The sequence below is a fragment of the Mesoplasma seiffertii ATCC 49495 genome, assembly GCF_000518725.1.
GTDB classification, from domain to species: domain Bacteria; phylum Bacillota_I; class Bacilli_A; order Mycoplasmatales; family Mycoplasmataceae; genus Tullyiplasma; species Tullyiplasma seiffertii.
In genome coordinates this window covers 3,866-61,536 of record NZ_KI912485.1, presented here as the reverse complement: position 1 = coordinate 61,536, position 57,671 = coordinate 3,866, and the positions used below count along the sequence as shown (strand labels likewise).

Below are 57,671 nucleotides of genomic sequence, written 5' to 3'. Positions count from 1 at the left end.
CGGTTTTAATTTTTTTAATAGTTCTAATTGAACTTTGTTTAATTTAGACTCATCAATTAAGTCTGGTCGTTTTTTCAATGTTACTAATAATTGCTGTTCATCGCGATACTTTTGAATATTTGCATGATGACCGCTCAATAACACATCTGGAACAGTGTCTCCACGAAAATCATATGGTTTCGTGTAAACTGGATAATCCAATAAATTATTCTCAAAACTTTCTTGCTCATGTGATTGTTGATTAATGACATTAGGGATTAATCTAGTGATTGAATCTAAGATTACCAAAGCTGGTAACTCACCACCTGTTAATACATAATCACCAATTGAAATTTCTTGATCAACATATTTTAATACACGTTCATCAAACCCTTCGTAATGACCACAAAGAATAATTATATGATCATAATTTTTTGCATAAGTTTTAGCATCTTGCTGCTCTCAAGGTTTTCCCTGTGGAGTTGTCAAAACTACTAAAGAAGATGGTGTTTTAACAGATTCAATTGCTTTAACAACTGGTTCAGGCATGATAACCATTCCTCGTCCACCACCATATTGATACTCATCAATTTGATTGTGTGCCAAAGTTGTAAAATTTCGTAAATCAATGATTTCTAAATCAATTAGCTCACGCTCAATTGCTTTTTTAATGATTGACTCACTAATATAGCTTTGAATAATTTGAGGAAATAACGTGATAATTGAATATTTCATTATTTCAATTCCTCCAAATTTTTTAAAACAATTACTTCATTTTGATAATCTATTGTTTCAAGGTAAACCTCAACTAGGGGAACTCAAAATGGCTTTGTGTTATTTAAACTCACTTTGATTACCTCATGAGATCCATTATTAAATGTCTCAATAATTTCTCCGGCTTCTTGATTGTAAATTACTTGGTAAGATTCCAAAAGTGGCTTTATTTCAAATATTTCATCTGATATTAAACCATAAATTAATAATCCTTTAAGTTTTAAAACTTGATTAATTTCATTCAAATCCTGAAATTTAAACAATAAAGTTTCCCTTTTAAGTTCTGCTTTTTCAACTCTTAAAGGTTGAAGAGCACCTGAAGTATTTTTAACAAATAATAACTTAATTGTTGCTAAATCGTTAACTACTTCAATATCTTTGTTCAAAACTACTTTAACAAACCCTTTTGTTCCAAAGGTATTAACAATAGTACCGATATGTAATAAATCTTTTTCCAAATTCATTCTTATACCTCACTATTCAAATTGAGCTTTGGGTTTAAAGTTTCAAAGTCAATTTTAACTATTTGTTATTTTGAAATTCTTATTTGTTTAATTTAACAGATACTTGTTTCATGAATTTTACTAATTCTTGTTTTGTCATATCTCTTAAGTTTGAATCTTTAATTTTAATGTCTTTTGCGATTGCAATTGCACGCATTTTATTAGCATGTTTTTGTAATTCACTTCTTGGTTCATCGATTGATGCTGAACCATCTAATTCAGCTCTTTCTTTTGTAGACATTTTTTTAGCTAATGCATTTTCAGCTTCAGTTTTTGCTTCTGATGCAGCAATTTCTTTAGCATATTTAGCCGCTAATTCTTTAGCTGCTTTTTCAGCTTCAGCTTGTTCTTTAGCTTCTTTTTCAGCAAGTGCTTTTGCTTCTTCTGCTTCTTTTGCTTTTGCTACTGCAATTGCTTCTGCGGCTTTTGCAGCTTCGATAGCTTTATTTGCTTCCATTGCTGCTTGTTCAGCTTCAGCTGTTTCTTTAGCAACTTTAGCAGCAGCTTCTTTAACAGCTTTTTCAGCTTCAGCTTGTTTATCTGCTTTAGGTGCTACTTTTTTTGCAGCTGGTTTAGCAGTTTTAACTTGTTTTTCTTTTTTAGCTTTAGGCTCTTGTCCAGATTTAGAAGCTAATTTTGCTTCATGTAATTCTTTCATTACACCTTCTTTTGAAAATAAATCTCTAACTGTATCAGTTGGTTGAGCACCATTTTGTAATCATTTTAAAGCTAATTCTTTATCAATTTTTACTTCGTTTTTTAATGGATCAAATGTACCTACTAATTCGATATATTGTCCATTACGGTTAACACGAGAATCAGCAGCTACAATTCTGTAGAATGGAGCTTGTTTTTTACCAATTCTTTTTAATCTTAATTTAACCATAGTATACCTCCTATATTTTTCTTGTTTTTTTAAACCTTTATTATCATACATAAAAAAAACAAAGGTGTCAAGTAATTTAACTTAACACCTTAATAAATTATTTATGATACTTTTCATTATTAATTATTTTTAATCCCCGGTAAATCTGTTCAGCTAATATAACCCTGAAAAGCTGATGGGGTAAAGTTATTGAACCCAATGAAATTTTTTGTGAATACTTATTTAAAAACGTTTGAGAATATCCATCACTAGGTCCTACGGTAAATACCAACTTTCCTGATTTATAGTTTTTATTATCAGCAATTATTTGAGCAACTTGTTCGGATGAAACTTGTTTAGACTTTACATCCAAAACTACAACTTGATAATCACGAAGTTTTTCTAATTTTTCAATTAAGTATTTTGAATTGACTTCAGCATTTTTAGTTTCTTCACCGACAAACTCTTCTTTAAGTTCAATAACTTCTAGATCAACAAATTTTGATATTCTTTTTGAATAATCATTAAATGCTTCAGCAAAAAAATTTTTATCAAGTTTGCCAAAGCAAAGGATTTTAATTTTCATTAAAAGCCTCCAAAGCCTCTGCCCCCAAAGTTAGGCATTCTTCCTTGTTTCATCATCTTTGTCATTTCCATAACTTGCTTTTTACCTTTTTCAAAATTATTAACTAGTTCATTAAACTCTTTTTCTGTGCGTCCAGACCCTTTAATAATACGGTTTTTACGAGTTAGTGATTTTAATAATTTCGGTTCACGACGTTCTTTTAAAGTCATTGAGTCCATGATGATTGAAAAAACTACTAATTTACGTTGAGCATCCTCAATTTGCGTTTCAGATAATTTACCAGCACCAGGGATCATTTTCATAAGACCACTTAAAGACCCCATTTTTGCCATTTGTCCAAGTTGGTTACGTAAATCTTCTAAATCATATTGACCCATAAACATACGTTTCATAGTTTTTTGCATTGAACGTTCATCAATATTTTCCACAGCTTTTTCAAAAAGCGTTTCAATATCACCCATTCCCAAAATTCTGTCAGCCATACGTTTTGGGTAAAATGGTGCTAACGCACTGATACCTTCACCCTCACCAATAAATTTAATTGGCAATTTTGTCATGTAAGAAATTGATAAAGTTGCTCCCCCACGAGCATCACCATCTAATTTTGTAACAACTACACCAGTTAGTTTTAATAACTTATTAAACTCATTTGTTACATTGATAATTTCTTGTCCAATCATTCCATCAACAACTAATAGAATTTCACTTGGTGACGTTGTTTTTCTTAGCTCATTTAGTTCATTCATTAACTCTTTATCAATTTGCAAACGACCAGCTGTATCTAATAAAACAACATCATGTCCATTTTCTTCTGCAAATTCAATTGCTTGTTTAGCAGTTTTTAATGGTGACTGTTTACCTTTTTCAAATACCGGAATATTACTTTTTTGACCTAATTCTACCAACTGATCAATAGCTCCTGGACGATAAATATCTAATCCAACCATTAAAGGTTTTTTAGCATTCTTTTTAGCTAGTAAATATGCCAGTTTATTAGTAGTTGTTGTTTTCCCAGATCCTTGCAATCCAACCATCATAATTACTGTTGGTTTTTTTGATAAGTTTAACGGAGCATTCTCTTTTCCCAAAACAGCAATTAATTCTTCATGAACTAATTTAACCATTTGTTGATGAGCTTTAACTCCTTCTTCAATATAACCACCTTCAGCTTTTTCTTTGATATTAGCAACTAATGCTTTAACAACGTCAACATTAACATCGGCTTCTAGTAATGCTAATCTGATTTCTCGCAATGTTTCTTTAATATTATCTGCATGTAAAGTCGATTGCTTCATATTTTTTTCAATCGACTTTTTCATTCTTCTAGATAAAAAATCTCCAAATGCCATATGTTGTTCTCCTTTTTTTATTTCTACTTCTTGTTTTTTAATTATATCAAAAACTGGTTTAATTTATTAGTTCAAATTTCAATCGCTTTAACCAGCAAGCGCCCAAATTCATTAGCATCTTTTAAACTTAAATAATCAGCTTTAAATAACTTATCATCTTCAAAAATAAAAGTTAATGCAGCCATTTCACCAAAACTGTCAAGTCGTAAATCTTTAACTTGCTCTAAACCGTATTGTTTAAATATGCTTCCTGTTTCTGTCTGTTTTTGAACCATGATAATTCTTTGGTCGCTTAACAATATTAATCACGGATCGTTATCAATTAATCCGACAATTAAGCATAATGCTTTTTCTGAATCATGTATCAAATGACGAATTGTTTCAAATTCTTTTTTTTCAGTTAACGTGGAATTTGAACATTTACTGGCAATCAATTCTCTTACAACTTCTTCAACACTTTTCATCTAAATCACTTCCAATAATATTTTACTTGATTTTCTTTTAGATATAATCTTTTTATAGACGGAGTTTGAGATGAAAAAAAATTATTATGGAAGTTTGAGTTCACAAATTTACAATTTAACAAAACCTCCGGGAACTAGTATTGATGGAGATATTGAATTTTATACAAATCAACTAATGCCTCTCGATGGATTAATATTAGAAGCAGGCGTTGGCAACGGAAGAATGTTAGTTCCTTTGTTGCGCAAGGGCATTGAAATTATTGGTTTAGATTTTTCTCAAGAAATGCTAACAATTTGTCAACAAAATTGTGAAAACTATAATTGCAAAACTGATTTGATATTAGCAAACTTAAAAGATTTTAAACTTGCAAAAAAATGTGAAGCAATTATTATGCCTAATGGTAGTTTATGCTTAATTGAAGACCGTGAAGAAATGCTAGCAATTTTAGGAAATTTTAAAAATCACTTAACAGCTTCAGGAAAAATTTATATTGATTTAATTTATCCAACTTCATATCAAAGTGGGCAGGTTCATGAATATAGTTATCCGCTTAATTCAACTGAAACTATTTTGCTAAAAAGTCATACAAAAGAAATTGATTGACTTAAACAAACTACATACTCTCAAATTGACTATACATTATTGAAAGACAATCAAGTTGTCTCTCAAGAATCTCAACAATTTAATCTTAATTGATATGGAGTTGAAGAATTTAAATTAATTCTGGAAGCTGTGGGATATAAATCTATTGAAGTTATTGTTAACTATAATAACAAAAGAGTTTTGAATTTAAAAACTGTTACTTTTATTGCAAAGTAACAGTTTTTTTTATTTGATAATGTAAATTTCTCGTTTTTCCCGAATTACAGTAATAGTAATTTCTCCGGGAACTACAACAGTTTTTAAAATTCCTTCTTTGACTTTTTCAATAATTTGATAAAGTTCAGTATCGTTAACTTGCATTGGATCAACAATTACCCGAATTTGTCGACCCGACTGTAAAGCATAAGTTTGGTTAACACCTGGAATATCATTTCCGACTTTTTCAATTTCAGTCATTCTTGAAATAAACTCTGAAATTGTATTATTACGTGCTCCTGGGCGAGAAGCAGATATCGAATCGGCGATTGATACAATTGCTGCAATTTCACTATTTTTGGGTACATCCTCATGATGAGATTCAATTGCATTTACTACAATTTCACTTTCCCCATATTTTTTTGCAATTGTAACTCCAAGTATTACATGACTTCCTTCTTCTTCAAAATCCACTGCTTTTCCAATATCATGAAGAAGTCCTGCTCTTATTGCTTCTTTAATATTTAATTTTAACTCTGCAGCAATTGCTCCTGCAATTTTTGCTACTTCAATTGAATGCATCAAAACGCTTTGTCCATAACTTGTTCGATATTTCAAACGTCCTATTAATTTAACTAACTCAATATCCATATCAGAGATATTCAATTCACGAATTGTTTGATATCCTGTTTCAATAATAATATCTTCTAATTCAAGACGTTGCTTTTCAATTTCACTTTCAATTTTAACTGGTTGAATTCTTCCATCTCCAATCAACTTTTCCAGCGCTCGAGTAGCAATTTCTCTGCGAATTGGATTAAATGAAGAAACTGTTACAACACCAGGAGTTTCATCAACTAAAATATCAACTCCTCCATATTGCTCAAATGCCTTAATGTTTCGACCATCTTTACCAATCACACGTCCCTTCATTTCATCAGAGGGAAGTTTTACAATATTGGATGTTTTTTCGTTAACAACATTTGTTGTGTATTTTTCCATTGCTCCAATAATGATTTGATCTGAAATGGTTTTAGCTTTTGAGTGAGCAACTAACTCAGCGTTTTTTACATAGGTACTTAATTCCTTAGCTGTTTTTTCTTCAACTTTTTTAAGTAATAATTCCTTAGCTTCGTCTTTACTCATTTCTGAAATTTCTTCTAATAAACTAATTATTTCCGAAATTCGTTTATCATATTCTTTGGCACGTTTTTCTAAATCATTTTCTTTTGACTCTAAACGTTTTTCTTTTAAATCTAGTCGATCACGATCTTTTTCAATTTCTAATCGATGATTTTTAATACGTTGCTTTTCATTAGTAACTTCTAGCAATTCAAATTGTTTTTCTTTTTCAAATGCTTGTTTTAAATCATTTATTTCTCGGTAAGCATTACCAAGAATTTGTTTGCGTTCATTTTTTGCAGCTTTGATGGCTTTACTAATTTGATGTTTTCGGCTTTTTGAAACCAACATTCAAACAATAAAACTCACTGCACCAATTATTGTAATTGTTAAAATCACAATAATGATTGTTTGTATCATTTTTTAACTCCTTTGTTAAAAAGCGTGGACACATGTTTTACCATGCACATATAATTATAGTCTTTATCAAAATAAAAACCAAACAACGTTTGGCTTATTTGCTTAATTCTCTAACCTTTGTTTCAATCAAAGCTAATTTTTCCGGATTATTTTTCATTCAAACATCTACTGCTTGTTTTCCTTGGCCAATTTTTTCACCTTCATAAGAATATCAAACTCCTGCTTTATCAATTATTTTATATAAAGTTGCCAACTCTAAAATTTCACTATTACGATCAATTCCCTGATTATAATTAATTGTAATTAAAGCAGTTTTAAATGGTGCTGAAACTTTATTTTTTACTACTTTAGCTTTAATCTTATTTGCTGTTGCCTCACCATTAACAGAAATTTGTTCACCCTTACGAACTTCTAATCTTACTGAAGAATAAAAGCGTAATGCACGACCTCCTGGGGTAATTTCAGGATTTCCAAAAATGATTCCAACTTTTTCTCGTAACTGATTAATAAAAATTACTACAGTATTTGTTTTTGAGATAACTCCGTTTAGCTTACGTAATGCTTTCGACATCAAGCGAGCCTGTAACCCAATTGATTGATCACTCATTTCGCCTTCCAATTCAGCCTTTGGAACAAGAGCAGCTACTGAGTCAATTACAATAATTGATAATGCTTCTGATCTCACAAGCAATTCTAAGATATCTAAAGCTTGCTCTCCATGATCGGGTTGACTTACTAATAAATTATCAATATCAACGCCTAATCGTTTTGCGTAATTCGGATCTAACGAATGCTCAGCATCAATAAATGCGGCAGTCCCACCAGCTTTTTGGGCTTGTGCAATCGCATGCAATCCTAAAGTAGTCTTCCCTGATGACTCTGGTCCAAAAATTTCGGTAATTCGACCTTTAGGATATCCTCCAACTCCAATTGCTTGATCTATCAAAAAACTTCCTGAAGAAATTGTTTCAATATTTAGGTCATCACTATCTCCTAGTTTCATGATTGCACCCTTACCAAAACTTTTTTCAATATCTTTCAAAACTGTTTTAAGAGTTTCATTTTCTCAAATATTTTGATTATCTTTGCTCATTTTTTGAGAAGCCCCTTTTCTATTTGTTAAATTTATATTACTCATATTTTTCTCCATTCCAATAAGAATTAGAAAAAAAACAAAAACTATTGGAGAATTTCAATAATTTTTGTTAGTGCAAACATAACTGCCCGATGTTTATATTCTTCACGTTTTAAATTAGATTCAAAAAACTTAAAGGTTCATTGTTTTCCTAAATAACAAATTGCAATATAACTTAAGCCAACCGGTTGATTTTCCAATGCTGATGGTCCGGCATTACCCGTAAAACTTATACATATATCTGTTTTAAGTTTTTGATTAGTTTTGATAACCATTGCTTCTGCACATTCTTGCGAGACGACACCATATTTTTTAATAATTTGTTTTGCTATTTTAACTTGTTTAAGTTTAAACTCATTGCTGTAGCATACAAATGATCCAACAAATACTGCGCTTGAGCCTGGAGCGTCAGTAAAAATAGAACTAAATAATCCCCCTGTAAATGATTCACAAGCAGATATCTTTAAATTCTTTGTTTTAAGAATTTTAATTATTTCTTTTACTTTAGTATTCATTTTATCACCACGAACTATTAAAAAATATGTTGAGATTTTGATAATAAGCCACGTTTTGTCCTGTTTCCAGTGTCAACCATCTATCTAGCTTTCGCTTCTAACTAATATTCATTTCTATTAGTTAAACTCCTCTACCAAAATTTGAGTTTCTTGCTTATGGGGTTTACCGCGTTCCATTTCCAGGTTTCCCTTTACTCGTCTCTGTGGCACTTTAATAACATCACCATAGTTGCCCTTAGGTTAGTTAAGCCGTCAATATAAAATATTGCCTAGTTTTATTGTTTCAACTAGCATAATCACTACAATCATCGCAGATTGTGCAAGCGTGGACTTTCCTCTATACTATTTTTCAAGTATAGCGATTGACCCTCAAAATCTCCTATTTATTTTATCTTATTATTGGTTATTTTAATACTTTAAAAGAATGGTAAATAAATTATTTAATTTTCAACTAAAGTTTTGATCAAGCTGATAAATGTAAATGAAATGACAAAAAAACCTTTTTCTTTCTAATTGTGACCTTTTTAAAGTCATATTAGATTGATAAAGGTTTTGTTAAAGTTTTTTGTTACTTTGTTAGTAAGCAATTATTTTAAACTATTTGTTACTCAATTCTTATTAGTTATTTGGGAATCAGAATAGTGGTCTATTTGCTAATTGATAAATTCCGGCATTAGCACTACTTGTTCTGTCAAACTTATAAGGATTTTCGGCAGTTCAATTGAAGTGATTATTATTAGTTGAATCAGCAAATAAATTTTTCTCTTTACTTAAGTTGATGTATTGTTCACCTCTTCAAGTTTTATCGCTATTTTCTACAAAGTTATCAAATCATTCACCATCATCAAATGGTAAGAACAAGTTAAAGTTCATTCATCCTAAGTTAATTTGGTAATTATTAATACTTGGAATAATATCATTTGTTTTGTATGGAATATAAATTGATGAAGTATTATTCATTGCAAAATTAGCATGAGAACTGTTGTAACGAGTTTTTGTAACCATCATTCTATAAGCATCTAAACCATCGCTAGTTCTTGATGTATCAGTTGGTGTTAAAGTATTTTGACGTTTATCTTCACCTTGAATACTTTCAATTTTAGCTGAGAAAGAATCAAAGTCATATAAACTATTTTTTGCTATAATGTTATCTCTATTAGTAGACTTATCATTTCCAATTAAGTCTAGTGAAATAGCACCTGTTGCTAAATCGTGGTTTCAAATTCTGAAATTTGTTGCTCCACCATTGTCTTTTGAATTTCAATCTTTGAAAGACGAATTAGATACATCAGAAAGAATTGAAGTTCAAGGTCTTAAGAATGATTCTTTCAAGTTTTTAACAGCATCAGTTGACAGTGAGAAAATGCTTCCAACTTCTCCTAATGGATTGTTATCATTTGATGTTACCAATTTTGAGTTTGTTCTCATAACATCATTGTTAACAATTTTAAAGGCTTCATAAATTGAATATAATCAACCTTCTTTTTTGTTAGAACGTCGACCATTTCTAAGAACATCATTTTGGTATGTTCATGGAACAACAATTGTTGGAAATTCAATTTTTGTATCATCATCTAAATCAACAAATATATTTTGAAGTCTAAAGTATCCAAAACTATAACTAGATAAAATTAGTGCTTCTTTTAGGTCTTTGTTAGAAATGTATAAATCTAATAGTACTCTTAATTTATCTTCATAATCAGTTATTTTTTCATTAGCGTCTACAACTACTTCTTCAATCATTGAAATAGCAGGTTTTTCTTCTAAAACATCAGTTTCAGTTTTTTTCAAAATTAAGCTATTTGCTAACGGATTTCGTTGAAGATCATACATAGTTTTAGTTTCTAATTGTTGCTTAGTTTCAGTATTGTTTTGAAGCATTTCTGAAATAACCTTAATTCCGGCAGGATCAGCAATTTTACTTCCATAAGATAATTTGTAATCAAATTCATCTTTGTTAATTTCTTCAATATTTCTAGAAATATTATTTTGGAAATCTTCAGTGTTAAGTAAAGTATTTAAAGATACATCTAATGAACCAGTATATGTTTTAAAATTTGGAATCAATTTCTTGATATCTGTACTAGTAAAACTGCTGCTTCCATTATTAATCATTGTTTTTGGTAAACTAGTACTTACTTTATCAATAAAGTTAATAGTTTTACCTTCTCTACCAATTAACAATTTTAATGGTATTTGTACAGTACCATAAAACTCAGTAATTCCTTGAATATTTTTATAGTACATATCTTTGCTAACTGTTACATTAATTGAGTAAATTAATTCTTTTGTTCCTGTAACTGTATTTTTAGCGTGAACTCTTGTTAAAGTAAAGTCTTCATTTTCAGAAACTTTGAAATTCCCTAAAGTAGCTTCTGGAGATCCCATGTAAATATTTCGATATTTAACTGCGTTTGCTCCAGTTGCTAAATTAGATTGAATTAAACTAGCAAATTCCTGTTTTGGAAATATAAGATCAAGGTCACTAATCATCATAGATTTATTATCCTTGTTGTCTATATTATCAAACAAATCAAAAATTTTGTTATTTTCTCCAGCATATTTTTCATTTAAATAGTTGAAATTAAATAGGCTGTAATTTTCGTAATCACCACTAGTTTTAATTTCACGTACAAATTTATCGGCGTTTTGATTATAAACTGTATTTCAAATGTTGTTCAATTCTGTTTTATACTCTCTGATTGATTCATCAGTTGGCGGAATTGAAGGAGTTTTAGTAGTTCCACATGCAACTACTGTTAAACCTGTTGAAGCCGTTAATGTAATAGCTCCTAATATCGTTAAAATTTTTTTCATATTGTCCCCTTTTTAACTATTCAAATTTCTTGAAATATTTAATCGCTCAAATATCTTGTTAGTGCTCAATTTAACAAGACGAAATTTAAATTTTTGGCATTTCTTGTTTGACTGATAAGGCAATTACAAAATAGACTTTAACAAAAAAAAAAAAAACAAGAGTATGTTCCAAAAAGGAAAATTCTCTTGTGATTTCATGCAATTTACACCTGTTTTTCGAAAATAAGTTGGCCTCTGCAACTTTATTCTAAATAAAGTTACAGACCAATGTTTTATTCATATTAGACTATTTTGGTGTTTCTAATTTTTTACTTGTTGTTTATAGGGTCGTTTTATGAGCAAAAATTTATTAATAATTTGATTTTAAAATGTTTTAAAACTGCTGTTCAGTTGCTGTTCGGTTGCTGTTCGGTTCTTACTATAAAATTGGTGCTTTAACTTTTTTAAACAACAAGTTATATTTGTTTAAAAAATACTCTTATTTATCACTTTTAATTTTTTTAATATTTTTATCAACGTCATGTAATAATTTTTCAATATTAGCAATTCTTTTGATGAAGGTTCCATTTGATACTTCTTCAATTTCTTTGGCGTGACTTTCAGACTTTAATGTTTTATTTAAAACAACTAAATCATTTTTCTCTTGAAGCAGATTTTGATTTTCATTTTTAAGTGCTTGATTTTCAGCTTCCAAAATTTTTAAAGTCTCTGTAAACAAAATGTAATCTTGACGGATAGTATCTAAAAAATCATCAACCTCTTCAATTCTGTAACCTTTAAGTTCAACTAAAAACTCAGTTTCTAAAATTTCTTCTGCGGTTAACTTTGGATTAACTTTCATACAATACCTACTTTCATAAATAATTTTAGCATTTTTCTAATCCTTATTGAGGTGAATCAATGTATCCGATCAACAATTTAGGACAATATTTAGAAACAATTATCAACATCACAAATCAAAAATACTTGGAAGAAAATCTTTGTCTAGTCACAAAAATTCCGACTAACATTAATTTAGTCGAAACTAACAATAAAAAAATTTTAAATGCTAATTTTAAAAAAAGTTTTAACTGCGACTATATTGGTGTTTATCAAGGACAATATTTTGAATTTGAAGCAAAAGAAACTTATCAAGATTATTTTGATTTCAAAGCATTACGAAAAAATCAACAATCAAAACTTTCTTATGTCTGTAATTTTAAAGGCATTGGATTTATTATTATTTATTTTGGTAAATATGAAGAGTTTTTTTTAATTGACTTTTTGAAACTTAAAGATTATGTTTTAACAATTAAAAAACGTGTTCCCTACCAATGATTTGAGGAAAATGCCTATAAGCTTTATTTGACTTACGAGTTAAAACTTGACTATCTGAAATATCTTAATTATCTAATCAATTAAATTTCGTAATTCCCTTTGGTTTGTTATTAATCAATTTACCAATACGCTTAACAAATTCTCCATAAGTATTAATTGTGTCTTCAGAACTCAAAATTTCTAATAACTGTTTTTTTGAAACATTAACATTAATGATATTTGCTAACTCTTTGATTTGTTCTTCTTCAAGCTCAAATGATAATTGTTCTTGAATTGTTGCAATAAAAGTTTTATCCTCAAGAGCTAAATATTCTTGTTCTGAAGATATTGCTAATTTTATAAACAATGGGGAAAAATCAATATTTTTGGCAACAATTTTAACCAAACCTTTTTCAATCATAGTTTCAATTTCATTTTCAATTTCAGTTTCACTTAGTGTCATTTTAGTTGCTACAACTCTAGGTGTAACAAACTTACTTTCACTTTTGCTTATATGCATAATCATTTTTACAATCATTACTTGGTTTTCATTTAAACCAATCTTTTTGTAGTTATCAAACAATAAATTATCTTTTGATATAACGCCTTTTTTCAGCAGATCTATTAACATTTTTGTCTCCTTGGATAAAATTAAAAGTAAAGGTTTTAAAACCCTTACTTTTTTATTTTATATGTTTTTTTCTTATTTGTTTAGTGTTTCTTTTAATTGTTTAGCTGGTTTAAATTTCGCACTTTTTGAAGCTTTAATAGTAATTTTTTCACCTGTACTTGGATTGATACCTTCACGTGATGATCTTTCACTAATACCAAATTTACCAAATCCAGCAATTGATACTTCTTTCCCTAAAGCTAATTCATTACCAATTTTTTCAAAAATTGCGTTAACGATATCTTCACATTGAGTTTTTGAAATATCTTCGTTAGTTAAAATTTCTTCAATTAATTCTTTTTTTGTCATATTTTCCCTCTTATCTAATTTAACTTTAAATAAATGTGTTTTTATTTAAACCATATTCACATTTTTAAAAACATTATTTATCAGTGATATTGGCCTACTATTATTATATATAATTTCATATATAATTTCGAAAAGCGAACTGTTTATTTTCATTTTTCTACAGATTTTATAAGCAATTTCTGCCGATGCTACTCCTTCAACAGTATATTTAGTCTTTGCCAAAGCAGATTTAGCATCACCTTCTTCAACAATTGCTACTCCTAGTCTAAAATTACGAGATTTAACTGATGAAGCTGTTAAAATTAAGTCTCCCAATCCAGCATAATTTAGGAAAGTTTCAACCTTTGCTCCAAATTCTTTTGCAATAGTATAAATCTCATTTAATCCCAAAGTAATCAATGATGCTTGAGCATTATCACCAGCTTTAAAACCACTAAAAATTCCCGCAGCAATTGCCACAGTATTCTTTAAAGCTGCACCAATTTCACATCCAGCAATATCATCTCAAGGATATACAAAAAAGTACTCATTTGTAAAGATTTTAGTCATTTCTTCAGCAACTTCAAATTGATCAGCTACCAACATTAATGCTGTTGGTTTCCTTTCAACGACTTCAATCGCTACACTTGGTCCATATAGTGCTGTATAGTGCTTCATTAAGCCTGTACCAGCAAATTCTTGCTTAACAACATCAGATAACAACCCTAACTCTTTATCATCAAGACCTTTTGCAGTGTTAACAATAATCATTTCATTTTTACCATATTTTTTAATATCTTGAATTACACTTCTAATTGCAAAAGAAGGTACTCCCAAAATCAAAATTTCAGTATTTTCTAATGCTGCTACTAAATCAGTTGTTGCCTTAACTTTTGAATTAATTTTTACATCTTTAAAAAAGAACGAATTTTCATGATTAATATTAATATCATTGACTTGATTTTCTTCAATACCATACATTAAAACATTATGACCATTATCAGCCAAAACATTTGCCAATGCTGTTCCATATGCCCCAGTTCCAATAATTGTAATATTTTTGTTCATAAATTATTTCCTTTCTCTAAATAGTAGTGTAATTGGTACACCATCAAATCCAAATTGTAATCTAATTTGATTTTCCAAAAAACGCTTATACGAAAAGTGAACGTAGCTAGGATTATTTACGAACATTACAAATGTTGGTAAATAAGCTTCTACTTGCGAACCATAATAAATTTTTAATCTTCCACCATTATGATTAGGTGCGGGATTAATTAATTGTGCCCGGTTTAATACCTCGTTAAATACTGATGTTTTAATTTTTCTGTTTAAAGCCTCTTTAACTTCTTCTACAGCTTCAAAGATTTTTCCAATACGAGTTTTATCATGAGCAGATACAAAAATAATTTTAGCATATTGTAAATATTTAAAATAAGCTCTAATTTCGTCTTCTTTTTTCAATATTTGCTTTTCTTTATCTTTAACTAAATCTCACTTATTAGCAATGATAATAATTGGTTTCCGCTCTTCATACGCTAGTCCACCAATATTGGTATCCTGATCAGTGATTTTGACTGATGAATCAATCATTAGCAAAACAATATCAGCACTATTGATTGTTGTTAGTGAACGTAAATAACTGTATTTTTCGATTGTTTCAAAAACCTTACTTTTACGACGAATTCCAGCAGTATCAATTAAAGTATATTTTTTCCCATTAACTTGTAAATTTGAATCAACTGCATCTAAAGTCGTTCCAGCAATTTCTGAAACAATCATTCGGTCTTCACCAACTAAAGAATTAACTAACGAAGACTTTCCAACATTTGGTTTCCCAATAATTGCCATTCTTGTACGATCATCTTTTGCAGCGTCTTCAATTTTTGGCATTTCAGAAATCATTTTATCTAATAAATCTCCAACTCCAATTCCATGCGTTGATGAAATCATAATTGGTTCTCCCAATCCAATAGACATGTATTCATATGCATCTGTTGACAAACCTTTTTTATCATATTTATTAACTGCCACAATAACAGGTTTTTTAGTTTTGTACAAAATTCTTGCAATGACTTTATCTTCATCAGTTAAACCATCTTGGTGGTTCAACAAAAATACAATAACATCTGCTTCTGTCATAGCAATTTCTGCTTGAACTTTAATTTCTTTTGCAAATGGTTGATCTTCAAGAGTAATTCCTCCAGTATCAATTACAATAAATTGACGAGTTAATCACTCAGCATTTCCATAAATACGATCACGAGTAACTCCAGGAATATCTTCAACTATTGATTTTTTTTCACGAATAATTCTATTAAATAATGAAGATTTTCCAACATTTGGTCTTCCAACAATAGCGACAATTCCTTTTTTTCTCATATTAACTTAATTCCATTTCTCTTATTTTTTTAACAACCATATCAACAACTTCATTAATGGTCAAATTTGAGTTATCAATATATCAAGCATCTTCTGTAATAACTAAGGGACCAACTTCACGATTTTTATCAGTTGTATCTCTTTTAATAATTGCTTGTTTGATACCTTCCAAACTTTCATCAGTAATTCCTAATAAAAGATTTTGTTCATAACGACGTTTAGCTCGAACTTCAATCGAAGAATCCAAATAGATTTTTAAATCAGCATTAGTTAACACAACTGACGTAATGTCTCTTCCGACCTCAATAAACCCTCCACCTAAAACCATTTCGCGCTGAGCTTCAACCATTTTTTTTCTAACTTCAGGAACAACGGTAATAAAATTGATATATTTTACAATATCATTATCTCTCAAACGATCACCAATTTCTTCACCATTTAAATAAGGTTTACCATTTTTAACTTGATAATCAAATTTATTTATTAATTCTATAATTTCTGATGTTGAGTGAAAATTAATTTTTTCATTAATTGCTAGCAAAGTAAAAGCTCGATACATTAAACCAGTATCAATCAATTCATAGTTAACAATCTCCGCTACTCGTTTGAAGGTTTCAGTTTTTCCAGATCCTGAAGTTCCATCAACTGCAACAATAATTTTTTTACTCATAATAAACCTTTCTTTTCATTTTTACTTTTAAACAAATATTGGAATAATAATTGCCAATGCCATTGTAATCACCAATATTGATGCGGTGACTATATATCATTTAGTTTTGATTTTATAATTTTCACTCTTTTTTAAAATATCTCGAATACTTTTATAAACTGTATCTCGCCCCTTTAAAAAAACTTGTGAGGCTGGATTAGCTCCAATTTTTTCTGTAATTCCTTTAAACTCTTTTTCTCTAACATTTATAAGCGCAATTTTTTTACCGCGATTAAATTCTTCTTGCTTTTTATTTTTTTGATTTTGTTCAAGTTGAATATTACGAATGTTTTCATAAATAATTCGATTTTCATCAATATAAAAATCATCTTCGGCAATTAATTGTGATTTGCTAATTTTACTATTATCTAAATTTGTTTTATTAACTGAATTTAAAATAATTTTGCTATACTGATTTTTAATATTAGAAATAATTTCTGGATTGATAATATACTTTGATTTATCTTTTCCCAAATAAAATTTTCCAATATCAAATTCAACCTTTAATTCATCGTATATCTTTGAAAAGTATTTAGCATCAACCATATTCAAAGTAGTTAAAACTGATGAAACATAGCTATCCATATCATTGTAGTTTTTTAAATTTTCAATTTCGCGATTTGTATTAGCGATTAAAGTAGCATTACGTTCTTTTCTTGAAATAAATTCACCCATTGTAACACCCCACAATATACATTTTATTTTATAACATTTACAGCAAGAAAAAAACTAAAACCTATATATTTAAAAGGTTTTAGTTTGAAAACTTTATTTATAACGGTGATTAATAATTCGCATTCTACCTTCTATCAACACAAACAGTACAAAAGCAATTCCATAACGTAAAATATTTCATCCAAAAATTGCAAAAACTATTCCTCAATTAACTCCTGTAATTGATTCTAACATTCCTTGATGGTCATGGTCATGATCGTGATCGTGGTCATGACCACGAGTACTTGGCAATAATGGTGAATTAGGTGAAACTTTACTTTGAATATACAATGCTAGAATAAAACTGATTGTTGCGATAACTGCTACAAGCACAATAATAAATGGCATTGGCATTCATCTTTTAGTTTCATAAACTTTTTTGTTCTCATCACGATGAATTGGTGAATTTTGAAAAATAATGTAAAAAATTAATCAAACAACTCAAACAATTAAAACATTTTGAAACATGTCAAGCATTGGTTGAATTCAACCATGATGCATTCCGTGAATTAGATTGTGCATTACGGGTTGAACTGCTCCTAATACCGAACTAAATAATGGTCCTAATGTCGCAATCGAAGCCACAACTAATACAATATCTAAAAAGCGTGTTTGAATAAATACTTGGTCTCCTACAGGCAAAGATAATGTTTCTAATAAAATGTCAAGTAAACTGACAACAACTGATAATGCTAAAAATACGGCTGTTAACGAAATTTTGAAAGTTAGATTTTTTTTAGAAAACTTGAAATGGTGCGAAGGCTTAAATTCATCTTCGACATAATCATCATGATTCCCAAATTCATCGAAGTGATGAATTCCATGATAATGATCTTTTTCGCGGTGTTTAAGTTTTTCTAACTCATCTCCACTTAAAAGTCGTTTATCCAAATCACTTTTCAAATGTTCCAAAACTTCTTTGGGGTTTTTATTTTTTTTCATATTAATTTTTCCTTTGCTATTTATAAAAATTATAAATAAGAAAAACAAAAAGTAAAGACTTATTTATAATTTTTATAATTAAATTTTATAAATAGTTATTAAAGTCACCACAACTTTATAAGTTAATAAATACAAAACTAAGTTAATAATAAATTTTACAAACGTCAATGAAACAATGATTGGATAAAATCCTGCCTTAGCACTTTTATCAATTCCATACAATTCTAGGATAAAAGCATAATTGATTAATAATCCTATTGCTGCTGCAAACAATGCAGAGACAATTCCTATTATTATTGTCAAGACTAAGACCTTTTTTTGATTTCCTTTAAGATCATTTGAAAATCGAGCAATCAAAAATTTACAAATAAATAATAAACACGCAAAAATTAGTAAATAACTTCCATCCACTAATGTCATCGCAATTAATCCCACTGGCTCTGAGCCAAGGGCTAAACGAATTCAAATAGCTGCTTGTAAAATTAACATTGCATAAAATAAGTTTGACATTAGCAAAATAATCAGAATTACAAAAAATGAAAGTTCAATTACAAAAAAACCTGAAACAGGAATTAATCCCATAACAAATTTTGAAAAGATTGTCATCAGTATTTCTAGTGCTAACAACAACGATAGATATGTAACTTTTTTTGTTGATAAACTAAAGTACTCTTTAATCCTAATTTGGAAATTGCGACGATTTATTTCGGCAAAATCCGCTTTATGTTTTCAAAATTTATATTGTGAAGTTTTGGTTACTACATCATTATCTTGAATTTTATTCATTATCTCGCCCTTCTTTATAATAGTAATAAAGTGATTATATCAAATACTTATTTTTTATTGTAAAATATTAAATGAATGAAAGAGGTAAAATATGTCAAAAAATAATGTTATTGATATGATTGTTGAAATTCCTAAAGGATCTTCAAACAAATATGAAGTTGATGGAATTACAGGAAGAATTAAATTAGACCGTGTATTATATGGTGCTAATTTCTATCCTGGAGAATACGGAATGGTCGAAAATACTCTAGATTGAGATGGAGATCCATTGGATGTAATTTCATTATGTACTTATCCTACCTTACCAGGAGTACAAGTAAGTGTAAGAATTTTGGGATCAATTAAAATGATTGATGCTGGTGAAATTGATACAAAGCTTTTTGGAGTATTTAATGATGATCCAAGATTTGCTGAATATACTACACTTGAATCTGTGCCCCAACATTTAAAAGACGAAATCGAAAATTTCTTCTTACAATATAAAGCATTACAAAAAAAATCAGTTGTAATTAATGGTTGAGGAAGTTTAGAAGAAGCAATCGAAGAATTGCATGAATGTACTGAAAGATTTGAAACATATAAAGACCGTTTGGCAATTGATGGTGGACGTGAAGCTATCTTGGCTGAATGAAAAGCTCAAGGATTAGGACAAGCTTAAAAAAACGAACTAAAAAAGTTCGTTTTTTTTACATGTGAACAAACGGACCTAATCACTTACTTTGCTCTCAAAAATTTGCTGTTTTTATTAATGGTATAAATGGATATTTAATATCTTGGGCATAAGTTCTTGCAGCAATAAAATCTTTATAAAAGTCATTCATAACAGTTCTTACTAATCCAATAATTTCATTGTTATACTCATGTTCAATTATTTCTTTATATCGATAAGCAACTAAAAAATTAACAATCAAAATAATTAACAAGCTAATGATTAAAAACCCAACAAATTTAGTATTTCATAACCATACTATAGCTTTAAAAAATCAGCCTCTTTCAATTTCACTTGTATAAGTTGCATGTTGGCTAACTCCAATAAAAAAAGTAGTTGTCTGAAAAACATATAGCACCAAAATTGATCATATTAAAATCAATGGAAAAATAATTACAGTTAATTTGTAAATTAAAACTTTATTATCTTTTTGAGCTGCTTTAGCTGATAACCAAATACGGGCAATTAAATAATCTAATTCATATCCAACAGATTCAAAAATTTTCTTAGAAATAACAATTTGCTTTTTCTTTTTATTTAAGTTTTTAAAAATTTTAATATACTTATCAGTTTCAGTATAGATAATCTCATACTCACGAAGATTAAACATCGTTTTAAACTCTACTAATAATCTTTCGATATCTGAAGACTTTATGACATCATTATAAGTATTAATTCTTGGAACTTGATAATGATTATAATTTCTTGTTGTAATCAAGTAAACTAATAGCAACGAAAATAACGCAAATGAATCAACCACTCAAAGTACAATGTTTGCGTAAAATACAGTTCCCATAAATTCACTTCCCTTTCTTAGATTATAAATAAAAAACACCCATAATGGGCATTAATATTATTTATTTTATATTGCAGCATTGTGATAAACATTTTGAACATCTTCAAGTTCATCTAAACGATCTAATAAAATCTGTAATTGTTTCTGAGTTTCTTCATTATCAATTTCAACATATTCATCTACTGGAATCATTTTAGTTTCAGCAACTAGGTAGTCTTTTACTCCCATTTCATCTAAAGCTTTTTTAACAGCGTTAAAGGCTTTGAACGGTGCGTAAACTACGATTGCATTGTCTTGTTCTACAACATCATTTACATCAATATCATTCATCATCAAATTTTCTAAAGTTTCTTCTAAGTTAAATCCTTCAAAAGCAAAAACGGCTGCATCTTGAAATAGAAATGCTACCTTCCCTTCAGGATTTCCGTGGTTTTTGTTAAACACTTCACGAATATTTGCTGCTGCACGATTAACGTTACTTGTTAGCGCATCAACAATAATAGCTACATTACCTGGACCCATTCCTTCATAACGATTTGAAGTATATGATTCAGCATCGCCTCCTTCAGCACGTTTTAAAGCACGCTGAATAACGTCACTTGGAACTTGATTTGATTTTGCTTTATCAATCACTGCTCTTAATGCTAAATTAGAATTAGGATCAGTTCCTCCTGCTTTAGCAGCCATATAAATTTCTTTTGCTGCTCTACCATTGACTGCTGATTTTTTTGCTGCTGTCTTAGCCATAGACGCAGCTCTAACTTCGTGGGCTCTTCCCATAATATATCATCCTTTCAAAGTTAAAATATTTCTTGATAATTATAAAATAAAAAAGACCTTTATTATAGGTCTTAAAGTAATTATTTTTTTAATGATGGGTCAATTTCATAAATTTTATTCATGATTTTTTCCATTTTCTCATCCATATCGTCTGTTTCGGCATCTACAACAAAGAATGGGAAATCATATACATTTTGATCATAAAATTCATTATAATTTTTATTTAACAATTCTCAGTATTTTTTATCAACGTCTAGTTCAGATGAACGACCACGTTTTGCAATTCTTTCAATTGCTTTATCTGTTGAAACTTTAAGATAAATTACGATGTCAAATTTAACTCTTTCATCAGGAATTTTTAAGTTTTCTAAAACAACATTTTCATAAAAATCTTGATATGTTTTATAGTCAATATCATTGACATTTCCTAAATCATAATTCACTTTCATAAAAATTGGATCTTCTAAAATTGTTCTATCAAAAATAATATCTTTTAGTTGATGTGCTTGTTTTAACTGTTTAGATCTAGCAGCTAGCATATAAATTTGCATTTTAAATACTGTCGCTTTTAAATCTTTATAGTAATCATCAAAATATGGATTTTCTTCAATTGGTTCAGGAAATATTTCGTGATTCAAACGTTTACTAATTTCCTCTGATACTGATGATTTACCAGCCCCAACTGTTCCAAAAATTGCTATTCTCATTATGTTCTCTCCTTATTTAGTTATATATATTTATAAATCTTCTTTACGTTTTGTAGCATTGTAAATTCCATAAAATTGTTTAACTTCATGCGCTTTTAACTCACGAAACTCACCAACTTGTAAATCATCAATTTCCAAAAATTCAATTTTAGTTCTCATTAATTTAGCTAAATCAATTTCTGCTGCTGCTAACATTTTTTTAACGTGGTGTTTACGTCCTTCAGCAATTGTTAATTCAACAATTGAAATATTTTTTTCTTTATTATAGTTCGCCATTTTAGCTTCAATTGCTTTGGTAAAATAGTCATCATCAATTGTGACTCCTTTTAACAATTTATTAATTTGATGCTTGCTAACGCTTCCATGACACATCGCTTGATATGTCTTAAAAAACTCATAACGAGGGTGCATAACAAAATTGGCAAATTCTCCATCATTTGTCATAATTAGCAATCCTGAAACGTCATAGTCCAAACGCCCAACAGGATAAACTCTCGCTGGAATATCTTCAAAATATTCTGCAACTGTACGACGCCCTTTTGGATCGTCCATTGTTGTTAATACTAACCTTGGCTTATTGAATAAAAAGTAATATTTTTGATTATCAGTAACGATTTCTTGGCCATTAATTTCAATAACTGCATCAATTGGTGCTTTGTAACCCATTTCTGTAATTACTTGTCCATTAACCTTAACACGCCCTTGTTCAATTAATCTTTCTGCTGCTCTACGTGAAACTGCTCCGCGATTAGCAATAATTTTTTGTAATCGTTCTAATTTCGGCATTATTCGGCTCCTTGAAATTCATCAAAGTCATCGTCTTCTGAAATTTCATTAAAAAATGTCTTAGAATTATTTTCAGCCTCAGTTGTTTTTAAAACTTGCACATTTTCGGCAATAATTTCTTGCAGTTCTTCATCTCCAATTAATGGTAAAGTTTCTTTACCACCAGATAAGTTAAATAATTTAAAGAAATTTTCTGTAATTGAATATAAATTTGATCTCCCTAAGTCTTCTGATTTTCCAGTAACTCTAATCAAATTTCTTTGTCTTAATTTATATACTTGATAAGAAGAATCGGCTCCACGAATATGGTCAATTCCAGCTTTTGAAATTGGTCCTTTATAGGCAACGATTGATAAAACTTCAATACTTGATTTAGACAATTTAGACTGATCTTTAACTACTTCTAATTTTGCAAATCATTCATACAATGTTTCCTTAGTTTGTAATCTAAGTTTATTAGTTCCAAATCTTTGTATAGAAAAAGCTGATGATTCATCATTTTTATATTTTTCTTCAAGTTCATTAATTGCTGCCTTAATTTCAGAAGGTTTGTGATTTTCTAAAACTGTTTGTAAATCAAGCAAAGCAATTCCATCATCTCCATAAATAAATAAAAGACCTTCAATAATAGCTTTTAAATTGTTATTCATATCCCTCTACCTCAATTCTTTTGATTAATGATTCATCTTCTAAAACTGCCATAGTAAATGCAATTTCCAATTTGTCATCTTTTTGATTAACTTTAATAATTTGATGTCTTACTAAGTCTAAGACAGCTAAAAAAGTTGATATTAAATTTTTAATATTTAGCGTATTAACATCTAGCAATTCTTCTAATGCTCATTGTTTATGTTTATTAGTTTTCATTTTTTCTAAAATCATATCAGCAATTTCTTGAGGTGAAATAACTTCAGTTGTAATTGTTGAATACTCTTCTTCTAAAAGTTCAAAGTCATCATAATTTCTCATTTCTGATTCAGTCATAACTTTTTGAAAAATTCTTGAAAATGCTTCCATGTCCATATCTAATGGATCAACCATTAAATCAGCATCATCTTGTTTGATTTTAGAAACAAAGTTAATTTTTGATTTTGGTTTTGAAAATGTACGTAAATATTCTTCTTGCTTATTAGCAAAAAAATCAGTAACACTTCGAATTTGTTCATACTGAGTCAATTGTTCTAAAAATTCCTCATAAGAGTATTCTTCTTGATCATCAAATTCAACTTCTTTTGGTAACAACATTTTTGATTTTAATTCAATCAATTGTGCAGCCATTACTAAATACTCACTTGCAATTTCAATATCTAATTGTTGTTGCAAATTAATGTACTCAATATACTGATTTGATAATTCAATTAAGTTGACATCGACAATATTAATCTTCTTGTCTTTAACCATTGCTAATAAAATATCTAAAGGTCCACTAAACTCTCCGATATTAACTTCTTCTCAACGTCTCACGACATTCACCTCTTTTTTTCATAATATAATTTTAACTTAAAAATCGTCCTAAGAACCTTTACTTGGCAACTTTTTTATTTATTAGGCTATATATTTTATCATCAGTTTTAAAATCAGAAATAATTTCAAAAAGTGTTCTAGCCACTAAAATAAAAACTAACTCAATTTCGATTGCAATATTGTATTGAGAACCAGGATTTGTAAATGAATGCTCTAAATTATTTCTAAGCTTTCGAATATAGTGAAAAGCTGATGATTTATAGAGTTTTCGAATATAATCTATAAAACGTAACTCCGCTGCTTTATTTTTAAACAATGGAATTGATAGTTTTACAAAGTCGTTAATAAAACGATAATTAACATCATCATTAACTTTTTCTAAATCATAACGCTGAACTAAATAATGATTTATATATGTTAGTTTATCAAAAGTAGAATAAATTGTTTTAAAAATTTGATTTTGTAGATGGTATTCTGGTTCATTAATTCCAAAAAAAGTATTCCGAGAGTCATAAAGTTTCTCTTTTAAGCTTAAATTAATATAAAAGAACAATGATGCTTTAACTTCAGAGTAAATATAGAAGTTGAAAATGTTGAATTTGGTAAGTAATAAGGCAATGATTGTTTTAATTAGAAATAGGGTTTCATGAACTTGATTAATACTTAAAGTTTCGTCTCTCACTCGACTAATATCAAGATCCAAAACTCGACTAGTTTTTTTCAATTCAGAATTCATAGTAAATACTAAGGAATTATCATAAATAAGCGATTGATCAATGATTTTAATCATCACTTGAACAATTTCAGTAATTTTGTCGTCAATTTTATCAGTTTGTTTTAAATAGGTTGCTACTTTTTTTAACTTTTCAATATTTATTTTCAATTGTTCTTTATCCATGTTTTCTCCTTTCACCAACTTTATATAATTATAAAATAAAAAGTACCCTTAAAGGGTACTAAAGTATTTTAAAAATTATTTAACAATAATGTTAGTAATTTGTAATGCTAAAGGTTCTTTACCCAAAACACATCAAACAGCAGCAACGATAAATCCTACTAATGTTAAACATAGTAAAAATCAAATTAATCCATAAACAAGTCTGTTTAATTGTCCTCTTGTATCAGGTGTTCCTAATAACATTTGACCAACTAATGGTTTTTCTAACAATCATAAAACTAATGGTAAAATTCCAAAAGTAATTCCTGCTAAAAACCCATTTAATAATGTAGATAACGCTCTTTTAAGTATATTCATATATTCATTCTCCTTACAATATATAAATATACTTAAAAAAAAATTTAAAAAGTTATTTTTTCTTAAAATTTTTAATTATTTGAAATCCAACTAAATGTCATTTCAACATTGTTATAATTTCTCGAACAGCTTGCTCATAAAACTGTGCTGCTTTTATACCCGTCAAAATATTTGTCAATTGTTCTCCATGAATTACTAATTCAATTGAGTCTTCTAGCTCTTTAATTTTAGCAGTAGTTCAGTTTATCAAAAGTTCTGCATGCTCTATTTGTTCTTCACTAATAGCATTATTTTCAAAATCAATTGTTGCTTGATCTTTAAACATAATATTAGCCTCTAAATAAATGTTTAGTTCTCTAAACATCGTTGCTCTTAAAGATTTTTCAAAAACTTCATCTAAATTTTTAATTTCAGTTTGTTCTACTTCTAAGATTGCAAATAAATCTGATTGTCTGACAAACTCATGTTTGTTACATGCTGCAACAATTTTCACACTTTGAATAAACTTTTCAAATAATTCTGCGGAAATTTCAATATTTTCAGAAGTGACTAAAAACTTTAAAAAATCTCTACCTACTTTATCATTAATATTAGTTGTTGATAAATTCCCAAATTTATCAACCATTGCTTGAAACTCTTTTTTAAACATATTGCTCCTTTTTAGTTAATTGTCATTCTTGTTTTGATTTTATTAGCAATACTTCTTTTTTCAATGCTAACAAGCTTTGAGTGAATTTCTTCAACATTTACATACTCTACTAACATTTGGTTTATAGTGAAGGTTAAAAATGCTAAATACGCCAAAGCTAAGGCAAATATAATTGACGACATCAAAATAACTGCTCTTGTTAGTGTGACTAAGATTTCAGAAACATTTTCTATATTTGCTAATGCTTCTAAACTATTGTAGTTTTGGAACACTCCAACTCCTGAAATTCTACAAATACTTAAAATAATATTAGGAATAAAACTTCCCAAAATTGTTGATGCTCCGACAAGTCCTGTTACTGGAATCCTTTCAGTTCGATAGTTTCACATTATTGCTAAACCAAATCACATATAAAACAGTTCAAAAAAGATTAACCCTGCTACAAATGAGACAAACAGTAAAAAATAATAACTATGAATTAAAGTCATCAAAAACGCTAAAAACGCCAAAATAACTATTAGTCCAATTACACTTTGGCGATAACCAATTTTCTTTACTATTTTAAAATATCCTAAATATCCTAAAATTAATTGACCTCCAATAAAAAAGTCTTGATACTTTCTTACAAAGCTTAAAGCTACCTCAGCACTTGCACCACTATTCTTAACTTTAGCAACTATATAAAACTCATATATTGGTGATTGGATTAACCCATAAATTAACCCTAGAAATAGCGTACTTAACATTAAAAGAACTAGTATTTTACTATTGTATGGTTCCAGCTTATCTTTAACATCAAAATCAAAACTTTTGACAAAGCTTGACTTTTCCTTATTCATAAAACTTAAGCCAAACGCTACAATTAAAAATATTATACAAACAATTCCTGCTCCTAAATAATTAACAGTTTCATTGTTTCCCAATACCGAATGTTGAGAAACGTTTGTCAAATTAAAAATGTATGATCCAAAAAAAGTTCCAATTATTATTAGAAAAGCTGTTCTAAACGTTGCCTTTATTGGAAAAATTCGATAGTACTTTTGTTCATTGATATATAAAAAGTATAATGACTGAGATGCCAATGATATTCCAATCATTATTGATCCAACAATTAATAATCCCGAAACATCATTTAAGCTGCTATTTGCAATCAAGAACAAAATTATCGCAATAAAACTACTTAGCATTGAAGCTCATATTCAATAACGTCGATGTTTTACTATACCAGTAAGTCATGTTGCTAAAGGTTTGAATAACATAGTAAAAATAGCAGAAACTCCAAAAAGAGATAATGCTATTGCTACTGGATTAGAATAAGCATTGGTAATGCCGAATCTTAAAATTCCTAACTTTACCAAAAAGCTATTTACAGTTCATACTAAAATTGTTTCGATAAAAAAATATAATCATTTTTTTGATTCATTTTCTCTTTTTCAAATAAACCAAACTGCCGCAAAACTTAAAATTATAAGAATTGGATTCAAAATGAATAAGTCTCAATTTTTAAGCATAAGTTTCCTTTCAATAATTACATTTTTTCTAATACTTCAATCCCAATTAAGTTAAAGGCGTTAGTTAAAACTTGTAAAACAGCAATCACTAAGCCTAAACGAGCTTTTGATAAAGGAAGATTACTTTCATCAATAATTTTTGTATCAGAATAATAAGAGTGGAATTGTTTTGCCACTGATTGAATGTATTCACAAATCATTTGTGGAGCACGATTTTTAGAAGCTGATCTAATAACTTCTCCAAAATTATCTAAAGTTACTATTAATTCTGCTTCTTTTGCTGTTACTAACAATTCAGAAATTTCAAAACTTGGACTAATTTGTTTTTCTTTTGCTTGTCTTAAAATTGAATTGCATCGTGCTGTTGCATATTGTGCGTAATAGATTGGATTTGAAGCATTTTTTTGTTGTACTAAATCCAAATCTAAATCCATATGTGAACTAGATGCCTTTGAGGCTAACATGTAACGTAAAGCATCTTTTCCAACCATTTCTTGAATGTCAACTAATCATACAGCAGTTCCCTTACGTTTCGACATTTTATATTCGACTCCGTCTTTAATTAAACGCACCATTTGAACCATTTCGATTTCTAAGATTTCTGGATCATGTCCTAACAAAGCTAAACCAGCACGCATACGTGGAATATATCCATGGTGGTCTCCTCCTCAAACGTTAATTAACTTGTCAGCTTTTGTTCTTTGAATACGAATATGGTGTGTTGCTAAGTCAGGAACGATATATGTATATGTTCCATCTGATTTAACTAATACACGGTCTTTGTCATCCCCAAAATCAGTTGTACGTAATCATACAGCATTATCTTTTTCATATGTTGCTCCTAATTTTTCATACAGCGCTAACATTCTATCAATTTCTTTTTCATCATACATTGCTTGTTCACTTGATCAGTGTTCAATAACCACACCAAAATCTTGTAACTGTTGTTTAATAAGAGTTAAGAAATGCTCAACTGATTTTTTTCTAAAGATTTGATGAACTTCATCATCATTGATCATAGTATCTGAAAAAGTAACGTCTCTAAACTTGTCTCCAAATTCATCTATTAAGTATCCTGCTACTTCATCATACATATCTCCACCATAAGAGTTTTCTGGTTTAACGGCATCAATTCCTAATAAATTTAAATAATGTACAAAAACTGTAACTGCTAAAACATTAATTTGATTACCAGCATCATTAATATAATATTCTGTTTGTACTTCATATCCATCTGCTTTAAAAATTTCTTCTAATGTTGAACCATTAACAGCATTACGTGCATGTCCTACATGTAAAAATCCTGTTGGGTTTGCAGATACATATTCGATGTTCATAATTTTGTTGCGTCGAGGTTGTTGACCATAATTATTTTTTTCTTCAGCAATTTTTTTAACTACTGAACTTAACAAATCTTTTTTCATTTTGACATTAATAAAACCAGGTCCAGCAATTTCGACCTCTTCATAATTATTTATATTCAGTAATTTTGTCTTAATAACTTCTGCTAGTTCCTTTGGATTTTTGCCCAATTTTTTAGCAGCCATTAATGCTAAAGTTGTTGCAAAATCGCTTTGAATTCCTGTTTTGTTGATTTCCACAATTGGTTCAGCTTCAATTCCTAGTTCCTTTGCAATTGATTCTAAATCTTCTTTAAAGATATTTATAATATTTTTCATTTTTTACCCCCGACATATTAAATATGTTTATCTTTATTTTAATATAAAAACATTGGTTTCCCAATGTTTTTATATTATATTGTCTAATAATTTACTATTTTATTTAATTTGTTAATTAATTCTGCTTGTCTTTGTGTTTCTCATGAAATTGTTGTTGCTTCAATAAAAATATAAAGAGTCATTGTTGCAAAAACTGTTACTAATAAAATATTTAAAATGAAATCAAATCATTCATTTAAAGTGCTACCATGTGGCAAGTTTATTAATAACTTTCCATTGACCCCTAAAATAAAATCTCAATTGAATTCACCATTTACTAGCATGTAATTTCCAACTTTTAAGGCAATAAATCCTGCAAGCATCATTACTAATGAAAATGCTAACATCACTCACATACGAGCAAATTCTTGCTTAGTCTTAATGAATTTAGCCAATAGCTTGAATTGAGCATCTTCTTTACTGTTTCTTGGCTCTAAAACAACAGTCTTAGTTTTTTCATCATAAAAGTTTCGCTCACTTTGTTGAATTGATAGAGTTGATTTGGCTCTTTTCATTCTAATAGTTGCAACTCCAGTTTTTGGTTCAAAATTTTCTGAGTGATACTTACATAACGGAACTTTACGTCATTTTGCTTTATAACAAATTTGTGTATTTCCACATTTGCTATTTACAACAATATTTTTTGCGTTTTGTTCTTCTAATAAAACATCAATTGTTTCAGATTCTTCAACTGCTTGTAAATCAACTTTTTTGCTAACTCAAAGACTAGTTGTTTCATCGAATTCTGAAACAAAGTTATTGTCTTTAGCATCAACAATTTGCCCAATTTTTGGAAGAGCTGTTTCAGAGACAAATTCTTTTGTTTCTTTTACTGGCATTGACAAAACTTTTGAACTATTTCTAACAGCTAAAGTTTGTTTAATTCTTCTTGTTCGGTTTACTCGATAAGCTTTATTTTTTTGAACAAGTGAAACAGGTAAATGTCCTTCATATTCATCTGCATTAATATATGCATTTGGTTGTGGATCAAATCTTATTTCAGCCTTTTTAATTTCTTTTTCAACTTTAACAGAAACTTTTTCTGACTCTTTTAAAATATCAGTAATTTCAGTGAAATATTCTTCGTCTTGTTTTTCTAGATCTTTAATATAAACGATAAACTCTGTACCTTCAGAATTTATTGCTAATAAAAATGGATCTGTTTCATTTGTATTATCTTCATGGTAAATTTCTCCCAACTTAATAATTGTTAGTTCTTCACCATTGTAAATAATTTTATCGTCAATCTGATACTTCATAAGTTTTTTTAAACTCCATTCATTTTCTATATTGTCATTAATTCTTTTTCTTTTGCCTTTGCAAGGTCATCAAGTTGTTTGATATATTTATCTGTTAATACTTGAATATCTTTTTCTAATCCTTTAACAAGGTCTTCAGAGATATCTTTATTTTTTTTAGCAGCATCAATACCATCGCGACGAGCATTTCGAATTCTTACTTTAAAAGTTTCCAATTCCTTTGTCATTTTTTTAACTAAGTCTTTACGAATATCTTCTGTTAATGCTGGAATATTAATACGAATTACTTCAGCATCAGCAATTGGATTAACTCCTAAATCTGCTTTATTAATTCCATTTAAAACTTCTGAAATTTGTGATCTATCATATGGTTTAATTAATAATTGTTGTGGTTCGGGAACTGAAATTTGTGATGTTTGAATAATCGGTGTTGGTGTTCCATAAAAGTTAACCATTACTTTATCTAACATTGCAACGCTAGCTCTTCCAGTTCTAATTTTAGTCATATAATCTTTTCAAGCCAAAACTGTATTTTGCATACTGTCTTCAGCAATTAATAGTATTTCGTCCATTTGTTGTTACCCCTTTTTTCTTATTAATATCTTATTCAATAATTGTTGAAACTAATTCTCCATGCATAACTTTGATAATATTATCTTCGCCTTGCATATCAAATACTTCAATTTTCAGATTTGCGTCACGAGCTAATGTCGCTGCTGTCAAATCCATTACTCGTAATTGTTTTTGTGCTAACTCCTCGTGAGTTAAATGAGTATATAATTTTGCATCAGGATTTGTTTTAGGATCTTTATCATAAACTCCAGCTACACCATTCTTAGCCATTAACACTACATCAGCGTCAATTTCAATTGCTCTAATTGTTGCGTTTGTATCAGTTGTGAAATAAGCAAATCCTGTTCCACCAACAAAAATTGCAATATATCCTTCACTCATTTTTGTTCGAGCAGTTTTGAAATTATAATCTTCTGTAACTGTCTTAATTGGTAATGATGAGTAAACTGATACCTTATCATATCCTAATTGTTTAATCGTTGACTCTAAAGCTAAACCATTCATAACTGTCGCTAACATTCCCATATAATCAGCATTAATTTGAGGCATATTGATATTTGAACCTAAGTTCCCTCGTCAAATGTTTCCTCCACCAATAACAATTCCTAATCTAACACCTTCTTGTGCTAATTTTACAATTTGTTTAGCAACTGTTTCTAAAGAATCTTTATCATAAATTTCGTTGTCCCCTTTTAAAGCTTCACCACTAAGTTTTAAAAGCGCCGTTTTATATTTTAAATTCATTACATACCTCTAATTTCTAAACACTATCTAATTTATTATACTAATTTAATAAGTAAAACTCCAACATATACCACAAAAATAAAAAAATAATACTTCAAGGAAGTACTATTTTTTATCTTTTGATTTTTGATTTTGTTTGTCTTCTAATTCTTTTTTTGCCAATACATTCATATTTTTAAAGTATTCGTCAGCATTCATAATTTCTATTGAATGACCTGTAGCTGAAACATTTTGAATGAATCATTGCCCCATAACTGAACTTTTTGAAAGTTTGAAACGTTTATTTGTTCTTATTCCTTGTAAATAATTGATATAAATTTTACCTTTATCATCAATAATTTTTGTAATTTTTGAATATGCTATTTTTTCTCCAATAAACAAGATTTTTTCATCGTCTAAAGCGATACCAAATTTATAAATTCCAAATCATAATAATACTGATGATCCCACAATCACTGCAAAACCAATTGCTATAATTGCTACAATCACTGCAAAAGCTACATTAGCTCCATTATCAATATTTGATCCACTGCCAAAAATTGTTTTAGCACTTGAAAATAAGATTATCGCTAAAATTCCTGAAAAAATTGCTATAACATTTGATATCGCAAACATAATAATAAAATTAACTCCATAAATTTTATGTTTTGATTCATTCTTTTTGAAATCATACAAATATTTTGCAAATGTCAAACTCAAAATTAATGAGACAACTATAATAATTACTCCTAAAATTAAAATTTGGATATTTGCCTCTCCATCTTTTCCTAGTTGGTTACTTCCATTAACTCATGTATTAGATAAGAATTGAATCATATTAGTTACCTGCTACTTGAGCTGCTACTTCACTTGCGAAATCAGTAACAACTTTTTCGATTCCTTCTCCAACTTCAAATCTAACCATTTCTTTTAATGAAACTTTTTTAGAGTTAATAAATTGTCCAACTTTATAACTTTCATCAACCACGAAAGCCTGATCTTCTAATGAAATTTCAGCCAAACGTTTTGATAATTTTCCATTTAAGATATTTTCAATAATATTTGCTGGTTTACCTTGTAATTTAGGATCTTCTTTTGCATTTTCTTGAATGATATGCATTTCAGATTCTTTGAAATCTGCGGGAATTTCGCTCATAGTTTTGTATTTTGGTGCCATCGCTGCAACGTGCATTGAAACGTTGTATGCATCAGTTGCATCAATATTCCCAGCAAATTCTAATAATACAGATACTCGTTTATTTGCATGGTTATATAAAGAAATTGTTGTATCAGGAGTTTTTTGAATTAACACAAATCTTCTTAATTCAATTTTTTCCCCAATTGTTGCTGTTGCGTTTACTAAAACTTCTTTGATTGATTCTCCAGTTGAAGTTTTAACTTCCAACGCTTCTTCTAAAGTTGTTGCTTTTGATGATAATAATGAAGTTGCTACTTCGTCAATGATTGCTAAGAATGCTGCGTTTTGGGCAACAAAATCAGTTTCTGAGTTAACTTCAATAATAACTGCCGCTGTATCATTTTGTTTTGCTAAAGTTACTCCTTCAGCTGCAATACGATCTGATTTTTTAGCTGCTTTAGCTAAACCATTTTCTCTTAATCAAACAATTGCATCTTCAACGCTATTATTTGAAGCTTCTAAAGCTTTTTTACAATCCATCATTCCTGCTTGAGTGATTTCACGTAATTCTTTAATTAATTTTGCATCTACTGCCATATATCTTTCCTCCTCTTATTATTTCTTAATAATTATTTTGCTTCTGTTGTTGCTGGGTTTGGTTTTGGAGCTGTATTTTTTGAAGCTCATGATGTATTTCTGTTTTCAGTATTATATTCTTTTTTTGGTGCAACAGTTTTTAATACTGAAGGTGCCATTTTAATTCCTGCTGCATCTGCATAAACATCAACTAAATGATTAATTAAAATGTTTACAGATTCTTGTAAATCATCGTTTGCTGGAATTACTAAGTCAACCATATCAGGATCAACGTTTGTATCACATAAAGCGATAACTGGAATTCCTAATTTTCTTGCTTCTTTAACAGCAATTTCATCAGTTTTTGGGTCAACTACAACTAATGCTGCAGGTAACTTATTCATTTGTTTAATTCCACCTAAAGTTTTTTCTAATTTAACTTTTTCTTTTAAAATTAAAATTTGTTCTTTTTTAGTTCTTAAAGCTAATTTACCATTTTTTTCTTCTTCTTCAATTTTTCATAAAGCTTTAATTCTTACTAAAATTGTTTTCAAGTTTGTTAGAGTTCCCCCTAATCATCTTTGGTTAACAAAAAAGTTCCCTGATCTTAAAGCTGCTTCTTTAACAGCATTTTTTGCTGAACGTTTAGTTCCAACAAATAAAATTTTGTCCCCTTTTTGTCCAATTGCAGTAATTAGATTTCTTGCTTCTTCTAATTGAAGCATTGTTTTTTGTAAATCAATAATGTGATTTTTATTTTTTGTTCCATAAATGTATGGTGCCATTTTTGGGTTTCAACGTTTAGTTTGGTGTCCGTATTGAACTCCCGCTTCTCATAACTCTTCTCTTGTTAGTTCTTTTGCCATATTGATGGTCTCCTTTTCTTTTATTTGTTATACTTCCAAATAATTCGAACATTAGCCACCTTTTTGATTAATAATTTAAGGCACTAGGCTAATGAATTCTTATTTGTGATTGACTACATTTTATAAACATATATCAACTTTATAAGTTTAACAAAAAAAGTCTTAAAATACAAAACTCAAACTAAGATAGTCAACAAAATATAAAGCTAATTAAAATCTTGTTTATTCAAATAAAAAAGCGATAATTCGCTTTTCTCAAAATTATTCAGTTAATAAAGTAATTGCTTTAGTATAAATTTCTAACATTTTTTTCAAATCATCAATTTTTACATATTCGTTATAGGCATGCATTGTTGATTTTTCAATATCAAATTCGGCCCCGAAAGCAACAATATTTGGCATTGATTTAGCGTATGTTCCTCCACCAATTGCTAGAGGTTGTGACACCATGTCTCCAGTTACTTCTTGATAAACTTTCATTAACTTTTTAATTAAATCAGAATCTTTTGGAACATAAACACTGTCTTCAATTCCAATAACATCAAGATTTAAATTATAATTGTCAGTTAAAAACTTAGTTAACTGAGGAATAAATTTTTCTTTTGGTTCAGTAAATACTGGAACACGATAATTAAATGCTAAACGTTGAATTCCATCTTTAATTTCAATAATTCCTAGATTTTGAGTCAAGTCTCCTGTTTCATCTGCAATTCCTTTAAAAATGCCTGATGCATGATAATTCATATGAACTTCTTTTGCTAGGAACTTAATAGTTGGATGATCAATGCCAACTTCAAACATTGCTTTTGCCAGTCAAGTAGCTGCGTTAACTCCAACTCATGGCAGACTTCCATGACCAGCAGCTCCTTGAACAACTAACTCTTGATTTTCATTTAATGACGTACGAATATCTTGGGCATTTAAATATTTTTGAATTTCAGAAATCTTTGGTCCTTTATAAGTTACTAAATCACAAATAACATTATAAGCAGAACCCCCTTTAATTTCAAAATCAGCTGGTAATGATGAAACAATATCGGCATCAACAATTCACTTTTCGGCATAAACTACTGGAAATTCTCCATCAGGAACATAACCTGCATCAGCAATTCCATAATCTTCGATATAGGCACGAATACTTTCTCATGTTGTTTCTTCAGTTAATCCAAAAATCATTCTAATTTTGTACTTCTCAGACTTAAATCCATGATCTTTTAAGTATTTTAAAGCATAAAGGTTCATCATTGTTGGACCTTTATCATCAAATGATCCACGCCCTATCAATTTACCATCTTGTTCAATTGGTGTAAAAGGGTCTGTTACTCATTCACTCATATTTCCCGGAGGAACAACATCTAAATGGCACAAAATTACAAATAGTTGTTCTCCATCTCCATAATCTAAAAACCCGTAACGATTTTGCTCATCTTGATGAGCTTCAAAACCTAACTCTCTAGCCAACTTAATTGTGTAATCTAAAACATCTTTTGTACCTTTACCAAATGGTGCATTTGGTAAAGCCTCAGTTTTAAATGAAGGAATTTGTAGTAACTTTTTTGTTTGTTCGTATGCTTCTGGAAAGTAATTTTCTAGTAACTTTTTATTATCAATTATCATAATTTTCTCCTTTTGATTTTGTTAAATATATTATATACCTTGATTAATTTATTATTAAACTAACTTAAAAAAATTATTTTAAGTTTCTAACTTTTAAAATTAAGTCATAAGCCTGATTAATTTTACTCATATATTCGTTTGCTTTTAAGTCAGGGTTTTTGTCAGGATGATATTCCATTGCCAATTTACGATAAGCTTTTTTAAGACTAGCATCATCAATACTACTATCAACTCCTAATACTTGATAAGCTAATTCAAACTGATCAAAGTTTTTCCCATAAGTATTCATATTTGGATTATCATTTGTAGATTGATCTGATTCTTTTAAATAGATAAACTCTTCTTCGTTAATTGAAAGATCTTCATAAAGTTTTTTAAGAATAACTCCCACTGCTTCTTCTAAAGCCAATTCAATACGATCTAAATTCTTTTTAATAATTTCCTGTTTGTTGTAGTTAATAGTAATGTTTTGGAATATTTCATTTAGTTCAACTACCATAATCTTATTAACAAAATTCTTAATAATTTGTTCTTTATAAGTATTCAAAAATACATTATAAAATTTTAATAAATAGTTAGCATTTTGATAATTATATTTTAATTTAGTTTTATCAAATCCTTTTAAAAGTTTAGTCGAACTTTTTTGAAAGTGTCTCAAAATTACGGATTGATGAGTTAACAAGTCTTCAACAACTTTATCAATTTTAGTTGATGATGCTCCTCTTTTTTTAAGCATCATTGCTTTACTTTCTTGGAAGTCACTTAAAAAAGGAAACTGGTCAAAAACTTCACTAAACTTGTAAGTATCAATCATCACAGTAGTTTTTGTGTTAAACAATCAAATTTTTTTATTATTTTCAAAGTAATTAATTTCAATAGTTGGTTCCTGTCTTTCAGCAAACCGAATTTTATTTTTTTTGATTAAAACAATTGTTCCAATCGCCAAGGCAATAAATGCTGTTAAAAAAATTCCAATAATAATGATGAAGTTTTCCATAGTTATACCCTTTTCCTTTTAGTTGTAATATAACATATATTTTAGTTCAAATATTTCTTAAAATGGGTCTATAAGAAGGTTTTATATTTTATAATTAATCTAAAAGAAGGTTTATATGAAAATAAGTAATAATAAAGTAAAGTTAATTGTCAGTGATTTAGATGGAACAATCTTACCCTTTGGAGCTAAATCGCTTAGTCACGAAACTCAAAAGTATCTTGCTGATTTAGCAAAACAAAAAATTTATTTTGTTTTAAATACGGGAAACTTACCGTTTATGGTGCAATGAGTTGTTGATTCAATTAGTCCGGTTGCTAACCACTATACAAAATATTTTTTAGGAAACAGCGGGACAATTATTTACAATTTTATGTCACAACAAGTAATTGTTGAAGGGGTTTTTAATAACACTATCGTTAAGAAAATAATTGCTGTCTTAAAAGGTGCCAAGGTTCATTTTAATGTTACAGATTCTAGTTTGACAACAATCTATTATTCTCATCAAAGCGATGCCGATATTTCAAATCAACATCGCAAAGATTCAAGTGATATTAATAATTACTGTTTGTTAACAGATGATGTTTTAATAACTTTAACATCACCTAAAATTGTTTTTAGAGCAAATAACCAAGACACTCAAGCATTTAATCAAATTATAGAGCAACTAAATGCTGAAGTTGGCAAAACTAATTTTCAAGCAATGTCGTGAATTGCTACAGGTGCTGATTTAGTTGTTCCAGGACATAATAAATTTACCGGAATTTTGAAATTGATAGATCTAATTAATCAAGAAAATAATACCAACATCACCCTAGATAATGTTTTATTTTTTGGAGATCAAAAAAATGATCTACCTGTGTTTGAAAATCATAAATATGCAATTGCCGTTGGTAATGCGATCCCTGAACTACAACGGCTTGCTTATGCAGTAACTGATAGTTGTGATGCTGATGGGGTTATAAACTTTTTAAAGACTTTGAAATAAAAAAAACTGACTACTGTCAGTTTTTTTAAAAACTATTTAGCTTCTTGTGCAATAACGATTGCTCTTGTACGGTTTTTTCCAAATTTTTCGTATTTAACGATACCTGAAACTAACGCAAATAGTGTATCATCTCCACCACGTCCAACATTTTGTCCTGGGTGAATTTTTGTACCTCTTTGTCTAAAGATAATTGATCCAGCATTAGCGAATTGACCGTCAGCTTTTTTAGCTCCTAAACGTTTTGATTCTGAATCTCTACCGTTTTTAGTTGATCCTACTCCCTTTTTAGAGGCGAAGAACTGTAATCCTAATAAGAAACGCATAATTAACGTACCTCCTTCAATTCTACATTTTTTGGATATTGAACAGCAATTGTATCTAACTGTATTTGTAACATTTTTAACATTGTTTGAAGTTCATCATTATTCAAGTTAACAACTTCAATAATTATTTTGTTCTCCAAAACTTGCATTTCAACATCTGTTTTGTGATTTATATCGAAAGCATTCATAGCCCCGCTAACAATTCCTGTAATGGCAGCACAAACTAAATCGTTACCATAATTACCAGCATTTGCATGACCTGAGATTTGAATTTTTTCAATTTTATTGTTTATGACTTTTAAATTAATTTTAACCATAAATGTTATTTGGCTGCTTCTGATTTTGCAGTTCCTACAGAAATGTTATCAATAACAACTTTTGTAAAAGGTTGTCTATGACCATACACTTTATTAACATTTTTCTTTGGGTGATATCTTACTACACGGATTTTTTTACCTTTACCATGTTTTACAATTGTACCAGTAACTGTAGCTCCTTTAACAAAAGGAGTTCCAAATTTACCATCTACCATTAATACTTCATCAAAGACAACTTTATCATTAGCTTCTCCACCAATTAATTCGATGTAGATTTCTTGTCCTGATTCCACTTTAATTTGTTTACCACCAGTTTTAATGATTGCGAACATATATATTTCCTCCAGTCTAGACTCGCCTTTGCATGTGAGAGTAAACTCTTCTTGAAAACATGCTTTTAAGAGCGGTTGAAACTTTATTTTTCAACATATATATAATACTATATTTTACTGGTCTATTTCAATATAAAACATCAAAAGTTTTGAGTTTTCAATTTTAAGCTAAATAAAGTCACAAAGTTCAGAAGTCTCGAACTCCGTAGGGCTTTGTTCTAAACTTTCTTGATGACTTTCAGTTTGATAATTATCAGTTAAATGAACAGTATCTAAATTTTTGAGTCTTGCAGTGTCATCTCAAGAACCACTAACTGAACCGACTTTGAAACTACCTTTATTTGGATGATTATTGATAACACTAATTCCCAGTAAGGTTCCTACAATTTCACTTACAACTAAAGTTGATGCACTAATAAGTTTTCCTAATCCTGCCAGGAAAGCTCCGCTGACTGCACCACCTTCAACTTCTTTCATTTCAATTTCAGACATTTTTTTCATTATTCCACCCCTAAAGGATTAGGAATTATTTGTAAAAATCTAAATATAATTTATAAACTTCATTTTTTTTCTTATTATATAAGTTTGCTACTGCTTCACTTGCTTGTTTTAGTTTAAATCCTTTTTCTAAATATTTAGCAACTTCGTCTGCTAATTCTTGGTCAGTTAAGTCACTTTTGTGATTAGCAAATTGGTCAATTACAATAACAAATTCTCCCTTTTCAATAAAACTCTCCGAATAAACAAAATCAGCAAGTTCCAAAGGTGTTCCACTAATAAACTCCTCATTGAGTTTAGTTAACTCTCGGGCAATTAAAACTTTTTGAGTAGGATTTAAAATATCTGCTAGCATTTTAATTGTCGCTTTAATTCGATGTACTGATTCATAAAAACTAATAATAGCTTGATCATTATACTTATTAATAATTGATACCAACTCTTCTTTTTTGGCTTGCTCAGTTTTATGTTCAATAAAGCCATGGAAGTAATTTTGTTTATTAGTAAATCCAGCAGCAACAATTGCATGAATATATGCTGGACCAACGTTGACAGCAGTGACATTAAACTCAATTTCAGTCTGATTCATTTTATTAATGAATGCTGCTCCGGGATCAGAGATTATTGGTGCACCCGCATCAGAAACAATCGCGATTGACTTACCTAGACTAAGAATTTGGCTTATCTCATTAACTCGATCAATTTCATTATGCATATGCAATGACATTAACTTGTTTTTAATTTTAAATTTATTTAATAAGACTTGAGTGTTGCGAGTATCTTCACAAGCAATTATTTCCACCTGAGTTAAAACTTCAATTGCTCTAGTACTCATATCATCTAAATTTCCAATTGGAGTCCCTACAAGATAAATAGTTGGTCAATTATTTTTAAAGGTTTGTTGTATTTTCATAATGCTCCTTTTGATTTGATAAATAAAAACCCATTCAAAGATGGGTAATAATTATTTTACTTTTTTAATTGTAATTTTGTATGGTTTAGAAACTTCTCTAATTTCTACAGTTGTTCCTTCTTTTTGACCTAACATTGCTTTAGCAATTGGAGATTCGTTTGAAATTAAATTTTCAAAAGGGTCAGCTTCGATAGCACCCACGATTGTAATTGTTTTTTCTTCATTTGCAATTGTTGAAACATAAGTTACAGTTGAACCAATTTTAACTTCACCTTTAGCTCCATTATTTGCATCAATAACTTTTGCTTGACTGATCATTGCTTCAATTTCTTTAATTTTAGCTTCAACTTCAGCTTGTCTATTACGTGCTGCGTCATAATCAGCATTTTCTGATAAGTCACCTTGATTACGTGCTTCTACTAGTTCTTCAATAACCTCAGGTCTTACAACTTCAATTAAGTGTTTTAACTCATTGCGCTTTTCTTGTAATCCTTCTTTAGTTAAGATAATTTCTTTTGCCATTTTAATCTCCCTCACATGATATTTTTAACATATCAATTATATAATAACTCGGTTCTATAATCTATACTATAATTCTCTATTTTGTAGATAATCAACCAGTTGGTCTGTTAATTTCTTATTTCGTAAAACTTTATTCAATTCTTCTGGTGATGCTAATTTCATTTCTGAAACAGTATTAAAGTTCTTAAATAATTCTTGAAGACGTTTTTTTCCCATTCCAGGAATTGCTTCAAATTCACTTTTTAAAAATGATGTATTTTGTTTCTTTCTAAATCCTGATTTAGCATATTCATCCACACGCAGCTGAATTGAAGATAAAAAGTTGTACAACTTTGGATTTGTTTTTATCACTACTTTGTTTTCTTTGGTATCTAGAAGATACTCAGTTTTATGATAGTCATCTTTAACTAACCCAATTACTGGAATATTTATATTTAGTAATTGAAGTTGTTCTTTGGCAGCGTGAACTTGAATTATTCCTCCATCCATAATAATTAAGTCGGGAAACTCTCGTTTTTCAACTAAAGCTTTTTGATAACGACGATAAAGCATATTTTTTAAACGCTCGTAATCTGATGCCTGTTCAATTTGAATATTATATTTTCGAAAATCATTACGCGATGGTTTACCATCTTTATAAACGACACAACTCCCAGTCACGAATTCATTGCCAATATTTGAAATATCAAACATTTCAATATGATAAGGATACTTTTCAAGATTTAAAATTGATTGCAATTCTTCAAGAATTACTACTTCATTATTTGTAAATGATTGCGAGTTAAGTTTAGTTTTTGTCATTGTCTCTTTTGCATTATCTTCAGCCAATCTTAATAAGGTTTTTTCAATTGTACCTAATGGATGTGTACTAATATTTTTAATACTTTCTCTTAAATTATCAAAATCCATTTCTTGCGGAATAATAATTTGATTAGGTAACATATTTCGATCATAAATTTGGTTAACATAATTTGATAATAGCTCTTGAGTATCTTGTTCATAATAATCTTGAATATGTTCGTCTTTAAAAAGTAATTTTCCAAGACGATAGAATAAAGTCACAAAAACAATTTTGTCTTCATCAATTAAATAGGTAATTACATCCCGGTTTTTATCATCAGTTAATTCAACTGTTTGTTTAGTTGTAATAAAGTTTAAACTATTTAGTTGATCTTTGATTCTTTGAGCTTCTTCAAACTGTAAATTTTCTGCAGCTGCCGACATTTTTTGTTTCAAATTGCTTTCAACTTCTCTAACATCACCTTTAAAAAACTTATCTAGTTTTTTTATTTGTTCTTGATAGTAACTTGGATCAACAACTTTAAAACATGCTCCTGAACATTGATTAATATGATAATACAAGCATGGTTTATTCAAATTTCCTTTACAACGGCGCAAAGGAAACAAACGTTCCAGAGTCATTAAAATTTCTCGAGCATTTGAGCCTTGCGGTAAGGGACCATAACTTCTTAGCGCTTTTTTATCATATTTTCGAATATATTTGTACTGTGGATCAGTTTCATTAGTAATAATAATATACGGATAACTTTTATCATCGTTTAGTAAAACATTAAATCTTGGACGATATTTTTTAATTAAGTTTTCTTCTAAAACTAATGCCTCTTTTTCATTATTAACTACAAAGTAATCTAAATTGGTGATTTCTCGAACCAAACGTGTTGTCTTAATATTATGGGCGCGATTGAAGTATGAGGCAACTCTTCGCTTTAAACGTTTTGCCTTTCCCACATAAATGACTTGATTATCTTGATTGTAATATATATAGCAACCTGGCTTATCTGGGAGATTTTTAATTTTTGCTTCTAAATTCATATATCTCCTTTCAAAAATTTTATTCTTCTCAAAAAACAAAAAAGATGATAAACATCTTTTTATTTTTTAACTAATACCTCGCGAGGTTTTGAACCATTTTGTGGCCCAATAATTCCTTTTGCTTCCAAATCATCAATAATATTTGCTGCACGATTATATCCTAAATTAAATTTTCTTTGAATTAAAGATGTCGACGCTTTTCGTTGTTCAATTACGAATGCTTTAACTTCTTCAAACATATCATCAGTTTCGCCATTGCTTCCTGCAATATTACTTGCTACTAAATTTTGCTTTTCAAATAAATTTTCATAGCTGACTGTTTGTTCTCTAATTGCATGTGCCACAATATCATCAATTTCTTCATCTGACATATATGCTCCTTGAGCACGAATTAGTTCTGAAGAACCTGGGGGCATAAACAACATATCTCCTCGTCCTAACAATTTTTCTGCACCAATTGAATCTAAAATTGTGCGAGAATCTGTTCCAGTAGTTACTGCAAACGCAATTCTTGTTGGAATGTTTGTTTTAATAGTTCCAGTAATAACATCAACTGACGGACGTTGGGTTGCAACAATTAAATGAATTCCTGCTGCTCGTGCCATTTGCGTAATTCGCATGATTGATTCTTCAACTTCTTTACGACTTCCAGTCATCATTAAATCTGCTAATTCATCAATTATTACAACTAAAAACGGTAGCTTTTTACGCCCAGTAATTCGCTTGTTGTAACTTTCAATATTTCTTACTCCTTCTTCCATGAACAACTCATAACGACGTTCCATTTCTAAAACGATCATCTTTAAAGCATTTGCTGCCTGTTTCATATCAGAAATAACTGGTGCTAACATGTGCGGAATTTTTGTATAAACTGACAATTCAACTTTTTTAGGATCAATCATCAAAAACTTCACTTCATTTGGTTTTGCTCTTAACAAAATAGAACAAATCAAAGTATTAATCATAACTGATTTTCCTGAACCTGTTGACCCAGCCACAAGTAAGTGCGGCATTTTGTTTAATTCAGCAGTCAATGGCTCTCCTAAAACATTTTTTCCCAAAACAAACAATAATTTTGAATCAGCTTTTTCTTTAGGAATTGCTTCAATAATTTCGCGCATTGAAACCATTTCTGATATTTGGTTGGCAATTTCAATCCCAACCAAATTTTTCCCTTGAATTGGAGCTTCTAGACGAATATTTTGACTTGCTAAAGCAAGTTTTAAATCGTTTTCCAATGCTGTAATACTATTAACTTTAGTTCCATGTTCTGGTTGAACTTCAAACTTAGTAACTGATGGTCCAATAATTGTATTTATAACTCTTGCTTTAACTCCAAATTGGTTAAAAGTTTCATTAATTGCTAAAGTCTTTAAGGCAGCAATTTCTTTATTGGCACGCTCTTTGGCGTAATCACGTTCTATCTCCTGAAGAATATCAATTGAAGGTAACTTGTAGTTTCGATTAATCATTGGTTCAGCAATTGGTGCAGTTTCAATAACATCATCTGCAATTTCTGGAAGATCAATCACTTGTGCTACCTTATGTTCTTCAACTTTGACTACTTGCTCAATAACCTCTTCAAGTGATGTAGAAGCTAATTCTGGTTGAAAATTATTGTCATCTTCAATTTGAACTTTCGGTAAGTCACTTACGTGTTCTTTTGTAAATAAAACTGTTTGATTATCTGCAGTTGATTCTGTATATAAAGTATCAAAAAACTCTGTATCACTTAAAAAATCATTCACAGGCTCTTGGACTTCTTTTTTCGTAGATTCTAAGTTTATAATCGTATCCAATTCATTAGAGTGTTTGATGTCTTCAAATTGTTTTGCTTCAGCTTTGGGTTCAATAATTGGTTGTGGATTTTCATAAGGCGATTCAACAATGATTGGTGCTGCTGCTTCACGTGCCAAACGACGCTCTTTTAATTTAGCAAAAATTTCATCATCATCACTTAGATATTTTGTTTCTGGTTTAGGTTTGTTTTCAACACTATCTATAACATTCTTAGCATATGAACCTTGAATACCTAAATCATCATCTTCAAAAATGCTATCCAATTCAGTTAAATTAGCGATTGTTGGATCCTCATCATATTTTTCAAAGTTATCATCAATTTCAAGTTCTTCTAAAAATAAGTCAGCTTTGGCTTGTTTATGATATGAAGGCAATTGAATTGTTAAATCTGATTCAATAATTGATGCTTCAACATCAGCATTTTTATCAAAAACATTTAAAGAATTTCAACCATTATGAATAATTGCTGGTTGGTCTTTAGGAAAATCAAAGTCTTCAATATTTGCTACTTCCAAATTTCGTAAACGAACTCCACTTTTATTTGGATCGTTTAATGATTTTAATGACAAAATACGTAATCCCTTACCTTTACGGTATTGAGGTTTTTTTAATAAGTAAATTGGGTCTCCAGTTAAAATTCACGAAATATCTAAAAATAAAAATATACTAATTAAAATATATGATGCTGGAATTGAGATATACATAAATACTCCCGTTAACAAGGTTCCGGCAATTCCCCCTCCTGAATACAAATTAAAATATCCTTTAGGATTGATAAATCAGTCAATTGTTTCACTATAATAACCACTATCGAAAATTGAATGACTTTTTCATTCAGTAAGATAAGTATCAAAAACTGCACTAAACGCATTTTTTTGTCAAATTTTATCAAAGTGATAATTTTCAATTGGATTATAAGCTAAATTCGTTGTCAAAATTAAAGATATTAGTCAACAAAATAACATGACAGTTGCTAAAATCATTGCCAAAAATCGTTTTTTAAACTTAAAGCGAATCCCTGCATAAATACAAATATCAATTAACATCAGTAATAAATAAACAGGATATTTGAATCAACCAAATAAAAAGTTAAAAAAGACATCATCAAAAAACTGACCAACAATCGTAATTCTTCCCAAAGAAAATAATGTAAAAACAAACAATATCAGTCCTGATACTACTCAGGCAATTGAATCTTGTTTATACTTTTTTTTAATAGTATTAAATGCCACTGTACGATCATCATTAAATGTGTGATGGGCAATTACTTTTTCATTACGTTTTAAACTACTATTTGCCATTTTTACCTCTTTTTATGTCTACTATTGATTATACTAAAATTCTTAAAATAAAAAAAAGGCAAAGCCTTTTAATTTTATATCATTAAGCTTTTTCAGCTAATTTACCAGAATTTTTTGAATATTCTCACAATGGTGAGGCATATTTTGGATCTTTTGCTTCATAAAGTTCTTTTTCACGTTTGTAAGTTTCTTTATCCATTAATGAAGAAGTCATTTGCGCTCCGAATAAACGGTATTGACTACTTCCTGAAGGGAACGCTGCTCTTGTAAACGGATTTGTATATGATAGATACATTGTTGTTGCTCCAGTTGGAACATACAATGGTAATATCATATTTGAATTAAAGATTACATTATATTCTGCTTGGGCAAAAGAATCATAACGACGTTTGTATTCACCAATTAAGTCTGCTGACATTACTTCATTAGTATATGCCTGTAATGAATTTTGGAGATCTTGATAGAACTCTGCTTTTCCTGATTTTTCTAAGTACTCAGTAGGCACTAAAGAAAGTGATTTTTCTTTAGTTTCCGCTATTTTAAAGTATTTTGAAAATCTTTGATAGTTTCCATATTCTCCACCAAAAATCAATGTATGCAAGAAGTTGAATGGATCGTTGTAATCTGGAGTTCATCCTCCAGTCATTAAATCATACGCTCCTTTAGTTCTTAAAGTAATAAAGTTAGCTGAATCTGTTGATTTAACCTCTTCAATTTGAATTGGATTATTAGCCACAACATTAAATGATCCTGTCATATTTAATAGTGCTTTATTAACAGTTGAACTGTTATTTCCGTTAGTTAACATTTTTAAAGTAACAGTTTCTTTTCCAGTTACTCGCTTAATATCACTTCTAACTTGTTTTTGGAAAATTGCAATTTTTTCAGCTTCATATTTAGTATACAAACCTTGCTCAATCGCAGCTTCAGTCGAACCTGCTGCTTGAATTTCATCATTTTGTTTTTTTACTACCGCTTTAAATTCATCTCCAACAATATTATTATCACCAGCTAACTCCATTGCATTTAGAGCTAAAACATCGTTTCTTCTAAAGGCGTCATAACCATCTGCAATATTTTTGCTAAAGTTATAAGTTAAGTTAAACTTATCTTCATCTTCACCAATCCCTGGTTGAATTTTTTCAGCGGCTTCTTTCATTTTATCAATATAAAGATTTTCAACATGTTGAGTATAATCAACAGTTTCATTTTCTTCATTTTGGTAAGTAGCAAACCCTGCTCCAGTATACATATTTTTTAATAATCTTGAAATTTGATTTCCACTTTGATCAACATTATTATCTTTTGTATCCATTGCATCAGAATAATACTTAGCCAATTGTGTTCGTTCCATTAAATATGCTAAATAAGCTCTAACAGTATTTTGTGATAATGCTAGTGATGAATCAGCAATTGTACTATCACCAGTTTCATAATTATAGTTGTATAGTAAGAAGAACGAGTTAGTATTCGGTTTTTTGATGTCATGAGCTCCCTCAAAAACAGGATTATTGAAATCTTCGCCAACATACTTAGTTCATCCTGAAAAGTCAGTTGGCGAAATTGCTACTTCACTAACATCTCCGGCTTCAAAGAATAATCTTGGTTTAGAAACATCGACATTTCCAACAAATGAGTAAATTTGTTTTTTAATAAAAGTCTTATCCTTATTAAAGTAGTATGGGTTAGTTTTTAAACTAATTACTGTACTTGGTCCATATTCATCAACAACATATCCACCAGAAGATCAAATATTTTCATATGATTCACCGTATTTATAACTTGAATTTGAGCTTCCAACTCCATAATCAACTGCAATTGGTGGCATTGGTGCTAATGATAAAAACCCTGCTAAAGATTCAAAGTACGGCGCTGGTTTTTGTAAACGCATAGTAAGGTTATATCCTTCTTCAGCATCACCAACTTTAACCATAGTTTTTTCTGTTTTACCATCGATAATCGGAGTGGCTTTAATAATTCCACCCTTAGTCATTGTTTCTAAAACATACGCTTCATATTCTTTAGTTCCTAATTTAGAATTATTTACAATTGTATTAACCGTTGCTTGACTGATTTTTCCTGAAGCATCACCAAACTCTTTTTTTCAATCAAAAGCTGCTTTTTCTTCGCTAGCTCATTCGTTTTCACGGTTATTTCCTTCATCTAATCAATGACCATAAGCTGCATTGTAAAACATAATTGCTGAATCAATTGCTTTAGTAGTACGAACATGTGTAACAGAATTTCCTTCGGTACCTTGTTCTTTACTATTACTAAAATATTCAGGATATTCCTTCATTAATTTTTCAATGAATTCTACAATTTCGTTACCTTCGGCAATAATTGTTGATCATGAACCAGTTGTTTCTGACTGGTTGTTCGGGTTAAGTACAAATCGGAAAGCATCGTAAAACCCTTTTCCTCCAATTTGTCCCTTTTCTTCATAACTATTTGTAGACTTATCTTTTAGTCCTGCTCATTTTGCTTCATCACGAACATTGAAATATCATTCAACCGATTTTTCATCGTGACCTCATCATTGAGCTAAACTTCCTTCAAATTGATCGTACGCATTTGGAGTAATTAAAGTATCTTGAAGTTGAGCTAAAATGATGGCATCTTCGTTTTGCATAGTTGATCCAGTTGATCAAGAAGTCATGGGAAATTTAAAAGTTCCTCTAAAAACTTCTGTGTTAACGTTTCTGGCCAACAATTTAGCATTTGTAATCGGCCCACAAGCAACAACAGCTGTACTAGCTGATGAAACAATCGTGATAGCCATTAAACTAACCAATAATTTTTTCATAATAAGTCTCCTTCTTTAATACTTTTTATTATCTATTTTTTTACTTTTGCGTTTTCTTGAAATTTAGCATACTCAATTTGATATTTTTTTAATTCACGTTCATTTGCATAAACGAAATGTCCATTAGCAACTTCTACTCATTTTGGGAAATCAGTAATATAGTCAGCATGTTCAAGTTCTGGTTCATACTTATAATGAACCTTATTTTTTTCTTGTTCAGGATCTGGTAATGGTACTGCACTTAACAATGATTTAGTATATGGGTGTAGGGGGTTGTAGAATAACTCATCAGCATCAGCCAGTTCCACAATATCTCCACGATAAATAACTGCAATTCGATTTGCTACGAATCTAACAACACTTAAGTCATGAGCAATAAAGACATAAGTTAACTCAAATTCTTTTTGGAATTTAGCCAACAAGTTCATAACTTGAGCACGAATTGAAACGTCTAAAGCTGAAATTGGTTCATCAGCTACAATAAAACTTGGTTTCATTACTAATGCACGAGCAATCCCAATACGTTGACGTTGCCCTCCAGAAAATTCGTGAGGATAACGTGATAAGTGTTCTGGTAACATTCCTACAGTTGTCAATAATTGTAAAATTAAGAATTTTTTAACTAATGAGTATTTAACATTACGGATAGTAATATGTTCTTCAGCTGGTTTATCTTGATTAAATCATTCAACATATGCTTCAGCTGCAGCTTGATTTTTATATAATTCAGGGAAGTTATCCAACCCTTCTGCAATAATTTCTTCAACAGCCATACGGTCATTTAAAGATGACGCCGGATCTTGGAAAATCATTTGCATTGCTTTTTTAAGTTCATGTTTATCACGAGCATTAGGCAACTTGAAATTATCAGCTTTGTTAATTTCTTTTTGAATATGTGGTAACTCTAATAACTCACGCATTTCTTTCAATTCTTCAACTAATAATGTATTGTTTTTAACAGTATTTGAAACGATACGACGTTCAATTGTTTTGATATGTTCTTTTCTTGAACGACCTGTTGAAGATAAATCTAAATTGAAATAATGAGTTTTTTTAGCAACATCTAATAAAGCTGAAATTGCTTTATGATGTTGAACAATAACTTCTAATTCTTTTCCTAAGTCACTAAAGAATTTAGTAACAGAAGTATATTTCCCTTCAATAACTGCTTGACGAATAGCTTTCATTTTTTCTAGCGTATGGTAAATCTTGTTTTCAAGATCTTTGACACCTAAAATTAAATCATAAGTTTCACGTTGATATTTAACAACTGCTTTTTCTAATTTAATATCTACATTTGTATATTCAGAAATTGAATCGACAAATTGCATAGTTTTTTCTTGAATACGAATAATTTTTAACAAACGTTTCAAATTATCTTTAACTGATTCTGAAACATAGTTTAAGTTTGCATCACGTTTTGCTGACACTATTTTAGTTGATTTTAAATTTGTTCCTTCGGGAATAATTCGATTAATTCCATCAGGATATTCTTTAACTTCTTTAGTTTTGAAATCATAATATTTTGACTCAACGTATTTATAATAAACACGTTTAAATTCTTCAACATAGTCATTTAAACGATTTGTTGTAGTATTTTGATTAATTTTCATAATTTTAATATTACGTTCAATTGCCAAATTAAGTTTATTTAAGTCCGGTGGAGTTCCGTAAGCCACGCGATTATTAAAGTAAATTGTTCCATCTGAAACTGGTTGAATACCCATAATTGCACGTCCAACAGTTGTTTTTCCTGAACCAGACTCACCAACTAATCCGAAAGTTTCACCTTTATAAACATCAAAGCTAACTCCTTTTACAGCTTTAACCTTACGACGTCCTGTTCCAAATTCAATCAATAAGTCACGAACTTCAACGATTGCTTGTTGTTTTTTATTTTTCATAACTTATTCACCTACCTTTGCTTCACTAACAGCTTCACGTAAACGACTTAACTGTTTCGGTTTTTCGATTTTTGGAGAACGGGGATCTAATAATCATGTTTTAGCTCCATGAGTTGGACTAACCTCGAACATTGGTGGTTCAAGTTCGTAATCAATTGCTAACGCAAAATCATTACGTGGTGCAAATGGATCTCCTTTGATTTCATTAAATAATGATGGTGGAGTTCCTGAAATTGAATACAAGTCCTCTCCTTTATTTCCCAATTGTGGTAATGAAGATAGCAATGCTCATGTATATGGATGACGTGCATCAAAGAAAATGTCATTAGTTGTTCCATACTCAATAATTTGACCTGCATAAACAACTGCTACACGATCTGCTATATTTGCAACAACTCCTAAATCGTGAGTAATAAAGATAACTGTCAAGTTATATTCTTTTTTCAGCTGTTTAATTAAATCCAAAATTTGTGCCTGAATAGTTACATCTAAAGCTGTTGTTGGTTCATCACAAATTAAAATTTTAGGTTTACATGCTAGCGCCACAGCAATAACAATACGTTGACGCATCCCTCCAGAATATTTACCCGGAATATCTTTAAAGCGTTTTTCAGCATTAGGAATCCCTACTTTTTTCATTAACTCAATTGCTTCTTGCTTAGCTTCAATGAAACTCATTTTTTGGTGAGCTCTTAAAACTTCTGTAATTTGATATCCAACACTTAGTAATGGATTTAGTGAAGTCATTGGGTCTTGGAAGATTGTAGCAATAGTTCCTCCACGTAGTTTTTTCAAGTTTTTGTTTGCTTGAATTTTATTTTTGACAGCTGACTGATTTTGAAATGTTCAAATTTCTAATAACAAATTAACTTCTTGAGGATCAACTGCAATTTTGTCATTAACTTTATGCAAAACCTCTTGTAATAATGATTCAAATTCTGTTAAGTACTCTTCATTTTTTAAATAATTTAAAGCATCTTCAATCGCTACTTGTTCTAAAAAGTTAACACCATCTGGAGTAGCGATTGCTTTCATAATTGGGCGCATTTTTTGACGTGTACGACGTGAAAGACGGTTAAATGAAGCCATTTCTTGATAAGCACTTTCAATTTCTCTTGTTAAATTACCAATTTCAATTTCTGAATTAGCAACGTCAATATTCATTTCAATTTGTTTATTTAAAATTCCAATTTTTGTTTTAGCTTCTTTAATACGAGCATTATTATAACTTTTAATACTTTTACGTGCTTCTGTTGTTAATGCTCCCTTATGAAACTTGATTAAGTTGATTTCTTCTTTAAACGCTGTTTTTGGATCATTTTTTGAATCTTCGTTTGGATAGTACATAATTGATCCATTAGCAATATAACCATTTGACTCCAACATATTTGTCAAAGTTTTAGTTAATACTGATTTTCCTGATCCTGATTCTCCAACAATCGCAACAGTTTCTCCATCGTAAATATCAAAAGAAATATTACGGATTGATGTCAGCATTTTTGATCGAACTCTAAATTTTACAACTATATCTTTTAACGAAAGTATCTTTCTGTTATTTTCCATAATATTTCTCCTTTTCTTAATGATTATCTATGGTTTTTAGGGTCTAATGAGTCGGCAAATACTTTAGCAACAACAAAGAAAATAATTGAAACTGTTGTTGTTAAAACTAATGGAATAATAATTAAATGAGGGAAGTTTTGTCATAAAGTTCCCGCCATAACTTCGTTTAAAATTTGTCCTAGTGAAGTTTCTTTTCTACCTTCAATGAAGCCAAATCCTAAAAATGTTAATGAAGCATCAATTGAAATAGCATTAGGAATTGCAAATGTTCCTGATTGAATAATTACTGGAAGAATTTTTGGCATAATATTTTTTTGAATAATTCTTCCAGAACTACTTCCTAAAGAAATTGAAGCAGTATTATAGTCAGTATTTTTTACTAACATAATTTGAACCCTAACTGTGGTTGCAATTGCAATTCAAGCTTGGATTGATACCCCTAAAATAACTGGTCAATATCCTGGTTTAATTACGAAAATTACAAATAGTAATAAAATTAATTGGGGTACTAAAGTTAAAATATTAGTTAATTGAACGAAGAAGATATCAGTTTTTTTGAAGTATCCTCAAATTGATCCAATAAAGATTCCAATAGCTAATTGAATTGTTGCTAAGATAAAGGCAAATAATAAGGTTGTTCGCATTCCAGCTCACATCTTAACTCAAAGATCTTCACCTTCAACTCCCAATCCAAATCAGTATTGTCAAGTTGGTGCATGGGGACGACTTGATCCAACAATTGGATTTGATGGATCAATTAAATTTGGTTTTTCTAATGGTGTTGCTTCTAAACCTCAAGGTACGACAACTGCCAAAATAATAAATGTTATCAAAATTGCGATTGCAATTAAGAAAGTTGGTGATTTAAATAACAACTTACCAACAGACTTTCAGTAACTATATGGTTTTGAAGCCAAATGTTCACTTTCTGAACTTTGAGCACCCACAACAGTAAATAGCGATGAGTCTATTTCGTCAAAGTTAATATGATTTTCTTTGGCAAATTTTTCTTTATTGATTTCCATAAATAAACTCTCCTCTTTCTATTTTTTGTTTCCTAAACTTACACGTGGGTCCATTCAAACCATAGTTAAGTCTGATACTAATGATGCGAAAATACGAACAAAGGCTGCAAATGAAATGAATCCTAAAATAACAAATGAATCCTTAGTTCCTGATACAGCTTTAACAATAAATGGGCTCATTCCTGGAATTCCTCATTGTTGTTCAGTCAAGATTGAAGCACCGAATAAAGTAACAGCCAAGTCTAATGGGAATTGACGTAAAATTCTGATTCCTGCATTTCTAAAGATGTGAACGTAGTAAACTTTAGTTTCTCCCATTCCTTTTGCATACGCAAATTTTGTATAATCTGCTGTCATTTCATCAATTACATAACGTCTTGTTAAAATTACTGTTGACGGTGTCATTAATAATACCAAGGCAACTACTGGTCAAAACTTAGTTCAAAATGATCCAGAATTAAACATTGCAGAATGTCCAAATACTGAAATACTTAGCAAGTAAACTCCAATAATAATTACAACAGCTGGTGCTGCTACTAATAAGATATTGGCACTATTAATAATATTATCTGATGGTTTTCCTTTACGTTTTGCTGCTTGAATTCCTAGTGGAACTCCAATTAAGTAAGAAATAATTACTGATACTGAACCAAATGCAAATGAATAAGGAATGGCTTTATTAAATAATTCTAAAATTTCTGTTGAACCCGGAGTTCCAATTGATTTTGAAGAAACTACTCCTAAATAAACTCAAACTGTTTTGGTTTCAGTAATGCTTTCTCAAGCACCTTCTCCAGAAACTTTAAGTACATTGCTTAATAACGCTGTTGTTGTTACTGATATTGTCTCTGTACCTATACCGCTTTCATTAGGAACAAAGAAAATTGTTTCGCCAGTGACAATTGTCTTAGGAATAAATGGCGTAATATTTTTAAGATATGAAAGTAATCTTTCCGTAACCGTTCCATAAACTCCAAATAATTTCATACGATCTTCTAAGAATTTATTATAACGATCACTTCCATGAGTAAATCCTAATTTATCCCAGTTTTCTGGCATGTATTGATCAACATCAGTAACCGCATTAACTAATAAGAAAAGAATAATAATTGCGGCTAATAATGTTAAAAATCCGTAAACAATTCTTTTAAAAGAGTATCCGATTAAAGGATGAGCTCTAAAGAATTTATACATGTTCGCATTAAAATCTTCATATTGATACTTTAATGAGCGAAGTCTTGATGGTCTCCCATAGATTAACTCATCATCTAAATTTAATTCAACTGAGTTGATATCAAAAGTATTTGCAGATGTCTTCTTTTTAATAGTGTAATCGTTGGCCGATTTTGTAGTTTTTTTGTTCGTAGTCATAAAATTGAGTTCCTTTCCAAAAGTTTGATATTTATGGTTAAAAATAAATATGTAAAAGTTATAATACCTTATTTTTTAGTAACTTTTTTTAAAAAATGTAAATTTTTATTTTTTTATATTTTAAAATAGCATTTTTTAAAAATGACTTTATATTATATAAGGATCTGATATTGTGATATTTTTATTACTTATTTTATTTTTAATTATAATAGTTTTATTTTAGTGTTATTTTAACCGATTTTATTTATATTTAACAGGGCGCATGACATGCTGCATCTCAAAAAATGCTTTACGAGTATTTAGGTAATTTGAACGCATAACCACTTGTCCCTTCTATATTAAATTCTTTGTTTATTGTTATAACTATACATTAAAAATTCTTATTTTTGAAAAAAAAGTGTATTTTTTTATTTTTATCTTTAAATATAAATGTAGATATTAAGTTCTAGATAGTTTATGATTTATATAAGATTTTATAAGGTGATTATATGAAAAAAACAAAAGATTCTATCAAAAATTATCGTCATTCACAAAAACAAGTTCATCAAGAAGAAGTTAACAAAATTGTTCAAGATACTTATAATTCACGTGATCAAAATGCTAAACTTTTTTATTATCGAAATAAGAAAAAACTTCATGTTATTGGCTGACTTTTACCAATTATTTTTTCGACAATTGCAACTGGATTATCATTTTTAATTGGGTGAGCGCTTTACTGAAATTTTAATTTAAATGGTAGCTCTGGTGGGTGAGCTGGAGTAGGATGAGTCAGTTTTGCTTTTTTAATTTTATTTATCTTAAGTTATATGATATTAAGCTGAGTAAGAAATAAAAAAGCTGCCGAGTTTTTCAATCATAAGGGTCGTCGTTATCAGCTAATGTTAACCGATTGAGAAGCAACAGTAATTAAATGAAAAAGAATTTTAATGCTAACTATCTTACTAATGATTGTCGTTACTAGTTTGACAATCTCGTTATTATAAGCAAATTGCAGTAGTTCTGTTTTGGCTCTTTGATTAAGAATATTACAGTACTTTATAAATACATGATAAAGTTTAAAACAATACAATTTAAAACCCAATTTGAAATACGAATTGAATATAATCTCCTAAGTATAGAAAAGTCATATAAAAACATTTATATGATTTATCATTTATACAAAGGGAGATTTTTATTATGTCTAATACTAAAGGAAACAAAAATAACATACTTACTTACGAGCAAAAAAATAGAACTTGTGAAGGAATATCAAACTGATAAATATTCTTTTAATGAATTAAGTACAAAATTTAAAATATCTTATTCGGCAGCTCGTTCTATTTGTTTAGGATTTGATGCTGAAGGAGATGATTTCTTAAAAAGGAAATCTGGTAACAAAAGTAATCATACTATTCATCATAGCGAGCGTAGTACTTCTTTAGATCCTAAAGATCGTGAAATAGCTAAATTGCGTAAAGAGTTAGCTAACCAGAAAATTGAGACAGAAATTCTAAAAAAGTTTCAATCACTACTAAAGGGAAACAAACCAAAGAAATAATTTATTTTAAGAATTTAGTAGTTGAGGAATTCAGGGTTGAATATCCAGTTTATAAAATATGCAAATTAATCAATCTAAGTCAAAGAACTTACTATTTATGAGTAAAAAAAGAGAAACCAGAATACAAAGTTAGTGTTGATAAACTATTAGCTAAATTTATTCAAGACATTTTTATGGCTTATAATGGCATTTATGGTGCTCCTAGAATTAAAATTGTCTTAGAGATAGAAGATAACCTTAAATGCAGTGAACATAAGATTTGACGTCTCATGAAACTGTTACATTTAAGTTCTTTTGTTAGAAAGAAACGTATTCATAGAAAACCTAAAGAAGATAAAGATACTTCAAAAACTATACTATTTCCTAATATTCCAAAACGTAAATGAAGAGAATTTAATAAAAATGAATTATGAGTAACCGATGTTTCATTGATTCCTTATGGAATTAAAAATCGTTGAGCTTATTTAAGCGTAATTAAAGATGTAGCAACTGGAATGATAGTTGGTTCATCAATACAACAACATCCAGGCGTTAAACTTTTTAGAGATACTTTAAAAGAAGCAAATGAATTCCGTGATAAATCTGAAAACTAATTTTGCATTCTGATAATGAAATTGAGTACACTTCTATATTTTGCCCAGCATTATGCTGAGCAAAATAATATTAAATTTCACTTTCTCAAGCAGGTAATTATTTAGATAATCCAGCTTGTGAGACTTTCTTTTCATAACTAAAAACAGAATGTCTAACTAAAGACAAAAGACAAAAAACTGAAATCTTTTAACGAAGCAAAAAAGTTAACAAATGAGTATATAAAATTCTACAACTTCAAAAGATTACAATTGCGAACAAAAAGCACACCATACGAAGCATGATGTGCTAATTAATGTTTTTATATGATAATAATTTATTCTATACTTGACAGAATAGGTTCAAGTTGAATTTGACGTCATTTTTTCAGTTAATTTATCGTTTAAATTTTGGATGATAAGCAGTGTTTGCAACTCATTCAGAATTAGCATAATTGTTAAAATTACTGCTATTAGTAGTTACATTCGAAACATCCCAAGTTGAAAGATCTTGATTAAAAACTTTAGTAAACGCAAGCATATAATACATGTCAGTTACACTCGAAACATCCCAAGATGAAATATTTGAATTAAAACTTTCAGCATTGTAAAACATATATTTCATATTAATTACACTTGACACATCCCATGTTGAAAGATCTTGATTAAAAACTATAGTATACCCAAACATAGAATCCATGTCAGTTACACTTGAAACATCCCATTTCGAAAGATCTTGATTAAAATTTTCGGCAGAATGAAACATAGCATGCATATTAGTTACATTCGAAACGTCTCAATTTGAAAGATCTTGATTAAAATTTTTACAACTA

58 protein-coding genes, 1 other RNA gene, 1 pseudogene and 1 other annotated feature (1 of these 61 cut by a window edge) are annotated in these 57,671 nt (G+C 29.4%); of the genes and pseudogenes, 7 read left to right on the top strand and 53 right to left on the bottom strand.

The genetic code is table 4. From position 1 onward, the window contains the following. The 6 genes from trmD to L872_RS0101690 all read right to left on the bottom strand — a co-directional run. On the bottom strand, positions 1-714 hold the 5' portion of the coding sequence (gene trmD / locus L872_RS0101715) for a tRNA (guanosine(37)-N1)-methyltransferase TrmD (protein ID WP_027063155.1). It extends 15 nt beyond the left edge of the window; the window shows 714 of its 729 coding nt (coding positions 1-714); its start codon is at positions 712-714; the stop codon falls past the left edge of the window. After that, on the bottom strand, positions 714-1,217 hold the full coding sequence (locus L872_RS0101710) for a ribosome maturation factor RimM (protein WP_036268842.1): 504 nt from the start codon (positions 1,215-1,217) through the stop codon (positions 714-716). The genes trmD and L872_RS0101710 overlap by 1 nt, the downstream gene beginning before the upstream one ends. Before the next feature lie 79 nt (positions 1,218-1,296). Beyond that, positions 1,297-2,142 (bottom strand): 30S ribosomal protein S16, encoded by an 846-nt coding sequence (gene rpsP / locus L872_RS05230; RefSeq protein WP_341475610.1) that lies wholly within the window; start codon positions 2,140-2,142, stop codon positions 1,297-1,299. 97 nt (positions 2,143-2,239) lie between these two features. Next, a complete protein-coding gene (locus L872_RS0101700; RefSeq protein ID WP_027063153.1) occupies positions 2,240-2,707 on the bottom strand; it encodes a 23S rRNA (pseudouridine(1915)-N(3))-methyltransferase RlmH in 468 nt (155 codons plus the stop codon). Continuing rightward, entirely contained in the window at positions 2,707-4,056 is a 1,350-nt protein-coding gene (gene ffh / locus L872_RS0101695) for a signal recognition particle protein (protein WP_027063152.1), read from the bottom strand. The genes L872_RS0101700 and ffh overlap by 1 nt, the downstream gene beginning before the upstream one ends. Positions 4,057-4,097: 41 nt before the next feature. Then, entirely contained in the window at positions 4,098-4,520 is a 423-nt protein-coding gene (locus tag L872_RS0101690; RefSeq protein WP_027063151.1) for a PH domain-containing protein, read from the bottom strand. Between the two features lie 70 nt (positions 4,521-4,590). On the opposite strand from L872_RS0101690, the gene L872_RS0101685 reads away from it, so the two are divergent. Then, positions 4,591-5,340: a class I SAM-dependent methyltransferase gene (locus L872_RS0101685; protein WP_027063150.1), complete on the top strand. Its 750-nt coding sequence runs from the start codon at positions 4,591-4,593 to the stop codon at positions 5,338-5,340. A 9-nt stretch (positions 5,341-5,349) separates the two neighbouring features. On the opposite strand, the gene rny is transcribed toward L872_RS0101685, so the two are convergent. From rny to L872_RS04895, 6 genes and pseudogenes are all read right to left on the bottom strand, one after another. Then, complete coding sequence (gene rny / locus L872_RS0101680; RefSeq protein WP_027063149.1) at positions 5,350-6,861, bottom strand: ribonuclease Y; 1,512 nt, start codon at positions 6,859-6,861, stop codon at positions 5,350-5,352. A gap of 106 nt (positions 6,862-6,967) precedes the next feature. Beyond that, positions 6,968-7,954 (bottom strand): annotated as a pseudogene (recA, locus tag L872_RS0101675) (recombinase RecA); the annotation flags it as partial. An 86-nt stretch (positions 7,955-8,040) separates the two neighbouring features. Next, positions 8,041-8,511, bottom strand: a complete 471-nt coding sequence (locus L872_RS0101670) for a CinA family protein (RefSeq protein WP_027063147.1) — start codon at positions 8,509-8,511, stop codon at positions 8,041-8,043. Positions 8,512-8,550: 39 nt separating this feature from the next. Continuing rightward, an RNA gene (gene rnpB / locus L872_RS05000) (RNase P RNA component class B) lies at positions 8,551-8,885 on the bottom strand. Positions 8,886-9,129: 244 nt separating this feature from the next. After that, positions 9,130-11,328 carry a lipoprotein gene (locus tag L872_RS04565; RefSeq protein WP_036268841.1) on the bottom strand — a complete coding sequence of 733 codons (2,199 nt, stop codon included), beginning with the start codon at positions 11,326-11,328 and terminating at the stop codon, positions 9,130-9,132. A 478-nt stretch (positions 11,329-11,806) separates the two neighbouring features. Then, positions 11,807-12,169, bottom strand: coding sequence for a DivIVA domain-containing protein (locus L872_RS04895; RefSeq protein ID WP_051418420.1), 363 nt, complete (start codon positions 12,167-12,169; stop codon positions 11,807-11,809). 59 nt (positions 12,170-12,228) lie between these two features. Between L872_RS04895 and L872_RS0101655 the strand changes: the two genes are divergently transcribed. Beyond that, positions 12,229-12,729 carry a Holliday junction resolvase RecU gene (locus L872_RS0101655; RefSeq protein WP_027063146.1) on the top strand — a complete coding sequence of 167 codons (501 nt, stop codon included), beginning with the start codon at positions 12,229-12,231 and terminating at the stop codon, positions 12,727-12,729. Here the strand turns inward: L872_RS0101655 and L872_RS0101650 are convergent. From L872_RS0101650 to L872_RS04555, 8 genes are all read right to left on the bottom strand, one after another. Next, positions 12,710-13,255, bottom strand: coding sequence for a DnaD family protein (locus L872_RS0101650; RefSeq protein WP_027063145.1), 546 nt, complete (start codon positions 13,253-13,255; stop codon positions 12,710-12,712). The genes L872_RS0101655 and L872_RS0101650 overlap by 20 nt on opposite strands. A 72-nt stretch (positions 13,256-13,327) precedes the next feature. Beyond that, complete coding sequence (locus L872_RS0101645) at positions 13,328-13,621, bottom strand: HU family DNA-binding protein (RefSeq protein ID WP_480212822.1); 294 nt, start codon at positions 13,619-13,621, stop codon at positions 13,328-13,330. A 27-nt stretch (positions 13,622-13,648) separates the two neighbouring features. Beyond that, positions 13,649-14,650, bottom strand: a complete 1,002-nt coding sequence (locus L872_RS0101640) for an NAD(P)H-dependent glycerol-3-phosphate dehydrogenase (RefSeq protein ID WP_027063143.1) — start codon at positions 14,648-14,650, stop codon at positions 13,649-13,651. A gap of 3 nt (positions 14,651-14,653) precedes the next feature. Continuing rightward, positions 14,654-15,964: a ribosome biogenesis GTPase Der gene (gene der / locus L872_RS0101635; RefSeq protein ID WP_027063142.1), complete on the bottom strand. Its 1,311-nt coding sequence runs from the start codon at positions 15,962-15,964 to the stop codon at positions 14,654-14,656. Between the two features lies 1 nt (position 15,965). Further along, the gene (gene cmk, locus L872_RS0101630) at positions 15,966-16,634 is read right to left on the bottom strand and encodes a (d)CMP kinase (RefSeq protein ID WP_027063141.1); all 669 of its coding nucleotides are present in this window, start codon (positions 16,632-16,634) and stop codon (positions 15,966-15,968) included. 27 nt (positions 16,635-16,661) lie between these two features. Further along, entirely contained in the window at positions 16,662-17,348 is a 687-nt protein-coding gene (locus L872_RS0101625; protein ID WP_027063140.1) for a DnaB-like helicase N-terminal domain-containing protein, read from the bottom strand. Between the two features lie 93 nt (positions 17,349-17,441). After that, the gene (locus tag L872_RS0101620; RefSeq protein WP_027063139.1) at positions 17,442-18,329 is read right to left on the bottom strand and encodes an ECF transporter S component; all 888 of its coding nucleotides are present in this window, start codon (positions 18,327-18,329) and stop codon (positions 17,442-17,444) included. 78 nt (positions 18,330-18,407) lie between these two features. After that, positions 18,408-19,115, bottom strand: coding sequence for an ECF transporter S component (locus L872_RS04555; RefSeq protein ID WP_036268838.1), 708 nt, complete (start codon positions 19,113-19,115; stop codon positions 18,408-18,410). Between the two features lie 91 nt (positions 19,116-19,206). Between L872_RS04555 and L872_RS0101610 the strand changes: the two genes are divergently transcribed. After that, positions 19,207-19,773 carry an inorganic diphosphatase gene (locus tag L872_RS0101610; protein ID WP_027063138.1) on the top strand — a complete coding sequence of 189 codons (567 nt, stop codon included), beginning with the start codon at positions 19,207-19,209 and terminating at the stop codon, positions 19,771-19,773. 28 nt (positions 19,774-19,801) lie between these two features. On the opposite strand, the gene L872_RS0101605 is transcribed toward L872_RS0101610, so the two are convergent. From L872_RS0101605 to L872_RS05150, 19 genes are all read right to left on the bottom strand, one after another. Beyond that, on the bottom strand, positions 19,802-20,620 hold the full coding sequence (locus L872_RS0101605) for a hypothetical protein (protein ID WP_027063137.1): 819 nt from the start codon (positions 20,618-20,620) through the stop codon (positions 19,802-19,804). 66 nt (positions 20,621-20,686) lie between these two features. Further along, positions 20,687-21,400: a YebC/PmpR family DNA-binding transcriptional regulator gene (locus L872_RS0101600; protein WP_027063136.1), complete on the bottom strand. Its 714-nt coding sequence runs from the start codon at positions 21,398-21,400 to the stop codon at positions 20,687-20,689. 80 nt (positions 21,401-21,480) lie between these two features. Beyond that, entirely contained in the window at positions 21,481-22,107 is a 627-nt protein-coding gene (locus L872_RS0101595; protein ID WP_027063135.1) for a deoxynucleoside kinase, read from the bottom strand. 30 nt (positions 22,108-22,137) lie between these two features. Next, a complete protein-coding gene (locus L872_RS0101590; protein ID WP_036268837.1) occupies positions 22,138-22,893 on the bottom strand; it encodes a pseudouridine synthase in 756 nt (251 codons plus the stop codon). Then, complete coding sequence (scpB, locus tag L872_RS0101585; protein WP_027063133.1) at positions 22,893-23,543, bottom strand: SMC-Scp complex subunit ScpB; 651 nt, start codon at positions 23,541-23,543, stop codon at positions 22,893-22,895. The genes L872_RS0101590 and scpB overlap by 1 nt, the downstream gene beginning before the upstream one ends. After that, complete coding sequence (locus L872_RS0101580) at positions 23,536-24,357, bottom strand: segregation/condensation protein A (RefSeq protein ID WP_027063132.1); 822 nt, start codon at positions 24,355-24,357, stop codon at positions 23,536-23,538. Before L872_RS0101580 ends, scpB begins: the two co-directional genes overlap by 8 nt. A gap of 58 nt (positions 24,358-24,415) precedes the next feature. Then, positions 24,416-25,255 carry a hypothetical protein gene (locus L872_RS0101575; protein ID WP_027063131.1) on the bottom strand — a complete coding sequence of 280 codons (840 nt, stop codon included), beginning with the start codon at positions 25,253-25,255 and terminating at the stop codon, positions 24,416-24,418. Positions 25,256-25,330: 75 nt separating this feature from the next. Next, on the bottom strand, positions 25,331-25,612 hold the full coding sequence (locus tag L872_RS0101570; RefSeq protein WP_027063130.1) for a hypothetical protein: 282 nt from the start codon (positions 25,610-25,612) through the stop codon (positions 25,331-25,333). A gap of 52 nt (positions 25,613-25,664) precedes the next feature. Further along, positions 25,665-26,261 (bottom strand): hypothetical protein, encoded by a 597-nt coding sequence (locus L872_RS0101565; RefSeq protein ID WP_027063129.1) that lies wholly within the window; start codon positions 26,259-26,261, stop codon positions 25,665-25,667. Positions 26,262-26,272: 11 nt separating this feature from the next. Further along, positions 26,273-27,772, bottom strand: a complete 1,500-nt coding sequence (locus L872_RS0101560; RefSeq protein ID WP_027063128.1) for an MFS cation transporter — start codon at positions 27,770-27,772, stop codon at positions 26,273-26,275. Between the two features lie 17 nt (positions 27,773-27,789). After that, positions 27,790-29,451, bottom strand: coding sequence for an arginine--tRNA ligase (gene argS / locus L872_RS0101555; protein WP_027063127.1), 1,662 nt, complete (start codon positions 29,449-29,451; stop codon positions 27,790-27,792). Between the two features lie 83 nt (positions 29,452-29,534). Then, complete coding sequence (locus tag L872_RS0101550) at positions 29,535-30,749, bottom strand: hypothetical protein (protein WP_027063126.1); 1,215 nt, start codon at positions 30,747-30,749, stop codon at positions 29,535-29,537. A 26-nt stretch (positions 30,750-30,775) separates the two neighbouring features. Continuing rightward, positions 30,776-31,321, bottom strand: coding sequence for a ribosome recycling factor (gene frr / locus L872_RS0101545; RefSeq protein ID WP_027063125.1), 546 nt, complete (start codon positions 31,319-31,321; stop codon positions 30,776-30,778). A 31-nt stretch (positions 31,322-31,352) separates the two neighbouring features. Beyond that, positions 31,353-32,066 carry a UMP kinase gene (gene pyrH / locus L872_RS0101540; protein ID WP_027063124.1) on the bottom strand — a complete coding sequence of 238 codons (714 nt, stop codon included), beginning with the start codon at positions 32,064-32,066 and terminating at the stop codon, positions 31,353-31,355. A 105-nt stretch (positions 32,067-32,171) separates the two neighbouring features. Continuing rightward, positions 32,172-32,882, bottom strand: coding sequence for a hypothetical protein (locus L872_RS0101535; protein WP_027063123.1), 711 nt, complete (start codon positions 32,880-32,882; stop codon positions 32,172-32,174). Between the two features lies 1 nt (position 32,883). Then, complete coding sequence (tsf, locus tag L872_RS0101530; RefSeq protein ID WP_027063122.1) at positions 32,884-33,780, bottom strand: translation elongation factor Ts; 897 nt, start codon at positions 33,778-33,780, stop codon at positions 32,884-32,886. Positions 33,781-33,812: 32 nt separating this feature from the next. Beyond that, on the bottom strand, positions 33,813-34,625 hold the full coding sequence (gene rpsB / locus L872_RS04550; protein WP_036268835.1) for a 30S ribosomal protein S2: 813 nt from the start codon (positions 34,623-34,625) through the stop codon (positions 33,813-33,815). 261 nt (positions 34,626-34,886) lie between these two features. Beyond that, positions 34,887-36,242, bottom strand: a complete 1,356-nt coding sequence (locus L872_RS0101520) for a M20 family metallopeptidase (RefSeq protein ID WP_027063121.1) — start codon at positions 36,240-36,242, stop codon at positions 34,887-34,889. Between the two features lie 73 nt (positions 36,243-36,315). After that, positions 36,316-37,239, bottom strand: a complete 924-nt coding sequence (locus L872_RS05150) for a DnaJ domain-containing protein (RefSeq protein ID WP_211227355.1) — start codon at positions 37,237-37,239, stop codon at positions 36,316-36,318. Positions 37,240-37,354: 115 nt separating this feature from the next. On the opposite strand from L872_RS05150, the gene L872_RS0101510 reads away from it, so the two are divergent. Continuing rightward, positions 37,355-38,224: an HAD-IIB family hydrolase gene (locus tag L872_RS0101510; protein ID WP_027063119.1), complete on the top strand. Its 870-nt coding sequence runs from the start codon at positions 37,355-37,357 to the stop codon at positions 38,222-38,224. Positions 38,225-38,256: 32 nt separating this feature from the next. On the opposite strand, the gene rpmA is transcribed toward L872_RS0101510, so the two are convergent. From rpmA to oppB, 13 genes are all read right to left on the bottom strand, one after another. After that, the gene (gene rpmA, locus L872_RS0101505) at positions 38,257-38,547 is read right to left on the bottom strand and encodes a 50S ribosomal protein L27 (RefSeq protein WP_026389671.1); all 291 of its coding nucleotides are present in this window, start codon (positions 38,545-38,547) and stop codon (positions 38,257-38,259) included. 2 nt (positions 38,548-38,549) lie between these two features. Further along, on the bottom strand, positions 38,550-38,864 hold the full coding sequence (locus tag L872_RS0101500) for a ribosomal-processing cysteine protease Prp (RefSeq protein WP_027063118.1): 315 nt from the start codon (positions 38,862-38,864) through the stop codon (positions 38,550-38,552). A 5-nt stretch (positions 38,865-38,869) separates the two neighbouring features. Continuing rightward, positions 38,870-39,196 (bottom strand): 50S ribosomal protein L21, encoded by a 327-nt coding sequence (rplU, locus tag L872_RS0101495; protein ID WP_027063117.1) that lies wholly within the window; start codon positions 39,194-39,196, stop codon positions 38,870-38,872. 8 nt (positions 39,197-39,204) lie between these two features. Then, positions 39,205-39,283, bottom strand: a sequence feature (ribosomal protein L21 leader region). An 81-nt stretch (positions 39,284-39,364) separates the two neighbouring features. Beyond that, positions 39,365-39,697: a hypothetical protein gene (locus L872_RS0101490; RefSeq protein WP_027063116.1), complete on the bottom strand. Its 333-nt coding sequence runs from the start codon at positions 39,695-39,697 to the stop codon at positions 39,365-39,367. Between the two features lie 25 nt (positions 39,698-39,722). Next, a complete protein-coding gene (rsmI, locus tag L872_RS0101485; protein WP_027063115.1) occupies positions 39,723-40,607 on the bottom strand; it encodes a 16S rRNA (cytidine(1402)-2'-O)-methyltransferase in 885 nt (294 codons plus the stop codon). A gap of 51 nt (positions 40,608-40,658) precedes the next feature. After that, complete coding sequence (gene greA, locus L872_RS0101480) at positions 40,659-41,129, bottom strand: transcription elongation factor GreA (RefSeq protein ID WP_027063114.1); 471 nt, start codon at positions 41,127-41,129, stop codon at positions 40,659-40,661. A 66-nt stretch (positions 41,130-41,195) separates the two neighbouring features. Next, the gene (uvrC, locus tag L872_RS0101475; protein WP_027063113.1) at positions 41,196-42,962 is read right to left on the bottom strand and encodes an excinuclease ABC subunit UvrC; all 1,767 of its coding nucleotides are present in this window, start codon (positions 42,960-42,962) and stop codon (positions 41,196-41,198) included. A gap of 59 nt (positions 42,963-43,021) precedes the next feature. Next, complete coding sequence (locus tag L872_RS0101470; protein WP_051418419.1) at positions 43,022-46,063, bottom strand: DNA translocase FtsK; 3,042 nt, start codon at positions 46,061-46,063, stop codon at positions 43,022-43,024. A gap of 82 nt (positions 46,064-46,145) precedes the next feature. Continuing rightward, positions 46,146-48,869 (bottom strand): oligopeptide ABC transporter substrate-binding protein OppA, encoded by a 2,724-nt coding sequence (gene oppA, locus L872_RS0101465; protein WP_027063111.1) that lies wholly within the window; start codon positions 48,867-48,869, stop codon positions 46,146-46,148. Positions 48,870-48,901: 32 nt separating this feature from the next. Then, positions 48,902-50,773: an ATP-binding cassette domain-containing protein gene (locus L872_RS05220; RefSeq protein WP_027063110.1), complete on the bottom strand. Its 1,872-nt coding sequence runs from the start codon at positions 50,771-50,773 to the stop codon at positions 48,902-48,904. 3 nt (positions 50,774-50,776) lie between these two features. Further along, positions 50,777-52,336, bottom strand: coding sequence for an ABC transporter ATP-binding protein (locus tag L872_RS0101455; RefSeq protein ID WP_027063109.1), 1,560 nt, complete (start codon positions 52,334-52,336; stop codon positions 50,777-50,779). A gap of 23 nt (positions 52,337-52,359) precedes the next feature. Then, positions 52,360-53,361, bottom strand: coding sequence for an oligopeptide ABC transporter permease OppC (gene oppC / locus L872_RS0101450; RefSeq protein ID WP_036268834.1), 1,002 nt, complete (start codon positions 53,359-53,361; stop codon positions 52,360-52,362). Positions 53,362-53,379: 18 nt separating this feature from the next. Further along, complete coding sequence (oppB, locus tag L872_RS0101445) at positions 53,380-54,732, bottom strand: oligopeptide ABC transporter permease OppB (RefSeq protein WP_051418418.1); 1,353 nt, start codon at positions 54,730-54,732, stop codon at positions 53,380-53,382. Between the two features lie 488 nt (positions 54,733-55,220). Here oppB and L872_RS0101440 point away from each other — a divergent pair, with 488 nt between their 5' ends. From L872_RS0101440 to L872_RS0101430, 3 genes are all read left to right on the top strand, one after another. Beyond that, positions 55,221-55,715 (top strand): hypothetical protein, encoded by a 495-nt coding sequence (locus L872_RS0101440; RefSeq protein WP_027063106.1) that lies wholly within the window; start codon positions 55,221-55,223, stop codon positions 55,713-55,715. 62 nt (positions 55,716-55,777) lie between these two features. Then, entirely contained in the window at positions 55,778-56,269 is a 492-nt protein-coding gene (locus L872_RS05250) for a helix-turn-helix domain-containing protein (protein ID WP_027063105.1), read from the top strand. A gap of 269 nt (positions 56,270-56,538) precedes the next feature. Then, positions 56,539-56,862, top strand: a complete 324-nt coding sequence (locus tag L872_RS0101430) for a DDE-type integrase/transposase/recombinase (protein WP_156923090.1) — start codon at positions 56,539-56,541, stop codon at positions 56,860-56,862. A 373-nt stretch (positions 56,863-57,235) separates the two neighbouring features. Here the strand turns inward: L872_RS0101430 and L872_RS04545 are convergent. Next, positions 57,236-57,671: BspA family leucine-rich repeat surface protein (locus tag L872_RS04545; protein ID WP_156923103.1), on the bottom strand; the 436-nt coding region annotated here is incomplete at its 5' end.